This is a genomic window from Arthrobacter sp. 2762 (assembly GCF_040548745.1).
Lineage (GTDB): Bacteria > Actinomycetota > Actinomycetes > Actinomycetales > Micrococcaceae > Arthrobacter.
Genome location: NZ_JBEPSI010000001.1, coordinates 454066 through 511554, shown reverse-complemented (window position 1 = coordinate 511554; position 57489 = coordinate 454066). Strand labels below are relative to the sequence as shown.

52 protein-coding genes (2 of these 52 cut by a window edge) are annotated in these 57489 nt (G+C 62.3%); 26 read left to right on the top strand and 26 right to left on the bottom strand.

Annotated features, from left to right (window positions below):
• Positions 1 to 305: the final stretch of an MBL fold metallo-hydrolase gene (locus tag ABIE18_RS02485; protein WP_499721015.1), read on the top strand. The gene continues 319 nt to the left of window position 1, outside the view; only the last 305 of its 624 coding nucleotides appear in the window; the start codon falls outside the window, past its left edge; its stop codon occupies positions 303 to 305.
• An 8-nt stretch (positions 306 to 313) separates the two neighbouring features.
• On the opposite strand, the gene ABIE18_RS02480 is transcribed toward ABIE18_RS02485, so the two are convergent.
• On the bottom strand, positions 314 to 1606 hold the full coding sequence (locus ABIE18_RS02480) for a helix-turn-helix transcriptional regulator (protein ID WP_499721014.1): 1293 nt from the start codon (positions 1604 to 1606) through the stop codon (positions 314 to 316).
• A gap of 148 nt (positions 1607 to 1754) precedes the next feature.
• Between ABIE18_RS02480 and hxlB the strand changes: the two genes are divergently transcribed.
• Together hxlB and hxlA are read left to right on the top strand one after the other, a co-directional pair.
• Complete coding sequence (gene hxlB, locus ABIE18_RS02475; RefSeq protein WP_431117799.1) at positions 1755 to 2345, top strand: 6-phospho-3-hexuloisomerase; 591 nt, start codon at positions 1755 to 1757, stop codon at positions 2343 to 2345.
• Positions 2346 to 2426: 81 nt separating this feature from the next.
• Positions 2427 to 3050, top strand: a complete 624-nt coding sequence (gene hxlA / locus ABIE18_RS02470) for a 3-hexulose-6-phosphate synthase (RefSeq protein WP_498697051.1) — start codon at positions 2427 to 2429, stop codon at positions 3048 to 3050.
• A gap of 103 nt (positions 3051 to 3153) precedes the next feature.
• Here hxlA and ABIE18_RS02465 read toward each other — a convergent pair whose 3' ends face one another.
• Positions 3154 to 5313, bottom strand: a complete 2160-nt coding sequence (locus ABIE18_RS02465; protein ID WP_499721013.1) for an amylo-alpha-1,6-glucosidase — start codon at positions 5311 to 5313, stop codon at positions 3154 to 3156.
• Positions 5314 to 5600: 287 nt separating this feature from the next.
• Here ABIE18_RS02465 and ABIE18_RS02460 point away from each other — a divergent pair, with 287 nt between their 5' ends.
• From ABIE18_RS02460 to ABIE18_RS02430, 7 genes are all read left to right on the top strand, one after another.
• The gene (locus tag ABIE18_RS02460) at positions 5601 to 5942 is read left to right on the top strand and encodes a hypothetical protein (protein WP_499721012.1); all 342 of its coding nucleotides are present in this window, start codon (positions 5601 to 5603) and stop codon (positions 5940 to 5942) included.
• A gap of 101 nt (positions 5943 to 6043) precedes the next feature.
• Complete coding sequence (locus ABIE18_RS02455; protein ID WP_499721011.1) at positions 6044 to 7414, top strand: cryptochrome/photolyase family protein; 1371 nt, start codon at positions 6044 to 6046, stop codon at positions 7412 to 7414.
• Positions 7415 to 7583: 169 nt separating this feature from the next.
• Entirely contained in the window at positions 7584 to 9083 is a 1500-nt protein-coding gene (locus tag ABIE18_RS02450; protein ID WP_499721010.1) for a CoA-acylating methylmalonate-semialdehyde dehydrogenase, read from the top strand.
• A complete protein-coding gene (locus tag ABIE18_RS02445; protein ID WP_499721009.1) occupies positions 9083 to 10153 on the top strand; it encodes an enoyl-CoA hydratase/isomerase family protein in 1071 nt (356 codons plus the stop codon). Before ABIE18_RS02450 ends, ABIE18_RS02445 begins: the two co-directional genes overlap by 1 nt.
• Before the next feature lie 72 nt (positions 10154 to 10225).
• The gene (gene mmsB / locus ABIE18_RS02440) at positions 10226 to 11149 is read left to right on the top strand and encodes a 3-hydroxyisobutyrate dehydrogenase (protein ID WP_499721008.1); all 924 of its coding nucleotides are present in this window, start codon (positions 10226 to 10228) and stop codon (positions 11147 to 11149) included.
• A gap of 45 nt (positions 11150 to 11194) precedes the next feature.
• Positions 11195 to 11974, top strand: a complete 780-nt coding sequence (locus tag ABIE18_RS02435) for an enoyl-CoA hydratase (protein ID WP_442018242.1) — start codon at positions 11195 to 11197, stop codon at positions 11972 to 11974.
• 128 nt (positions 11975 to 12102) lie between these two features.
• Complete coding sequence (locus tag ABIE18_RS02430; protein ID WP_477516130.1) at positions 12103 to 12399, top strand: DUF4190 domain-containing protein; 297 nt, start codon at positions 12103 to 12105, stop codon at positions 12397 to 12399.
• A gap of 196 nt (positions 12400 to 12595) precedes the next feature.
• On the opposite strand, the gene ABIE18_RS02425 is transcribed toward ABIE18_RS02430, so the two are convergent.
• A complete protein-coding gene (locus ABIE18_RS02425) occupies positions 12596 to 13261 on the bottom strand; it encodes a TenA family protein (protein WP_499721007.1) in 666 nt (221 codons plus the stop codon).
• A 341-nt stretch (positions 13262 to 13602) separates the two neighbouring features.
• Positions 13603 to 14475, bottom strand: coding sequence for a hypothetical protein (locus ABIE18_RS02420; protein ID WP_499721006.1), 873 nt, complete (start codon positions 14473 to 14475; stop codon positions 13603 to 13605).
• Between the two features lie 279 nt (positions 14476 to 14754).
• Between ABIE18_RS02420 and ABIE18_RS02415 the strand changes: the two genes are divergently transcribed.
• Entirely contained in the window at positions 14755 to 15930 is a 1176-nt protein-coding gene (locus ABIE18_RS02415; RefSeq protein ID WP_499721005.1) for a pyridoxal phosphate-dependent aminotransferase, read from the top strand.
• 92 nt (positions 15931 to 16022) lie between these two features.
• Here ABIE18_RS02415 and ABIE18_RS02410 read toward each other — a convergent pair whose 3' ends face one another.
• Both ABIE18_RS02410 and ABIE18_RS02405 read right to left on the bottom strand, forming a co-directional pair.
• Positions 16023 to 16532, bottom strand: a complete 510-nt coding sequence (locus ABIE18_RS02410) for a MarR family winged helix-turn-helix transcriptional regulator (protein WP_223947755.1) — start codon at positions 16530 to 16532, stop codon at positions 16023 to 16025.
• Positions 16533 to 16556: 24 nt separating this feature from the next.
• On the bottom strand, positions 16557 to 18275 hold the full coding sequence (locus tag ABIE18_RS02405) for an AMP-binding protein (RefSeq protein WP_499721004.1): 1719 nt from the start codon (positions 18273 to 18275) through the stop codon (positions 16557 to 16559).
• Positions 18276 to 18411: 136 nt separating this feature from the next.
• Between ABIE18_RS02405 and ABIE18_RS02400 the strand changes: the two genes are divergently transcribed.
• On the top strand, positions 18412 to 19632 hold the full coding sequence (locus ABIE18_RS02400) for an acyl-CoA dehydrogenase family protein (RefSeq protein WP_499721003.1): 1221 nt from the start codon (positions 18412 to 18414) through the stop codon (positions 19630 to 19632).
• Positions 19633 to 19699: 67 nt separating this feature from the next.
• Here ABIE18_RS02400 and ABIE18_RS02395 read toward each other — a convergent pair whose 3' ends face one another.
• From ABIE18_RS02395 to eat, 19 genes are all read right to left on the bottom strand, one after another.
• Positions 19700 to 21337 carry an APC family permease gene (locus ABIE18_RS02395; protein ID WP_499721002.1) on the bottom strand — a complete coding sequence of 546 codons (1638 nt, stop codon included), beginning with the start codon at positions 21335 to 21337 and terminating at the stop codon, positions 19700 to 19702.
• A gap of 395 nt (positions 21338 to 21732) precedes the next feature.
• Entirely contained in the window at positions 21733 to 23373 is a 1641-nt protein-coding gene (locus tag ABIE18_RS02390) for a GMC family oxidoreductase (RefSeq protein WP_499721001.1), read from the bottom strand.
• Positions 23374 to 24885 carry an aldehyde dehydrogenase family protein gene (locus ABIE18_RS02385; RefSeq protein ID WP_499721000.1) on the bottom strand — a complete coding sequence of 504 codons (1512 nt, stop codon included), beginning with the start codon at positions 24883 to 24885 and terminating at the stop codon, positions 23374 to 23376. It abuts the gene before it with no gap.
• A gap of 118 nt (positions 24886 to 25003) precedes the next feature.
• Positions 25004 to 25747, bottom strand: coding sequence for an SDR family oxidoreductase (locus tag ABIE18_RS02380; RefSeq protein ID WP_499720999.1), 744 nt, complete (start codon positions 25745 to 25747; stop codon positions 25004 to 25006).
• Between the two features lie 107 nt (positions 25748 to 25854).
• Positions 25855 to 26598, bottom strand: coding sequence for an SDR family oxidoreductase (locus ABIE18_RS02375; protein ID WP_499720998.1), 744 nt, complete (start codon positions 26596 to 26598; stop codon positions 25855 to 25857).
• 90 nt (positions 26599 to 26688) lie between these two features.
• Complete coding sequence (locus tag ABIE18_RS02370; RefSeq protein ID WP_499720997.1) at positions 26689 to 27585, bottom strand: RNA polymerase sigma-70 factor; 897 nt, start codon at positions 27583 to 27585, stop codon at positions 26689 to 26691.
• Positions 27586 to 27701: 116 nt separating this feature from the next.
• Positions 27702 to 29435, bottom strand: a complete 1734-nt coding sequence (locus tag ABIE18_RS02365; RefSeq protein WP_499720996.1) for an L-aspartate oxidase — start codon at positions 29433 to 29435, stop codon at positions 27702 to 27704.
• Positions 29436 to 29678: 243 nt separating this feature from the next.
• Positions 29679 to 29837 carry a hypothetical protein gene (locus ABIE18_RS02360; RefSeq protein WP_499720995.1) on the bottom strand — a complete coding sequence of 53 codons (159 nt, stop codon included), beginning with the start codon at positions 29835 to 29837 and terminating at the stop codon, positions 29679 to 29681.
• An 84-nt stretch (positions 29838 to 29921) separates the two neighbouring features.
• Positions 29922 to 30761, bottom strand: coding sequence for a sulfurtransferase (locus tag ABIE18_RS02355; RefSeq protein ID WP_499720994.1), 840 nt, complete (start codon positions 30759 to 30761; stop codon positions 29922 to 29924).
• A 95-nt stretch (positions 30762 to 30856) separates the two neighbouring features.
• Complete coding sequence (locus ABIE18_RS02350) at positions 30857 to 31027, bottom strand: hypothetical protein (protein WP_499720993.1); 171 nt, start codon at positions 31025 to 31027, stop codon at positions 30857 to 30859.
• A gap of 459 nt (positions 31028 to 31486) precedes the next feature.
• Entirely contained in the window at positions 31487 to 32038 is a 552-nt protein-coding gene (locus ABIE18_RS02345; protein ID WP_499720992.1) for a hypothetical protein, read from the bottom strand.
• A 100-nt stretch (positions 32039 to 32138) separates the two neighbouring features.
• Positions 32139 to 32744: a TetR/AcrR family transcriptional regulator gene (locus tag ABIE18_RS02340; protein WP_499720991.1), complete on the bottom strand. Its 606-nt coding sequence runs from the start codon at positions 32742 to 32744 to the stop codon at positions 32139 to 32141.
• Positions 32745 to 32788: 44 nt separating this feature from the next.
• Positions 32789 to 33547, bottom strand: coding sequence for a MerR family transcriptional regulator (locus tag ABIE18_RS02335; RefSeq protein ID WP_499720990.1), 759 nt, complete (start codon positions 33545 to 33547; stop codon positions 32789 to 32791).
• Between the two features lie 91 nt (positions 33548 to 33638).
• Positions 33639 to 34307 carry a PadR family transcriptional regulator gene (locus ABIE18_RS02330; protein WP_499720989.1) on the bottom strand — a complete coding sequence of 223 codons (669 nt, stop codon included), beginning with the start codon at positions 34305 to 34307 and terminating at the stop codon, positions 33639 to 33641.
• Positions 34308 to 34574: 267 nt separating this feature from the next.
• Positions 34575 to 35357, bottom strand: a complete 783-nt coding sequence (locus tag ABIE18_RS02325; protein WP_280626356.1) for a 3-oxoacyl-ACP reductase — start codon at positions 35355 to 35357, stop codon at positions 34575 to 34577.
• Between the two features lie 31 nt (positions 35358 to 35388).
• Positions 35389 to 36759, bottom strand: a complete 1371-nt coding sequence (locus ABIE18_RS02320; RefSeq protein ID WP_499720988.1) for an aldehyde dehydrogenase family protein — start codon at positions 36757 to 36759, stop codon at positions 35389 to 35391.
• Complete coding sequence (locus ABIE18_RS02315) at positions 36756 to 37514, bottom strand: gamma-glutamyl-gamma-aminobutyrate hydrolase family protein (RefSeq protein WP_499720987.1); 759 nt, start codon at positions 37512 to 37514, stop codon at positions 36756 to 36758. Before ABIE18_RS02315 ends, ABIE18_RS02320 begins: the two co-directional genes overlap by 4 nt.
• Entirely contained in the window at positions 37495 to 38877 is a 1383-nt protein-coding gene (locus tag ABIE18_RS02310) for a glutamine synthetase family protein (protein WP_498696987.1), read from the bottom strand. The genes ABIE18_RS02315 and ABIE18_RS02310 overlap by 20 nt, the downstream gene beginning before the upstream one ends.
• Positions 38878 to 38927: 50 nt before the next feature.
• Positions 38928 to 40358, bottom strand: a complete 1431-nt coding sequence (gene eat, locus ABIE18_RS02305) for an ethanolamine permease (protein ID WP_499720986.1) — start codon at positions 40356 to 40358, stop codon at positions 38928 to 38930.
• A 285-nt stretch (positions 40359 to 40643) separates the two neighbouring features.
• Here eat and ABIE18_RS02300 point away from each other — a divergent pair, with 285 nt between their 5' ends.
• A complete protein-coding gene (locus ABIE18_RS02300) occupies positions 40644 to 41360 on the top strand; it encodes a FadR/GntR family transcriptional regulator (RefSeq protein ID WP_499720985.1) in 717 nt (238 codons plus the stop codon).
• A 198-nt stretch (positions 41361 to 41558) separates the two neighbouring features.
• Complete coding sequence (gene nadE, locus ABIE18_RS02295; RefSeq protein WP_499720984.1) at positions 41559 to 42380, top strand: NAD(+) synthase; 822 nt, start codon at positions 41559 to 41561, stop codon at positions 42378 to 42380.
• Positions 42381 to 42695: 315 nt separating this feature from the next.
• On the opposite strand, the gene ABIE18_RS02290 is transcribed toward nadE, so the two are convergent.
• Complete coding sequence (locus ABIE18_RS02290; RefSeq protein ID WP_499720983.1) at positions 42696 to 43715, bottom strand: LacI family DNA-binding transcriptional regulator; 1020 nt, start codon at positions 43713 to 43715, stop codon at positions 42696 to 42698.
• A gap of 132 nt (positions 43716 to 43847) precedes the next feature.
• Between ABIE18_RS02290 and ABIE18_RS02285 the strand changes: the two genes are divergently transcribed.
• The 12 genes from ABIE18_RS02285 to mmsA form a co-directional block, all read left to right on the top strand.
• Positions 43848 to 45206, top strand: a complete 1359-nt coding sequence (locus ABIE18_RS02285) for an ABC transporter substrate-binding protein (RefSeq protein ID WP_499720982.1) — start codon at positions 43848 to 43850, stop codon at positions 45204 to 45206.
• 12 nt (positions 45207 to 45218) lie between these two features.
• Complete coding sequence (locus ABIE18_RS02280; RefSeq protein ID WP_499720981.1) at positions 45219 to 46280, top strand: carbohydrate ABC transporter permease; 1062 nt, start codon at positions 45219 to 45221, stop codon at positions 46278 to 46280.
• Positions 46277 to 47212: a carbohydrate ABC transporter permease gene (locus ABIE18_RS02275; RefSeq protein ID WP_499720980.1), complete on the top strand. Its 936-nt coding sequence runs from the start codon at positions 46277 to 46279 to the stop codon at positions 47210 to 47212. Before ABIE18_RS02280 ends, ABIE18_RS02275 begins: the two co-directional genes overlap by 4 nt.
• A 2-nt stretch (positions 47213 to 47214) precedes the next feature.
• A complete protein-coding gene (locus ABIE18_RS02270; protein ID WP_499720979.1) occupies positions 47215 to 48063 on the top strand; it encodes a sugar phosphate isomerase/epimerase family protein in 849 nt (282 codons plus the stop codon).
• Positions 48060 to 49265 (top strand): Gfo/Idh/MocA family protein, encoded by a 1206-nt coding sequence (locus tag ABIE18_RS02265; protein ID WP_499720978.1) that lies wholly within the window; start codon positions 48060 to 48062, stop codon positions 49263 to 49265. Before ABIE18_RS02270 ends, ABIE18_RS02265 begins: the two co-directional genes overlap by 4 nt.
• The gene (locus ABIE18_RS02260; RefSeq protein WP_499720977.1) at positions 49262 to 50188 is read left to right on the top strand and encodes a sugar phosphate isomerase/epimerase family protein; all 927 of its coding nucleotides are present in this window, start codon (positions 49262 to 49264) and stop codon (positions 50186 to 50188) included. Before ABIE18_RS02265 ends, ABIE18_RS02260 begins: the two co-directional genes overlap by 4 nt.
• 3 nt (positions 50189 to 50191) lie before the next feature.
• Positions 50192 to 51586, top strand: a complete 1395-nt coding sequence (uxaC, locus tag ABIE18_RS02255) for a glucuronate isomerase (RefSeq protein ID WP_499720976.1) — start codon at positions 50192 to 50194, stop codon at positions 51584 to 51586.
• 56 nt (positions 51587 to 51642) lie between these two features.
• Complete coding sequence (locus ABIE18_RS02250) at positions 51643 to 52932, top strand: mannitol dehydrogenase family protein (RefSeq protein ID WP_499720975.1); 1290 nt, start codon at positions 51643 to 51645, stop codon at positions 52930 to 52932.
• A 25-nt stretch (positions 52933 to 52957) separates the two neighbouring features.
• Positions 52958 to 54187, top strand: a complete 1230-nt coding sequence (manD, locus tag ABIE18_RS02245; protein ID WP_499720974.1) for a D-mannonate dehydratase ManD — start codon at positions 52958 to 52960, stop codon at positions 54185 to 54187.
• Entirely contained in the window at positions 54177 to 54710 is a 534-nt protein-coding gene (locus ABIE18_RS02240) for a gluconokinase (RefSeq protein ID WP_499720973.1), read from the top strand. Before manD ends, ABIE18_RS02240 begins: the two co-directional genes overlap by 11 nt.
• Before the next feature lie 321 nt (positions 54711 to 55031).
• On the top strand, positions 55032 to 56156 hold the full coding sequence (chvE, locus tag ABIE18_RS02235; protein WP_224093994.1) for a multiple monosaccharide ABC transporter substrate-binding protein: 1125 nt from the start codon (positions 55032 to 55034) through the stop codon (positions 56154 to 56156).
• Positions 56157 to 56270: 114 nt separating this feature from the next.
• Positions 56271 to 57489, top strand: the 5' portion of a protein-coding gene (gene mmsA, locus ABIE18_RS02230) for a multiple monosaccharide ABC transporter ATP-binding protein (RefSeq protein ID WP_499720972.1). It continues 311 nt past the right edge of the window; only the first 1219 of its 1530 coding nucleotides appear in the window; the start codon lies at positions 56271 to 56273; the stop codon falls past the right edge of the window.

The window sequence follows — 57489 nt, the reverse complement described above, 5'->3', positions numbered from 1 at the left end:
TCAGCGACGGCGACGTTTTCACCGTTGCGGGAGCCGAATTGCGGGCCATCCACACGCCGGGCCACTCACCCGGATCCACCTGCTTCCTGCTTGAAGAGCAGGACACGGTCTTCACCGGAGACACCCTGTTCAACGGTGGTCCGGGAGCAACCGGGCGGTCCTACAGCGATTACCCCACCATCCTGGCATCCATCCGGGAACGGCTCCTGACCCTGCCGGCCCACACGGTGGTGCGCACCGGGCATGGGGACAACACCACCATCGGAGCCGAGCGCGAGACGCTGGCCCTTCTAAAGCAGGACTAAGCGGCCGACTACCGGAGTCCCGCACTGTGCGCCAAAGCGATGGCCTCAGTGCGGGACCGGACGTCGAGCTTCCGGAAGAGGTTCCGGATATGAAATTTCACAGTATTTTCGCTGACGTTGAGTTCAGCTGCGATGGCCCGGTTACGTTGGCCTGCCGCCAGTAATTGAAGGACTTCCAGCTCCCTTGCCGCAAGGCCCCATGCCGCGACATCCCCTGCCGGCGCTGACGGCGGATCCAGCGGCAGCACCACCGAGATGTCGGCTCCCCAGCCCTGCATGACGTCCAGGCTCATCCTGCCGTTAACGGCCTGCACGCGTTGGCGCAGGCGTTCGATGTTGGGAGCCTCGGGGGATAGCTCGCCCCTGCCATCGTCACGGACATTGATGAGCAGGTTCTCGCCATCGCAGTCCCACTGTGCCCGGACACGATGCACGTCGGGTTGCTCGGCGATGGCCAGGACCAGGCCTCGAACCACGGCGCGGGCGGCGTGGGCTACTTCGCCCGGCAGAGCCCTGCCGTTCGCAGGCGGTTCAATGAACTGGATATCGATGTTGCTGAAGTGCATCAGCGGCCGGAGGTCCTCGCGAAGCCTTTCGAACGCCGTGCTGACCGGTTCCTCCACAAGATCGCTGGTGCGGTCGTTGAGGGTTCGCAGGCTGATCAGCGCCTTGACGGTCATGTCGGTCACGGCCGTACGGGCTGCGTGGTCGTCCATGGAGTTGGATCTTAAGGCCGCGAGCACAGTTTCCAACGTGGTGGAGTGCTGATCCACCAACTCAGCAGTTACGCGGATCCGCTCCGCTGATGCGGCGCGGGACTCCAGAAGGTACGACGGCGGCGCGTCAGAGACCTTCTCCTGGATACGGGCAGCTGTGAGCCGCCAAAGGTAGGAGAGGACGCGCTCCGCATCTTCTGCCAGCCCTTCTGCAGGATCCGTCAGGACCAGGAGGGCGTTGCTCGGCGCATAGCCCAAGGCCAGTACCTCCCGCTCTTTTCCCGCGACAATAGCCTTGCCTCGCCATGGGCCCCCGCCTGGAATCGCGGCCCTTACACGGTCCAGTTCCGGGATGGAAACCCTGCTGACAATGCTTTCCTCGCCCGCCTTCTTTTGCGGCCGGCCCGTGCAGTCCTCGGTAAAGATCACCAGGGCGCTGGACTTGATGAAGGGTGCAAGGGCAGCACGCAGGCTCTCTGCAATACGCATCAGGGGTGCCTGCGCGATATCTGCGATGGCGTCCAGAAGCTGCCACGGAAGGGTCCCGGTATCCGGGCGGCGTTTGTTATCGGTCAGCTGGGTCATGGATGCAGCCTAAACGAACAGGGGCCACGTTAACTACCCAAAAGGGTGGTATGAACTGCTCGTTTTCGGCGTTCCCCCTACCCGAACTGCCCGGAAGACTTGTCCATAGGCCCGAAAGGCTTGAGCACCTATCCACGAAGGAGTGAATGTGAACGTCACCGCAGAAACAGCAACTGCCACGAGCGCGGACGTAGCCGGCAATGTATCCCTGATCCTCGGCGAAGTTGCTGACACTACTTCCGGCATTGACTACGCTCAGTTGGCCCATCTTGCCGACAGGATCAAGGGGGCCGGCCGTGTGTTCCTTGCAGGAGCCGGGCGCAGCGGCCTGGTCCTCAGGATGGCGGCCATGAGGCTGATGCACCTGGGCCTGACCGTCCACGTCGCCGGTGACACCACCACGCCAGCCATCAGTTCCGGAGACCTCCTGGTGGTCGCGTCCGGTTCAGGCACGACGTCCGGTGTGGTCAAAGCTGCCCAAACCGCACTTGAAGCAGGTGCACAGGTTGCTGCGATCACTACCAACGCCTCTTCGCCCTTGGCGGGGCTGGCAGACGCGTTGGTGATTATCCCGGCGGCCCAAAAGACGGACCACGGTTCCAACATTTCGCGCCAGTATTCCGGCAGCCTCTTTGAGCAGGCGCTGTTCCTCGCCACGGAGTCGGTTTTCCAGACCCTCTGGGACGCCGCCGACGAACCCGCTGAACAGCTCTGGCTGCGTCACGCCAACCTCGAATAGGCCTGAGACAGCTGCTCAGTTGAGCAACCCGCTTGGGCCGATTCCAACTCACCAACAACCCACAAAGAAAGTATGAACACTATGAAACTTCAAGTCGCACTGGACCTCCTCACCACCGAGGCAGCCCTGGAACTGGCCGGCAAAGTAGCCGAGCACGTTGACATCATCGAACTGGGCACGCCGCTGATCAAGGCAGAGGGCCTCTCCGCAGTAACGGCGATCAAGGAAGCACACCCCACCAAGATCGTCTTCGCCGACATGAAGACCATGGACGCTGGAGAACTCGAAGCCGACATCGCCTTCAAGGCCGGTGCCGACCTCGTCTCAGTGCTCGGAACGGCAGATGACTCCACCATTGCAGGTGCCGTCAAGGCAGCCCAGACCCACAACAAGGGCATCGTGGTTGACCTGATCGGCGTTGCTGACAAAGTCACCCGTGCAAAGGAAGCCCGCGCTCTGGGCGCCAAGTTCATCGAGTTCCACGCTGGCCTGGACGAGCAAGCCCAGCCTGGCTTCGACCTTCGCGGACTCCTTAACGCCGGTGAAGAAGCCCGTGTGCCGTTCTCGGTTGCAGGCGGCGTCAACCTCTCCACCATCCAGGCAGTGCAGCTGGCCGGTGCCGACGTAGCCGTGGCCGGCAGCGCCATCTACAGTGCCCTTGACCCGGAACTGGCCGCCAAGGAACTCAAAGCCGCCATCCAGTAAGGCCTGTTACCACCTCACGCAACCAGCTTGATGCCGCCCGGAAAGTACCCTTTCAAAGGTACTTTCCGGGCGGCTCGCTTTGTGTGCCTCACTTTTTCGGACCTCAGGTTTCCGGGCTCCGAAGGTGCGCCTGTTCCAGCAACTCCGTGAGCCAAGGCCGCTGCGCATGGCGGAACGTCAACCCATCCGGCAGGCCTTGGACCGTGGGCTTCGAGCCGACAACGTCGATCGTGATGCGGCCACTTCCCATGGGGGCGTTGCCGATGTGGAGGTCTCCGAAGGATGGCGGCAAAACGGGGTCCAGCCAGACTCCGCCCAACGAAATGTGGGCGTCGTAGCGCATGAGGCCCATGACCAGTTGAATGGGCGTTGTGGCAGCCCATGCCTGGGGTGAGCAGGCGGTTGGATAGGGAACGGGTTCGCTGAACTGTTTGCGGTCGAAGCCGCAGAAGAGTTCCGGGAGCCGGCCGCCTGAATACTCGGCAGCTTCCAGCAAGGCTGTGGCAATCCGTTGTGCTTCTTCCACAAATCCGTACCGCAGCAGCCCTTGGACGATCAACGCATTGTCGTGCGGCCAGACTGACCCGTTGTGGTAGCTGGCCGGATTGTAGGCGCCCATGTTGCTTGCCAACGTCCGGATTCCCCAACCACTGAACATCTCCGGGGACATCAGGTGCTCCACAACAGAGGGGGCTTTGTCCTCATCCATCAAGCCAAACCACATGGAGTGGCCCATGTTGGAGGCGCATGCGTCCACAGGCCGCTTGTCGCGGTCCAACGCGACGGCATAATAGCCCTTGTCCGGAAGCCAAAACTCTTCGTTGAACTTCTGCTTGAGGCGATCCGCGCGCTCCTGAAGCTCTGCAGCCAAGCTGAGGTCGCCGGCGTCGTACGCCATCCACGCCCGCGACGTATAGGCGCCGTGGACGTACGCTTGGACCTCGCACAGGGCCAAGGGCGGTTCGGCTATGGTGCCGTCAGCGAAGTTGATGCCGTCCCAGGAATCCTTCCAACCCTGGTTGATGAGCCCGTGCTCGTTGGGGCGACCGTACTCCACAAAGCCATCGCCGTCCCGGTCGCCGTAATCACGGATCCACTCAAGGGCGCGGTCGGCGTTGGGCAGGAGGGCGGAGATAGTGTCCTTGGAGAATCCCCAGCGGCTGACTGATCCCAGGACAACCACGAAGAGCGGGGTTGCATCAACGCTGCCGTAGTACGCGGACTTTCCGCCGAGAGCGAGGCCGCTGGAGACGTCGAGCCTCACCTCATGCAGGATCTTGCCCGGTTCTTCCTCACTGACCGGATCCACCACTGTTCCCTGGCGATCGGCCAACGTTCGGAGCGTGCCCAACGCCAGTGACGGATCCACCGGCAGGGCCATTTCCGAAGCCCACAGCGAGTCACGGCCAAACAACGTCATGAACCACGGCGCGCCGGCGGCAACCACTACCCTGTCCGGATGTTCCGGGTCCTGGATCCGGAGGGCGCCCAGGTCCTCATAGCTGCGGCGGAGCGTGCGTTCGATGGAGTGGTTGCTGATCTGGAGGGCAGGAATCCTGGCCACCCACTCCTGCCTGCGCCTGTCGCTGGGGGAGAGCTCGCCCTGGCCTGGATGGGTGAACGGCAAGGGCGTCCCGGCTCCATCAACGGTGGGCACCACGCTCACGCGCGTACTCCAGCTCCCAAAAGGGGGAATCGTGGTCCTGAAACCCAAAGCCTTTGCGCCCGCACCTGCACCTTCGGCCTGGATTACGACGCTTTTTCGGAAACCCTCCCACTTGCCCCGAATTTCCAGGGAATTGCCCTCAGGAAGCCGGGTTTCAGTCCAATGACGGGTAACCCTGGCCTCCTTCACTTCAAAGAGGTCCGCGAAGTCAGACTCGACCGTCAGCAGGATTTGGCAATCCGCCGCTTTGGTGGAGTAATTCCGAACCGTAATCTTCTCCAGGATTCCGGCTCCGACCTCGCGCAGGCGCTCCACCAGCAGCGGACTGTCCGCATATCCATCCGAACGGGGCACCCGGGAGGCAAAGAGGGCCCGGTAAGGTTCCTTGGTCTCTGCGGCCAGCGGCTCGAGCGGTTGTCCGTTGACTGTCAATTCCCATTTGGACAGGATCCGGGTGTCCAGATGGAAGACCCCCTGTGGTAGCTCCGGACGGATGTCTCCGTTGGCAGCGGAAATGCAGAATGATGAGCCTTCCACCAGCGTGACCGTGCCGGAACCAAGGGGCCCGGCGGCAGTATCGGCGTTCCATCCAGCCACGTCTGTGCCTCCAATCAGGGCGGAACGATGCCCCACACAAACCGTTGCACGGCTCGCCTGGATGCCGAGGCAGCCCGTATGTGTGGACGTATCCGAAGCTACGCCGATGCGGCGGTGGGCACCAGAGGCGCGAGGGTTCGATTGACGGTGTCGCCGCAGCGAATGCAATCCAGAGTTAACCTACTTTCCGGTACAGGCGAACGTCAGGAGGACTATAGTGAGTGAACAGGACATTCGCTGATGCAGCCCGGCGGCCCGTTTTTTCTTCCGCCACCGGAGGCCCCGCAATGACCGACACCCAAATCAGTAGTTTTCTGAGTGACTGTGTGGTGTTTGATGACGACACCGAGGAGGGTCTGGATTTTGACACCCTCTACGGCCTCTACATCAGTTGGTGCGTCCTCGGACGCAAAGTGCCCATTCCTGATTCCGCTTTCAGGACAGCCCTTGAACTTGAAGGATTGCGCGCCAGGAAAGATCATGGCCAGCGTCTCTACCCTGGCCTGAACATGGTGGGCCCTGCAGCCAGGGACTACGTGATGAACAGTGTCCCCGTCTGGACTGAAACCGACACCACGGTCCCTGCGTTGACCCAAATAGATGAGGACTCGGTTCCTTCGCTGAGTTAAGCGCTCTGAGTTCTGAGTTCCGAAATTCTTGTTCAGCTGATGCCCTTTGGATGCCTTCCTGGGGGCATCAGCTGTATTCAAACTCGAAAGAGAGTAGTAATTTGAAGCCGTCCATCGTCTGGTTCCGCGACGACCTGAGGATCAGGGACAACCCTGCCTTGCGTGCCGCCGTCGATGATGGCACGGCGGTGGCCCTCTACGTCCTGGACGAAGAATCGCCCGGTATCCGCCGCCACGGCGGTGCCGCGCGTTGGTGGCTGCACTACTCGCTGGCGGCACTGCGGGACGATCTCGCGGCGCTCGGAATACCGCTGCTGCTGCGTCGGGGACCGGCCGCCCCGATTGTTCAGGAGATCACGACGGCGATCGGCGCCGGCGCGCTGTTCTGGAACCGCCGTTACGGCCCTGCGGAGCGGACGGTCGACGCCGGGATCAAGACGTGGGCTCGTGAGGCCGGCATGCATGTGGAGAGTTTTCAGGCGTCCCTGCTTCATGAGCCGTGGGAAGTCACCACCAAGACGGGCGGGCAGTACAAGGTTTTCACCCCTTTCTGGCGGACCGTCTCAGCGCAGGACTTCCGGGATCCGTTGGCTGTGCCGGACGAAGGGCGAGGCTACGCTGGCGAACTCCCTGCGTACGATCCGTTTGAGTCCTGGCACCTGCTGCCCACCACCCCGGACTGGTCCGCAGGATTGCAGGAGGTGTGGACGCCCGGATCGGCTGCCGGACACCAACGACTTAAGCAATTCGTGGCGGATGGACTCACCAATTACAGCGAAGGCCGAAATCGCCCGGATATCGATGGCAGCAGTTGCCTCTCGCCTTATCTGCGGTGGGGTGAGCTCAGCCCCTTTGAGGTATGGCATGCGCTGGCTTCCAACAGATCGGAAAGCACAAGTATTTTCGCTTCCGAGCTCGGCTGGCGCGAATTCTGTTGGCACCAGTACTTCCACAACCCGGAACTCGCCACAGCGAACCTGCGCAAGGAGTTTGACCGCTTCCCGTGGGCTTGGCCGGATAGTGACGGTCACGAGGCTGCAGCAGAAGAGCTTCGCGCCTGGCAGCGGGGCCGGACCGGCTTCCCCATGGTGGACGCCGGGCAGCGGCAACTCTGGCAGACGGGATGGATGCACAACCGGGTGAGGATGGTCGCGGCAAGCTTCCTGGTGAAAAACCTCGGCATCCATTGGCAACTCGGCGAGCAGTGGTTCTGGGACACCCTTGTGGATGCTGACCCGGCGTCCAACCCTGCCAACTGGCAGTGGGTGGCGGGCTCAGGGGCGGACGCTTCGCCGTTCTTCAGGATCTTCAATCCGGAGGCCCAACGCCTCAAATTCGATCCCCAGGGAAAGTACATAGCCCGCTGGATCCCGGAGTTCGGCACGCCGGATTACCCGGAGGAAATCGTGGATCTCAAGACCAGCCGGCAGGATGCCCTGGAGGCCTACAAGGGACTCAAAGAGGTGCACTAGCTACTGCCCGCTGATGAACAGGGCAGGAAAAACGTCCTCTGGAAATTAGTAGGAAGTCCGAGTATATTCGGTTCAGAGATGACTTGGACCACAGTCGCTGAGGCGTTCCGGCCGATTACTGGAGCCAGCCGCACGGCAGTCATTCAACGATGCAAAGGAGCATTCCATCATGGTGCGCGAGCTTTCACACTACGTAGACGGCCAGAGGATCGACGGCACGTCCGGTCGGTTCAGCGATGTCTACGATCCCTGCACGGGCGAAGTGCAGGCGCGGCTTCCGCTGGCCAACGCGGACGAGGTCCGCAACGCGATCGCAAATGCCGAGAAGGGCCAGATCGAATGGGCGGCCATGAACCCGCAGCGCCGGGGACGCATCCTGCTGAAGTTTGTGGACTTGGTCAACGAGAACATGGACGAGCTCGCCAAGCTCCTGTCCTCCGAGCACGGCAAAACGCTTGCCGATGCCAAGGGAGACATCCAGCGCGGCATCGAGGTAGTCGAGTTCTCCGCAGGGGCGCCGCACCTGCTCAAGGGTGAGTTCTCGGACAACGCGGGGCAGGGTATTGACGTGCACTCACTGCGCCAACCGCTGGGCGTGGTTGCCGGTATTACGCCGTTCAACTTCCCAGCCATGATCCCCCTCTGGAAGTCGGGCCCCGCGCTCGCAGCCGGCAACGCCTTCATCCTTAAGCCCTCGGAACGGGATCCCTCCGTTCCGTTGCGGCTCGCCGAGTTGTACAGCGAAGCCGGTGTTCCCAACGGCGTCTTCAACGTGATCAATGGCGACAAGGAAGCCGTCGATGCCTTGCTTGAGGATCCGCGCGTCAAAGCCATTGGCTTCGTTGGATCCACACCGATCGCCCAGTACATCTACGCCACGGCGGCGGCCCACGGGAAGCGTGCCCAGTGCTTCGGCGGGGCTAAGAACCACATGGTGATCATGCCCGACGCTGATCTGGACATGGCTGCCGACGCCCTGATTGGTGCCGGCTACGGTTCCGCCGGCGAACGGTGCATGGCGATCTCGGTTGCAGTTCCCGTCGGCCAGGAAACCGCGGACGCGTTGGTGGCCAAGCTGACCGAACGTGTGAAGGACCTGAAGGTGGGCCACAGCCTGGACAAGGACGCTGACTTTGGGCCCGTGGTTGCTGCCTCGGCGAAGGAACGGATCGAAGGCTACATCCAGTCCGGCGTTGACGAAGGCGCAACCCTGGTCACCGATGGTCGCGGGCTCACCGTGGAAGGCTATGACGGCGGCTTCTGGGTTGGCCCCACGCTCTTCGACAATGTCACCAAGGACATGAAGATCTACAAGGAAGAGATCTTCGGCCCGGTCCTCAGCGTGCTGCGCGCGGCTGACTATGACGAGGCGCTCAGGCTCTGCAGCGAGCACGAGTTTGGCAACGGCGTGGCAATTTTCACCCGCGACGGCGACTCCGCCCGCGACTTCGCCAGCCGAGTAGAGGTAGGCATGGTGGGCATCAACGTGCCCATCCCAGTGCCGATCGCTTACTACACCTTCGGCGGCTGGAAGGCGTCCGGTTTCGGCGACCTCAACCAGCACGGCGCCGACGCCTTCCGCTTCTACACCAAGACCAAAACCGTGACGTCGCGGTGGCCCTCCGGCATTCGGCAGGGCGCCAGCTTCATCATGCCGGCAGGCAGCTGATGGGGGCTTTGGACACAGAAGAAGTTCTTTTCCAGCGCCGCGGCCACCTTGGCATCGTGACGCTCAACCGGCCCCAGGCAGTCAACGCCCTCAGCGCGGGAATGGTGAAAGCCATGCTCCAGCAGTTGGCTGCCTGGGCTGATGACGACGCCGTGGCAACCGTCCTGGTGCGCGGCGCTGGCGACCGCGGGCTGTGCGCCGGCGGAGACATTGTGGCCATCTATAAGGACATGTTGCAGGGCGGAACGGAAACGGCGGAGTTCTGGGCCGACGAGTACCGGCTGAACTCGCTCATTGCCCGTTACCCCAAGCCCTATGTCGCCTTCATGGACGGGTTGGTACTGGGCGGCGGCGTTGGGGTCTCGGCGCACGGCTCGGTGCGCATCGTTACTGAGCGGACGCGCACAGGCATGCCTGAGACCACCATTGGGTTCGTGCCCGACGTCGGCGGCACCCTTTTGCTGTCCCGCTCGCCCGGGCAGACAGGAACCCACGCGGCCCTGACCGGTGCCCACCTCACCGGGGCGGACGCCTTGTTCCTTGGGCTCGCGGACCACTTTGTGCCGTCCGAAAGCCTCCCTGCCTTGGCGGAGGCGCTGGAAAGCTCGACGGCTGAGGCCGCCGTCGAGCGCTTTGCCCAAGCGGCGCCGGACTCGCCCCTGGCCGCCCAGCAGGAGTGGATCAACGCCGCCTACGCGCAGGACGACGCGGAGGAGATCGTACGAAGTTTGCGCTCGCTGGCGGATTCTTCGCCGGAGGCGGCTTCCGCGGCCGACACCATTGAGACGAAGTCGCCCACTTCCGTGAAGGTCACTTTGGCATCCTTGCGGCGCGTGCGGGGGATGTCGCTGGAGGAAGCACTGGACCAGGAGTACCGGGTGGGATTGCGCTGCCTGGCCGGGCCCGATTTTCGTGAAGGGATCCGTGCACAGGTAGTGGACAAGGACCGGAACCCGCATTGGAAGCCGCCCACGTTGTCCGAGGTGCGCGAGTCCGACGTCGAGGGCTACTTTGCGCCGCTCGGTGAGCGGGAGTTGGGGCTCGCCGCCTTGGGTGCTGACGCCACATGACCACCCGCGTGTTCAGCCAGTTGCCAGTTTGTTAACCAGTTGCCAGTTTGTGAACCAGTTGAAGGAGACGACATGACAGAGAACGCAGCATCGGCAACGGGACTCATCGCTTTCCTCGGACTCGGCCATATGGGCGGCCCCATGGCGGCCAACCTGATCAAAGCAGGGCATGAGGTGATCGGTTATGACCCCGTGCCGGCGGCCGTCGAGGCAGCCAAGGCCCACGGAATTCCCATGGCATCCTCGGCCCAGGAAGCCGTGGACCGCGCTGCCGTGGTGTTGACCATGTTGCCCAGCGGCAAGCACGTGCTGGACGCATACCGCGGTGTCGACGGGCCCGGGCTGCTGTCAGTTGCCGCGCCGAATACCTTGTTCCTGGATTGCTCCACGATCAATGTTGACGAGGCCCGGGAGGCCGCTGTCATTGCATTGGAAGCGGGCCACCGTTCCGTGGATGCGCCGGTTTCCGGTGGCGTTGTGGGTGCCGAGGCCGGCACGCTGACTTTCATGGTGGGCGCTTTGCCCGAAGATTTTGAGGCCGTCAAACCCATCCTGGAACTCATGGGCAAGAGGATCGTGCACTGCGGCGATCACGGTGCAGGGCAAGCAGCCAAGGTCTGCAACAACATGATCCTGGGTGTGTCCATGATTGCTGTCGCAGAGGCCTTCGTGCTCGGCGAGAAACTTGGACTCACGCACCAGGCACTGTTTGATGTCGCTTCCAACGCTTCCGGTCAGTGCTGGGCACTGACCACCAACTGTCCTGTTCCCGGTCCTGTCCCCACCAGCCCGGCCAACCGCGACTACCAGCCCGGTTTTGCCGGAGCACTGATGGCCAAGGACTTGAGGCTGGCCGTAAATGCGTTGGAAAGCACTGGAGTTGCAGCAGAAATGGGGCCGTTGGCATCCCGGATCTACGATGCCTACGCCGCTGGCGAGGGTGCCGGACGTGACTTCTCAGGCATCATCACGGACATACGCGACAAGTCTGCGTGAGAGGTTGGAACTGAACTTATGACGATTTTGGCGGAGAGGGAGAGCATGACGGAGCAGTACGGGAACATCCTGGTGGAACGCCGGGGCCGCGTTGGGTTGGTGACCTTGAACCGGCCGCAGGCGCTGAACGCGCTGAACACGGCACTCATGAACGAACTTGTGGACGCAGTCACCGCAATGGACACCGATCCTGACATCGGTGCCGTGGTCATCACGGGATCCGCCAAGGCGTTCGCGGCGGGCGCCGATATCAAGGAGATGTCCTCCAAGAGCTACATGGAAATGTATGCGGCGGATTGGTTCCGCCGATGGGAAGACCTCACGCGGCTCCGCATCCCCGTCATTGCCGCGGTCTCCGGCTTTGCCTTGGGCGGGGGCTGCGAATTGGCGATGATGGCGGACTTCATCATCGCCGGGGACAACGCCAAATTCGGCCAACCGGAAATCAACCTCGGTGTCATCCCCGGAATGGGCGGCTCCCAGCGGCTCACCCGTGCCGTGGGTAAGGCCAAGGCGATGGACATGGTCCTCACGGGCCGATTCATGGACGCCGAGGAAGCTGAACGCTCAGGCCTTGTCTCCAGGATTGTCCCCGCAGCTGAAGTAATTGACGAGGCCGTGAAAGCCGCCGAGGTCATCGCCTCGAAGTCCAAGCCCGCAGCAATGGTGGCCAAGGAAGCCGTCAATGCCGCGTTTGAAATGGGTCTGGCACAGGGTGTGCTCTTCGAACGGCGAGTGTTCCACTCGCTGTTCGCCACTGAGGACCAGAAGGAAGGTATGGCCGCGTTCAGCGAAAAGCGGCAGCCCGAGTTCAAGCACCGCTAGGAGTTTCTTGCGTTGCGGGGCCTGCTCTGCGCTTCACATCCGACGCGAAGTGCGCAGAGTGGGCCCCGCAACGTAGTTTTCAGACGCGCGAGGATAGACTCGTTGGCACCGACAAATGGGGAGAGAACATGTCAACGGAGATCGTTCAAACCGGCCAAACGGAAGCATCCGTCCAACCGATCAACCGCCAGGCCATCGTGGCAGCAGCGATGGCAGTGCTGGCCCTCGTTGGTCTGTTCTTCGCGGGGATGGCCGTCATCGCAATCTTCGTTGTGGGCGCGGGGCACGTGGCCCTCAACCAGATCCAGCAACGGGGAGAACGCGGACGGCCCTTCGCGATTGGTGCCCTGGTTGTTGGCTATGGCATCGGCCTGCTGTCCTTGGCCTCAGCCCTCATCTTCGCGTTCACTTCTGCTATCCACTGACGCTTTCTCCGTCACGACCCGGTAGTTGCCCCCTCTTAAAGAAGGGATAGCCAGGCAACGAGGTGGGGACATGATGACGGCTCGGTTCTGCGACAACGATGACTGTTTGGAAAGCTGGCACTGGACACAGCTTGGGGAGTTTCCTGAGCCGTACCCGGAGCAGGCTGTGGAGGAGCCACTTGCTGTGGATTTTCCTCTATGCCGGGACGCCTGACGGCACCAGCGCGGCATCGAAGAACGCCCGTTCCAGACGTACTGCTTCGGCGAATGTCTTAGCGACGCGGGTGCGGTCTTCCGGAGATACAGGTTCCACGGCGTTGAACTCGTCGCGCAGCCATGTCACCCAGGCGTTGTACTCGGGATTGTTGTGCAGACGGATCCACTCCGAATGTTTCGGTGCGGTGGGCCATGCCGCAGGATCCCCGGCTCGCGCGGCCCAGTCCCCGTACAGCCATTCGGCAACAAGAAGGACGGCCAGGACGTCCGGGTAGGAGCGGGTAGCCAAGGCGCTGCGCATGAGGGCGTCGAAGTCGCGGGTCACGATTCCAAGTGCGGGTGCGCTCCGGTCAGCCTCCGGAACGCCCAGTTCGTTGAAACAATCCTGGAAGTACGTGTTCTCGTCCGAGGCGAATGCGCCCAGTACCCGCGCGAACACCAGCCGGGAAGGCAGCGACGGAGCTGAAGCCACTGCTTGTCCGAGGAGCGCTGTGAAGGCGTCGCAGAACTGGTAATCCTGCACAAGGTAGCGCCGCAGGTCTTCATCGGAAAGGCTCCCGCTGAGCAACTGATCCACGAACGGATGATTGACGGCTGCGTCCCAATCGTTGATGCACCCGTGCTTAAGTTCTTCGGCAAAGCCCACGTGTTTCCTCCTGAAGTGTCAGCAACGCACCCTAGCAGGCGGTGGCGACTTCGGACAGTACGACGCCGGCCGGGCAGTCAGACTGACTACCCGGCCGGCGCCGCTATTCCTTGGGCTATGTGGCCCGTTCAGCAGAGTCTCCCGTTCCTTTCCGCGTGCATCGGGTCCGGCCAGTTGCCGACCAAGTCGGGCCAAAAGCCGATACGTCGGCTGGCGGATGCCTTTGCGTGATTGCGGACAGGGACCTGGATTTTGCGAAGCATGGGTGCCTCCTGACTGATGTCTTATGCCTGCGTCGGTTGGCGCAGGTGGTGGTGCCTGCCAAAGCAGGAGCCACCGCATCAGTCAGGTCGGGACCCGGGATCGAACGAGGGTTGTGGTGATGCCGTTCGCTGCGGGTCCGTCACTGGACCGGCTCTCGGAGGCGGCAGCGGTGAGAGGACCTCCGGGAGGTCGGACGCCCCGGGGGCCGAAGTGCTTGAGCCGCCCGCTCCGGATACTCCTGCAGTGCTTGGCGCCGGTACCGGATGAAGCGGCGTGCCGGGAACCGGGCTGCCAGGTGCGAGCATCGCGGCGGGCGGAACACCTGCTGGGTCAAAAGTCGGTATGGGCTGCGGGAGGCTGGGGCCTCCGAGCAGCGGCGCCGCTGCCTGCGTGGTTTGGAGCACGACGGCGAGTGGCAGCGTCGGAGCGCCTGACGGTGAGCTTGGGGCCTCCGCGGAGGTTGATACCTCAGGCGCGGCGACGCCGTCGAGCGGGTTCGACGTGGGTGCTGGCGTTGGAGGAAGCGGAGGGTCTGCAAGCCCGGGCAACTCCGGCACATCGGGTAAGCCAGGCACTTCCGGCAGCGCGGGCACCTCGGGCACGGGAAGTACGTCAGAGACTTCGGGCAGGAGCTCCAGGACTCCCTCCACCACAGGAAGTTTCTGTACCTCGGGAAGCTGGCCGACGACCGGAACCTGAGAGATACCCGGAACCTGGGAGATACCCGGAACCTGGGGGACGGTCACTGTCGGGAGCGCGGGAGCCTCAGACAGCGCGGGAACTGCGGGAGCCTCGGCCAGCGGATCAAGTTCGGGAGCCGTTGGGTCCACAGAATCGGCCACGGATGTGACCGAGGGCGCCTGCAGAGTCTGCGTGAGCGGCGTGGTGCTGCCGGGTAGCGGAGGTATGACGGGAACGATATCCGCGGCCGCTGCTGAAGGGCCGGTCAACCACAGCATCCATGCAGATGAGCCAAGCATGGCCAGGAGGAAAGGGCGCAGAAGTATGCTGCGGCCTTGTCTCGGATTCTTGACCAAACGCTCCACCCCCAATGCGGCAATGGAGCTTTAGGATACGCCCGGCGGCGCATCCGGGTACAGAAGCTTGTAGCTGGTAATCCACGTGGCGGTGGAAATTGCAGTTCAAAATCGCGCTATTGCCGTTCCGTTTCGGGAACTTCGAGCGGACGATGGTCTTGGATGACCCTTCTTTGGTGAAATGAGGCAACCATGAGAACCAGGCCTGCCCGGCTGAAGCACGTCGCTGGCTTCAACATAGACGCTGTGGCTGCTGCAGCGGGTGAGGATCCAAACACTCTGCGCCTGGAGAATCTTGATACCGACCTTCTTCCGCCTCCGTTGGCGATCGAAGCTACCCGCGCAGCCGTTGGCCTGGACTCGGCCAACTCATACCTCCCTTTCACGGGCCAGTTGGCCGCCAAAGAAGCAGTGGCGGCCCATGTGGCTTCCCGTAGCGGCGTCAAGTACGATCCGGAAACCGAAATCATCCTGACTGCCAGCGACGGAGACTGCCTTCTGGACGCACTGCTGGCCCTGACCGAGCCCGGGGATGAAATAGTGCTCACGGACCCCACGTACGCGGGCATGCTCAACAGGGTTTATCTGGCAGGAGGCGTGCCGCGGTTGGTGCCGATGACAGCCGGGGATGGAACCTGGCGGTTGGACATCGATGCGTTGGAAGCGGCGGTCGCACCCGGAACGAGGGCCGTCTTTCTCCAGAATCCGTCGTTTCCCGCCGGCTACAGGCTCAACGACCACGAGTGGCAGGCAATTACCAGGCTATGTGTGGAGCAGGACCTGTGGCTGATCTATTGGTCATTTATGGAGGGAGTCGTCTACGACGGCTTGCCGGTTGTGAGCCCGGTGTCCTACCCGGGGATGCGGGACCGCACAGTCATTGTTGGCGCACCCTCGATCGAGCAGCGGATGATCGGCTGGAGGATCGGGTGGATCGTCGCCCCCGCCGAGGTGATACCGGACCTCGCAATGGTTCACATCTACAACGGCATCACCCCCGGAGGCATCGCCCAGGCCGGGCTGATCGCTGCCCTGGGCGGGACCGATGACGGACTGGCTCAATGCATCGAAGAGTGGCAACGCCGGCGTGACGCCCTTACCGCGTCCCTGGAAGGCTTTGCCATGATCCCAGCTGCCGGAGGTTGGTCGCAGATCCTGGACACCACGGAGCATGGGGTGAATCCATCGGACCTTTCCAGAGTGCTGTTAGGGCATGGTGTAGCCGCCACTGCCATGACTGGCTGGGGCGGCGACGTAGCGGGCCGTCATCTGCGTCTTGTTTTTAGCAACGAACCTGTTGAACGGATCGAACTTCTCGGTGACCGGTTCAGGGCGGCGGTGCGTGAGGCGGGCGGACGCAACCCGTAGAACGCCGGGAGTCAGTTGATGGACGTGGGACCGGAGGGGCTGAATCCGGACCCTTGGGTTTCACTCAGCTGGCATGAAGAGCGCCGACAGAATCACTCCTCCGTAAAGTCCCCGGCATCCCTGCGGAACGTCCCCAGGACGCGGATGAGGTGATCGACGTCGTCGGCTCCGAAGCCCGAGTTGCCGAAAACTTCAGAGTTGAGGGCCGCCGTCGCCTTCTTCGCCAGGGTGCGGCCTTCGGCGGTGAGTTCGATCAGGGTGGTCCGTCCGTCGGTTGGGTGCGGGGAACGGGCCACCAGGCCGGCCTTTTCCAAACGGTCGACGGCGTTGGTCACGGAGGTGGGATGCACCTGCAGGAGCGCGCTCGCCTTATTCATGGGGAGCGCACCGCTGCGGGCGAAACTCAGCAGGGCAAGGAGTTCGTAGCGGGCGAAGGTCAGCCCGAACGGTTTGAGGACCGTCTCGATGCGCGCAAGCAGGATCTGCTGGGTGCGCATGATCGCGGTGATGGCAGCCATGGGCGCGGCAACATCGCCCCAACCATGCCGTTCCCAGTTGCGTTGGGCGTCGGCGATGGGGTCTCGGGGGAGTGGGGTGCCCATGGGCCTCCTTCGTTGCTTGGTTGACTAGTCTTTCAGATTCGGGAACTCTTCCTCGGTGTACTCCAGGCCGAGACCTGCCGGGAGCGGTCCGGCGCCGTGCCTGGCCACTTCTGTGCCGCGAAGTTCCACACGCCTGATCTTGCCTGAAATGGTCTTGGGCAGTTCACCGAACTCGAGTCGCCGGATGCGTTTGAAAGGCGCCAGGTGCTCGCGACAATATCGCAGGATGTCCTCGGCAACGGCGGGCCCGGGTTCGTAGCCGGCGGCGAGCACCACAAACGCTTTCGGCACCGAAAGCTTCACGGGATCCGGCGAAGGCACGACGGCGGCCTCCGCAACTGCGGGGTGTTCGATCAGTACGCTTTCAAGTTCGAAAGGCGACAAACGGTAGTCGGAGGATTTGAAGACGTCGTCGTCGCGGCCCACATAGGTGATGACGCCGTCGGCGTCCCGGCTGGCCATATCCCCGGTGTGGTAATAACCGTCGCGAAACGCTTCGGCTGTTTTCGCCTCATCGCCGAAGTAGCTTTTCATGAGCCCCACAGGTCGGGGGTCCAAGCGCAGGCAGAGTTCACCGTCGTCGGCTTCCTTGCCGGTGAATGGGTCGACCAGGACGACGTCGTAGCCGGGCAGCGGCCGACCCATGGAACCGATCTTGACTGGCTGTGCTGGCGTGTTCGCGATCTGGACGGTGGATTCGGTCTGGCCAAAACCGTCGCGGATAGTGACGCCCCACGCTTCCTCCACCTGGCCGATGACCTCCGCGTTCAGCGGTTCGCCGGCGGACACCACCTTCCGGGGCGGCGAGGCCAGCTGCGTGAGGTCCGCCTGGATGAGCATGCGCCAGACGGTGGGCGGTGCACAGAAACTCGTGACTCCTTCGCGGCCCATTTGGTCCATGAGGGCGGCCGCATTGAAGCGTTCGTAGTTGTAGATGAAGACGCAGGCCTCGGCGATCCAGGGCGTGAAGACGTTGGACCAGGCGTGCTTGGCCCAGCCGGGGGAGGCGACGTTAAGGTGCACGTCGCCGGGTTCAAGGCCGATCCAGTACATCGTGGAGAGGTGGCCCACGGGGTAGGAGGTGTGGGTGTGCTCCACCAGCTTGGCGCGCGAGGTGGTGCCGGACGTGAAGTACAGCAGCATCGTCTCGTCGGCTTTGGTGGGGGCCTCGGGCGTGAACTCCTCCTGTGCAGAGAAGGAATCTCCGTACTGTTTGGCTTCCGCGTTGGTGCGTTCCCCGCCAATCTCGATCAGCGTGTAGTCGCCTTCCACAGCGGCGAACTTCCCGATGTTGGCGCTACCCACGGCCACCCAGTTGGCACCGCCCCGTTCTACCCGGTCTTGAAGATCCCGGGCGCCCATGAGGGTGGTGGTGGGGATCATGACGATGCCCAGCTTGATGCCGGCAAGCATGAGCTCCCAGAGCTCCACCTGGTTGCCGAGCATGATGATCATGTGGTCCCCGCGCTTGACGCCCTCGCTGCGCAGCCAGTTGGCGAGTTGGGAGGACCGCTGCGAAAGGTCCGCAAACGTGCGCCGGGTGGAACTGCCGTCCTGCTCAACGATGACCAGTGCCGGCTTGTTTCCCCGTTCCGGATCCGCAGCGATCTGGTCGAACCAGTCCAGGGCGAAGTTGAACTCGTCAAAACGTGGCCATTCGAATTCCCTGTGTGCCTGCTTGTAGTCCTCGCGCAGTTCCAGCAGCCGGTCACGGGCCGCACGGAAGTCTTCTGTGACTGTCATAGTCCGCCTTTCGCTGGGGATTACTGTCTCGGCGCCATCGCCGGAGTATCCCGCCTAGTGGTCCACATCACCTTGCAATATACTAGGACATCCAAGGGTTTGGAAGAGCCTGCGTTGGACATGACGAAGGGGTCAAATGCTCGACGAAAAAGCAGCTGCCGGCACCGTTACCAGCGGCGAACCGATACAGAAAGTCCTCCCTCCTTATCCGGAGGCGGATCTGATGCATGTAGTGGACCTGCTTCCTGCGGGGGAGCAGGCGCGGTACGCGGAGGTGCGGGAGTTCCTCCAAAGGCGGATCCGCGCTGCCAGCATCGAATATTGGAACCGCGAAGAGTTCCCGTTCGGGCTCCTGGCCGAGATGGCCAAATATGGGCTCGGCGGGCTGCAGACCGACGGCTCCTCCAAGCTGTTCAAGGGCCTCATGTACACGGAGATCGCCCGGGCAGACGTGTCGCTTTCTGCACTGGTTGGCATCCATAACGAACTCATCGTCGGCATGATCCATGAACTCGGCTCTCCCGAACAGAAGCGGAAGTGGCTGCCGGGGCTGGAAGCCTTCACCCAGTTGGGTGCCTTCGCGCTCACGGAACCGGACCACGGTTCGGACATCGCCGGGGGACTCTCGACGACGGCGCGGCGCGACGGCGGCGAATGGGTCATCAACGGTGCCAAGCGCTGGATTGGGGCCGGCACGATTGCCGACTTCGCCTTGGTGTGGGCCCGTGATGTGTCTGATCACCAGATCAAGGGCTTCATCGTGGAGACGGACCGGGCAGGTTACTCGGCCACCAAGATCACCAACAAGATCGGCCTCCGCATCATGCAGAATGCGGACATCACGCTGGACGACGTCCGGATTCCTGAGGATAACCTGCTGCCCGGTGCCACAGCGTTCTCGCGGGCCAATGACCTGCTGCGGGATTCGCGGGCCTGGGTTGGTTGGCAGGCTGCGGGCATCCAGTTGGCGGCCTTCGATATTGCCCGGTCCTACGCCCTGGAGCGAAAGCAGTTCGGCAAGGAATTGGCCAGGTTCCAGCTCATCCAGCAGCAACTTGCGGACATCCTGGGCAACGCCAACGCTTCACTGTCCTTGATGGTGGAACTCGCACGCATCCAGCAGGCCGGGAAGCTGGAAATGGTGCAGGCCGCCATGTGCAAGGCGACCACAACGCGCTTGGCGCGCTCGTCCGTGGCTATGGGCCGATCGCTGATGGGCGGAAACGGCATCACCACGGATTACGAGATGGGCAAGCTCTTCGGCGACGCCGAAATCCTGTACACCTACGAGGGCAGCTACGAGATCAACTCCATGATCGTGACCAGGGCGGTAACGGGAAAGTCGGCGTTCGTCTAAGACGACAAAGAGGGCATCTCTTCGCCGGTGGAACGCTGGCGAAGAGATGCCCTCTTGTTGCAAACTGCTATGAGCTTTGGGTTAGGACCTGGACGGGCTCCGAGGAGGCAGGCTCCGGCGATGCCGGCTCCGAGGAGGTTGGTTCCGGGGAGGCTGGTTCGGGGGACGGGGCCGCGGCTGCGTGCTCGGCCAAAACCCCTGTCCGGTGCCTGATACGGAGGCGGTAGAGAAGTGTTCCGCCGATGATCACGGCAGCAACGAACATGACGCCGCCCCACTGCAGGTACCACTCAAAGGGCGGCACAGAGTTGTAAATCTCCGGCCGTGGCCAAATCAGGTTCATTGTCATGGCACCGCCCCAGAGCACTGCCAGGATGTTCACGGGCAGCCCCCATTTGCCGAGGCTGAATCCAGGTTCTGACCCATCGTCCTTCAGGGGCCACTTCTTGAGGAACCGGCGCCGTAGCATCGGCACCGTGACCAGCAGGTAGGAGAGGTAGATCAGGACGATGCTGATGCTGGAAAGAATGGTGAAGATGGCCGGCTGGGAGATGTTGACGATCAGCGGGATCACTGCCACTGCACCGATAACGATGGCAGCCACTGTCGGGGTTTTGCGGGTGGGGTGCACTTTGCTGAGCTGGCGGCTGAAGGGAAGGTTGTTGTCCCTGGCCATGGCGAACATCATCCGGATAGCTGCTGCGTGTACGGCCAGGGTGCAGACTACGACGGCCACGACGATGCAAACCAGGAATGCCTTGCCGAAGGGGCCGCCCAGCACGGAAAGCACGATGTACTGGAGTCCGCCATCGGCAGCTCCGAGCTTGGGATCGGAAAGATTGGGTGCGGCCAGGATGCCGCCCAGGAGGAGCAGTCCTCCCAAGAGGAAGGACGCCGTAACAGCCCGCAGGATGGCCTTGGGCGCCGTGCGCTTGGGGTCCTTGGTTTCCTCGCCCAGGGAGCTTGCTGTGTCGAATCCATACATGACGTAGCCGGAGGCCATGGCGGCAATCATGAACACCCCGAAGAAGCCGAGGGGATGTCCTTCCCCGAATCCGGCAGTATCCAGGAGGACTTCGGGTCCGCGGACGGAATGCCATATCAGCGCCGCGATCAGCAGGACGGCCGCAACCAGTTCCACGAACACACCCACGCTGTTGATCATGGTCATGAGTTTCACGCCGAAAGCGTTGATGAGCGTGGAAATACCTATCATGATGCTTGCGAGGATGACCCCGTTGACGGCGAAGTCGTAGGGACCTGTTCCATCGCCCACGAGCTGGAAGCCACTCCAGATCTGCGGCAATGTGATTTGAAGGGCCAAGGCAACGGATCCCAGAGCCATGATCGAGGAAATGAGGAGCAACCAGCCTGCCAGCCAAGCCCACGTTCCGGTCGAGAGCCGTTTGGCCCAGTTGTAGACCGATCCCGCCACCGGGTAGCGGCCAGCCAGTTCCGCAAAGCACAGGGCCACCATCAGCTGGCCGACGAAGACGATGGGCCATGACCACGCGTAGGCGGGCCCGGCCGTGGAAAAGCCGAAGTAAAAGAGTTGAAAAACGCCGGTAAGGATGGAGATGTAGCTGACGCCGGCGGCGAAGCTGGCGAACTTGCCGATGCTGCGGTCAAGGGTTTGTGCGTAGCCAAACTCGTCCATGCCGCTTGCATCGCTCTTGCGGGGTCCTAATTTGCTGGGTTCTGACATTCGAACTCCTAACTCAGACGTGCACCGAATGGTGATGACCTGCGGCCGCCATTGGTCGCAGTCGAAATCAAATGGCCGGGCACCACTGTGTGCCTCCGGCTGTTCCCCCATTGTTGTAACGGGGCTGGCTGGGCCTTCGATGTGGTCAAAGTCCAGGCCATGCCCGCCAAGCCGCAACCGTATGGGTGTGGCGTGGGTCATAAGAAGAGGTTAGTTCAGATTGAACAGGCGTTCAAGACTTGTTTATGAACAAATGTTCAAGAATAATGCAGGTGCCCTTTCCAGGCTTTAGCGCTCGCGGGCACTGACATGTGGGCATGGCAACGTGGACACTGAAACGCCGGTGGGGGCGCTGGGTGCACCCTCCACCGGTGTTTTCAATGGCAATCACCTGCTCAGGCGGGGGTCAAGCTGAAGTCCGCCTCCGCCGTCGTGGTTTCATCCGTCCGGCTGGCCCTGATGAGGTCCGCGCACCGCTCACCAATCATCATGACGGTGATGTTGGGGTTCACGGTGACGTGTTCCGGCATGACGGAGGCATCGGCAACGCGCAGGCCTGTAACGCCCTTGACCCGCAACTCGGGATCCAGCGGTGACATGTCGTCGTCCACGGGACCCATCCGGACAGTGCCGACGGGGTGGTAGACCGTGTTGTGCGTTTTGCGGATGTAATCCTGCAGTTCCTCGTCCGTCTGTGCCTCGATACCAGGCGAGAGCTCCCGGCCGGCCCATTCAGCCATGGCTGGCTGCGCGGCGATTTCCCGGGCCTTGCGGATGCCGGCAACCATGACGCGCATGTCGTGGCCCTCCGGATCCGTGAAGTAGCGGGGGTCGACCATCGGCTTGTCGCGGAAGTCCCGGCTGCGAAGCCGGACTGTCCCGCGGGAACGGGCATGGGTGACGTTCGGCGTGAGGCTGAAGCCATTCTCCGTGGTGGGGTAGCCGTACCGAAGGGTGTTCATGTCGAAGGGGACAGAGCCGTAATGCATCATCAGGTCCGGGCGGTCCAGACCCTCTTCGGTGGGGGTGAAGATGCCAATCTCCCACCACTGGGTGGAGGTCTGAACCATCGGGTGCTTGGCCTCGAACTGCACCACGCCTTCCGGGTGGTCCTGCAGGTGCTCGCCGACGCCGGGGGAGTCGACCACCACGTCGATGCCGTGCGCGGCCAGATGCGCGGCCGGGCCGATGCCGGAGAGCATGAGGAGCTTGGGGGAGTCGATGGCGCCGGTGGACAGGATGACCTCGCGATGCGCTGTGAGCCGGTGGGTCCGGCCGAAAGCCGAGTCCACGACGTCGACGCCGGTGCAGCGCTTGTCTGCGTCGAATACCAGTTGGCGGGCACGCAGGCCGGTCAGCAGCGTGAAGTTTTCACGATCGATGATGGGGTGGATGTAGGAGACCGAGCTGGAGGAACGCGTCCCGTCCGAACGGCGGTTGATCTGGAAAAAGTTGGCGCCGTTGATCACCGTGCTGCCGTCGTTGAACTTAGCGCGGGGGATGCCGGCCTGCTCGCAGGCGTCAAGGAGCGCGACGCCGGCGGGGTCCGCCGGGGGCACGTTCATCAGGTGCACGGGCCCCGAATCGCCATGGTGGGGAGCATCCGGGCCGGCGTCCTCATTGGTTTCCAGCCGCTGGTACAAGGGCCAGGCGGCAGCAGCATTCCAGCCGGTGGCGCCGTACTTTGACTCCCACTCGTCCAGGTCTTCGCGAGGAGCCCAGAATGCGATGCAGGAGTTGTGGCTGGAGCAGCCGCCCATGACTTTGGCGCGGGCGTGGCGCATGAAGGAGTTGCCGTTCTCCTGCGGTTCCACCGGGTAGTCCCAGTCATAGCCCGACTCCAGCAGTTCCATCCACCGGTCAAGCTGCAGGATCTCGGGGAGGCCGCGGTCATCCGGACCAGCTTCAACCAGCGCCACGGTAACGGAAGGATCCTCGCTCAGTCGGGCGGCTACAGCGGCTCCGGCAGAACCGCCGCCGATGACGACGTAGTCGAACCCTCGGTCATTGAGGTTCTCGATGTTGTCGGTGTGCATCTATTTCTCCTTGCTGCGGTCAGCGAACCAGCCGGTTACCTGCGGGTTGGTGTTCTGGTAGATGTGCTTGGCTTCCTGGTATTCAGCGAGTCCGGTGGGACCGAGCTCGCGGCCGACGCCGGACTGGCCGAAGCCGCCCCATTCGGCCTGTGGAAGGTAGGGGTGGTAGTCGTTGATCCAAACGGTGCCGTGCCGCAGCCGGCCTGCCACCCGCTGCGCCTTGCCTGCATCCTGGGTCCAGACGGCGCCGGCCAGTCCGTAGATGGTGTCGTTCGCGGTGGCTATGGCTTCGTCTTCAGTGCGGAAGGTTTCGACCGTTACAACCGGGCCGAAGGCTTCGTCGATGACAACCGACATTCCCCGTTGGACGCGGTCCAGAATGGTCGGCTGGTAGTAATAACCGGCGTCGTACTTCTCCCCTTCAGGGGCCGCGCCACCACAACGCAACCGCGCACCTTCCGCCACGCCACGCTGGACGTAGGCATCCACCTTCTCGCGGTGGGCTGCGGAAATCAGCGGTCCGGTTTCGGCGGACTCATCGAACGGGCCGCCGAGGCGGATGTCCTGTGCCCTGCGGACCAGCTCGTCGACGAAGCGCTCGGCGATGGATTCCTCCACCACCAGCCGCGCCCCAGCGGAGCAGACCTGGCCTGAGTGCACAAACGCGCCGTTCAACGCATTGTCGACGGCGGCGTCGAAGTCAGCGTCAGCAAACACGACGTTGGGGTTCTTGCCGCCGAGCTCCAGCGCCACCTTTTTAACCGTGCCGGATGCCGCCGCGGCAATACGCTTGCCGGTTTCCAGGCCGCCCGTAAAGGAGACCAGGTCAATGTCAGGGTGTTCCGAAAGGGGTGCGCCCGCTTTGGCGCCAGGGCCTGTCACGAGGTTGGCGACGCCGTCCGGCAGGCCAAGGTCCTTGAGCAACTGCATGGCCAGGATTGCCGTGGACGGGGTCAGCTCGGCGGGCTTGAGGACGAAGGTGCAGCCAGCGGCCAGGGCGGGCGCGATCTTCCACGCAGCCTGCAGCAGCGGGTAATTCCACGGCGTGATCAAGCCGCAGACGCCAACGGGCTCGTAAACGATCTTGCTGGCGACGGCGTTGTCCCCGGCATCGACTACACGGCCCGCGGACTGCCCAGCGAGCCTTCCGAAGTATTCGAAGCAGGCAGCGATGTCGTCGATGTCGATGCGGCTTTCGATGATTCGCTTGCCGGTGTCCAGTGATTCGGCACGGGCGAACTTCTCCCGGCGTTCGCGCAGTTCAGCGGCGACCTTCAGCAGGAACGCGCCGCGTTCTGGTGCGGGGACTGAAGACCAGACGCCGGAGTCAAAGGCCGCACGAGCGGCAGAAATGGCACGCTCGGCGTCTTCGCGGCCAGCCTCGGACACCGTGGCGACCAGTTCGCCGTCGGCCGGGTTGTGGATTTGGCGGACCGCACCGGACGCAGCCGGCTCCCACGAGCCGTTGATGAAAAGAGTGGATGCGGAATCGGAGAATGTGGCTTGGGTCATACTTTGCAGATTAGTGCATCTTGAACATCTGTTCAAGAGTCAGTATGAACAAATGTTCAAGATTGCGGGCGGGTGGTGCGGGGCGTCCTCTGTAAAGGACACCCCGCACACTGTCCGGCTACTGCTGGTTCAGCCACTCCTCAAAGCGGGTGTTATAAATGGTCGCTTCGCTGCCGGGAAGCAGCTCGCCATCCTGGAGCATGGCGTTGAAGTAGCGCGCGCTAGGGTCAGTGACAACCTCGCGGGGGTCGCCATGGAAGCTGAGGCCCTTGCGGATTAGCTCATCGAGACCGAACTGCTCGGGACCGGCGACCTCAACGGTGGCGTTTCGTGGACTTCCGACTGCCGTACGGGCAACAGCGGTGGCCACGTCCTCAGCGGCCATGGGCTGGATCAGGGCGGGTGACAGACGAACAGTGTTTCCGTCAGTCGCGGCCTGGGCGATGCTCTTGACGAACTCGAAAAACTGCGTCGCGTGAACAATCGAATACGGGACGCCCGATTCCTTGATGAGCTTTTCCTGAGCGATTTTCGCCCGGAAGTAGCCACTCTCAAGCAGGCGCTCCGTGCCCACGACCGACAGCGCGACATGGTGCCCAACGCCGGCCTCCTTCTCCGCGGCGAGCTGGTTGCGGGTGGAGGTGGTAAAGAAATCGAGCACAGCCGCATCTTCAAACGAGGGCGAGTTCGACACATCGACTACAGTGTCGGCTCCCTGCAAGACATCCGCGAGGCCCTCGCCCGTGAGCGTGTTCACCCCCGAGTCAGGGGAAGCGGCCACTGCTTCGTGTCCATGTTCGCTGAGTTTGCTGACCAGTTTCGAGCCGATCAGGCCAGTGCCGCCGATAACTACGATCTTCATGATCTTTCCTTCCGATAAGTGGCGTGAAGGGATGCAGTGACATCCGTCCACCAGATATGACCGGGTACCAACACAATCTGTGACAGCCTGAGCAAAGACGGGCCGTGCTAGGACGTCACGTTCAGCCATTCCTTGAGCGTGATGTCCCCGATGCGGGATTCACCCAGGGGAACGATGCTCGTCTCTTCGATGGGTATACTGAAGTAGCCGGCTTGGGTATCAACAACCACCGGACGGGAATCATTGTGGGCCGCGAGAACCCGCCCCACGAATTCATTAATGCCTGCGCGTTCAGGGCCCGCCATTTCCAGGACGCCGTCAATCGCTGGCGAGACCGCCGTCTCCGCCACAATGCGGGCAACGTCGGCAGCAGCCATCGGCTGCATCAGGTAATTTGTCACATGAATCGACCCGTCGCGCATTCCTGCATTCGCGATGACCGGGAGGAACTCGAAGAATTGAGTTGCCCGGAGAATGGTGTAGGGCACCCCGCCTTCTCTAACAGCTTTCTCCTGCGCGGTTTTTCCGGCGAAGTAGCCGACGTCGATACGGTCGGTTCCAACGACCGACAGTGCCACATGATGCTGCACCCCGGCCCTTTTCCCGGCAGCGAGAAGATTGCGGGATGAAGTGGAGAAGAAGGGAACGACTACCTTCTCGTCGAAATCGGAAGTGTTCGTCAAGTCGACAACAACGTCCGCCCCCACCATCGCCTCATCCAATCCCTGGCCGGTCACGGAATCCACCCCGGTGGAAGGGGACGCCGCTTTCGCCTCATGGCCCTGACTGCTCAGGATCTCCACAACCTGCTTGCCGATCAGGCCGGTGCCGCCGAACACAACGATCTTCATGATGATCTTTTCCCTCCGATATTGGCTTAGCGGAATGTAGTGACATTCCGTCCACCAGCTATGACCGGGTACCGGATCAATCTGTGACAGTCAGCCCCCAACGCTCGTCACGCCGGAGAGTTTGTCTGGATTCATCGTCCACAACAGCCGGTCAATACCATCGGCAGACGCAGTGAGGGTTACCACCGCAAACACCACTCCGTCCCGGGCCAGCCGAGCGGAGGGCCGGCCGTTGGCCATGAAAGCCTGGGTATCGACGCCAAGCCAGAAACGCGACGCGAACGCCTGGTAGTACTTCGCGACCCTTTCCCGTCCGACAACAGGGAATTTCGAAGCCCGAACCTTTCCGCCGCCGTCGGAGTAACTGACGACGTCGGCGGCGAACAGAGCCTCCAGAGCGGCCAGGTTCCCGGTTCGCGCAGCAGCAAGGAATGCCTCCAGCAGGTGCCGCTGCTCGCTCACGCTCACCTCAGCACGTTTCTCATCTGCAAGGCGTTTGCGCGCCCGGCTGACCAACTGGCGGGCATTGCCTTCTGTCTGTTGGATGATCTCGGCGATCTGCTCATACGGATAGTCGAACGCTTGCCGCAGCACATACGCCGCCCGTTCGGTCGGCGACAGCTTTTCCAATATCAGCAACACCGCAAACTCGAGCGCTTCACCACGCAAGGCGCCCAGTTCAGGGTCGGCGCTTGTGTCCACAGGCTCGGGCAGCCAAGGGCCGACGTACGTCTCACGACGGGCACGTGCCGACTGCCCGACATTGATGGCAAGACGGGTGGCGGTGGTCGCCAGGAACGCTGGCGCATGCCGAACCAGGCTGCGATCGCATGTCTGCCATCGGACCCACGTCTCCTGGACGATGTCTTCCGCCTCGCTGACACTTCCGAGCATGCGGTAGGCGATCCCGAACAATCGAGGACGGACTTCCGCGAAAATTGTCGATGCCGTTTCCAATTCGGCCGCTGACCCCGTGTCGGCATCCATGCGCCCAATGTTACTGCTCGAAGGATTGGACGCTGGCCGTGGAAGCCTGAGCCGGGGCGACCTACGACGGCGGGCGAATCTGGCGGTAGATGGATGTTCCAATTCTTACCGCCCACTCACTCGACGAGTTTGTCAGCGGTCGTGACCGGTCGACGCATGTGCTTCGCAATCTCGTGCGATACAGCCGCGATGGCTTCGCGCTCGATGCCGCGAGCAGGAGACCAGACAAGATTCACCTGCAAGCTTGAATCAGGATCCGGGTAGTCGCTGCGGTTATGACAGCCGCGTGTTTCACGGCGTTCACGGGCAGCTTCGAGCGTCGCGCGCGCGGCAAGGGCGGCTGCCTTCAAGTCGAAAGCGTGTGCAAGATCCTGATATCCGGCGATGTCGGGATGCACGCCCACCTCGGTGATGCGGGCCTCAATGTCGTCGAGCTCCGCCAAGCCCTGCGTAAGACCTTCTTCATTGCGCACAACACCCGCATGCGTGGTCATGGTGTCTCGGATGGCCCGCTGGAGTACGCGGACGTTCTCGCGTCCCTTGGCGTTGAGCAGCTCATCTATCTCTTTCCGAGCTTCATCCACCGCCTCGGTTGACCGCACGTGTGCCTTGAGGGACCCCGAATACTCAGCGGCGGCTTTGCCGACGATCCTACCGAACACCAGGAGCTCGATCAGCGAGTTGCCTCCCAAACGGTTGGCGCCATGCAGGCCGCTTGAGGCCTCCCCGATTGCATAGAGACCCGCGACATCCGTGCCGTGATCGTCGGGACGGACCCAGACGCCGCCCATGGAGTAATGCGCTGTCGGTGCGATTTCCATTGGCGTCGTCGTGATGTCGAGCATCTGCAATTCGAGCATGGTCTGATAAACACGCGGCAGGCGACGCATGATGGTCTCCCGAGGCAGGTGTGAAACGTCCAGCCACACGCCACCATTGGGCGTGCCGCGGCCCTGTTGAATCTCTGTATAACAAGCCAACGCCACCCGATCTCTGGTGGAGAGCTCCATGCGCTCTGGATCGTATTTGGCCATGAAGCGTTCGCCGAGGGCGTTGGTGAGGATACCGCCCTCGCCGCGCGCGGCTTCCGAGATGAGCGTTCCTGCAGCATTCTCTGGCTCAAGAATGCCTGATGGATGGAACTGGACCAGCTCGGGGTCGCGGATGCGGCCGCCTGCGAGCACTGCCAGGCGGAAGGAATCACCAGTGTTTTCGTCCCGCCGGCTGGACGTGCGTCGCCAGATGCGGGTGTGCCCTCCGGCAGCGAGCACCACGGCGTCGGCATGGATCCGATAGCGCGTCCCGTCCGAGAGCCGGAAGCCATAGGCACCGAAGACCCGGCCCTCGGTGACAAGGATGCGCGTGATGTAAACATCGTCCAATATCGGAACGTCGAGCTCGGCGGCGCGATTTACAAGCGTGCGCTGAATTTCGAGGCCCGTATAGTCGCCGCTGAAAGCCGTCCGGCGGAACGTATGAGCACCGAAGAAACGCTGGCTGATCCGTCCATCTTCCTCGCGGGCGAATGGCATGCCATAGCGTTCCAAGTCGCTGATACCCTGGGCGGCCCCCTTGGTGACGATCTCCACGATCTCAGGGTTCGCAAGATCGTAGCTCTCCAGGATTGTGTCGGCGGCGTGCTGCTGCCAACTGTCATCCGCATCCATTGTGCCGAGAGCGGCGTTGATGCCTCCCGCCGCGAGTGAAGTGTGGGCGTCGCTTCTGGGCCTTTTGCCGACAGCGAGCACATCGACACCCAGCTCGGCCAGTTCGATCGCGGCGCGGAGTCCGGCACCTCCCGTGCCAATGACGAGCACCGACGTCGACACGAGCAGTTCCTGAGGCTTCATCACTACATTCCATTCACTCGGGATATCTGAACTTAAGATTCCTTGAGGCGCGCGCCGGTATGTCATCTTGGATTTCATTGGCGCAGCTAGTCCTCCGGTCTCGTCACCAACTAAAGACCGGACAGCCCTCGGATTTGTGACAGAAGAAACGACGGCCAGAGCTGCGCGTACTCGCGAGAATGGTATTGATCGATCTGGGCGGGCACTCCGGAACACCTGTATCCCCGCAATTGCGCAGCGGCGTTAGTTGTCCTCGGCCCGTGCTGCCCTCTTCAACTCAGCGATCCTCAGCCGTAAGAAGATGATGGCCAGGACCAAGGCGTACACGGCAAGGACGGTCACCGCGATCACGAAGACCGCGTAGAGGATCCCGATGATTCCGAAGGTTGGACTTAGATTCATTACTACCCCCCAATAGTCGTTGAGCCCCAATGCTACGCAAGCCACCAGCGATTCCCATGGAGGCTGGAAGGCGTAGGTCCTTTGTCAGCCAAGCTCGGCTGGGCGGTGAGGCTCGGCTCCGTACTCTGACCAACCGCCTGCGTAGAGACGGCCGCGGCCGAGTCCTGCATACTCCAGGGCGAGAAGGTTGTGGCAGGCCGTGACGCCCGATCCACAGTAAGAGATGACGGCACTCGCGTCTTCGATCCCAACCTTCGCAAACGCTCGTCGGACCTCGGCGATCGGGCGCAGGCGTCCATCAGGGGTGAGGTTCCCGCGGCACGGGACGTTCACTGCGCCCGGGATGTGTCCGGCTTGGGGATCGGTGGGCAGTTGGAGGCTTCCGTCGAAGCGGTCGGCATTGCGGGCGTCGACCATGATCCCGGCAAAGCCTGCCGTGATGTCCTCAAGCTGGGCGAGATGCGCCTCCGGCCACGGAGACGGCGTGAAAGTCGCGGGCGTCGGCTTCACGGGCTTCGTCTCCAGCGGTCCCGTCCACGCGGCAAGCCCGCCGTCGAGCAACGCCGCCCGATGCCCGAGCGCACGCAGCATCCACACGAGCCGCGCGGCGATGACTCCTCCGGCGTCATCATAGGCGACGACGGTCGTGGAGTCGCCGATTCCCAAGGAGGACATTCCCTGTGCGAAAACTTCAGGGTCGGGAAGCGGGTTCAGCCCGTGTGGTCCCGAACTCCCAGACAGCCATGAGTCCAGGTCCACGAACACCGCATCCGGAAGGTGGCCGCCGTCGTACGCTTCACGGCCCGGCCCGCCGTCGAGGTACCAGCGAACATCAGCGGTGACAACGTTACCTCGATGTGCCTTGAGCCATGCGGCATCAACAAAGGGCGGAAGGTCCTCTTGGGTTATCCGACTATCGTCCATACACTGCAGGCTAAAGAATGTGTCCACTATTCGAGCAAAAACGTCTCATTATGCGGATGCAAGAAGCCAAGGATCCCCTACCGGACCAAGCGGTTTTACGAACCCTCGACGGCTCGCAGAAGCGTCCGGAACTCGTCAAGCATGACCGTGCTTTGGCGATTAAGGTCAAACTCGTCTTCAACAGTTGCTTTGGCTGATTCTGCGTCCAGCAGCAGTTTGAAGGGCTCCATAAGTCCTGCACCGATGGTGAGAGAGTATGAATTCACGGTTCTCGGCCGTCCTCGCGCAGGGAGTGGTCTTGAGGAAATGGCACCTGCTAGCCAGGCATGGAACCTTGCGATTCTTCTTGTATGAAGGTGAACCTGGCGGTGCGTGTATGCCGCGCCAAAAAAGGACGGTGCTGGGACGAACATCTGTTGAATGTTCCTGTTCCACTCGATAACCCGGTGTGGTACGAATGGGACGAGGGCAATCAACCGTCTTGCAACTTAGGGTTTGTCAGAATATTTGGAAAGGTAGGGACTAAAGTGCTCATACTCGGAGTTGTTCTGCTAATCCTTGGTTATATTTTCAACATTGGAATCCTGATAACTATTGGGTGGATTCTGGCTGTTATCGGCCTCATCCTTTTGTTGCTCGGTGCAATCGGACGCCCTCTTGCCGGAAGACGGTACTGGTACTAGTCGCGGCCCCGCGCCGCTACAGGGCATCCAGCCCTGTTCCCGCTACTCGACGACGGACATCGGCAAGCCGCCCCCATGTACCGACGGCGTGATGCTGTCGAGCTGCCATCCATCCGCGGATGCCCGGAACATCGCCGTCTGCGGCAGGGAGTAGCCGGACGGGATGTTGCTTGGTCCATTCGCTGCCGAGGCCTGGTGTTGCTCGGTCACTTCCTTGAAATGGACGCTCGCTTCCGAGCCGGCCACCTCGATTGACTCCACCGTGATCGTCGTCGAAAAGTCCGTGTACCAGAAACCCACCGACTTGAAGCCGGCCTTTGACCTCGCCACCACCGGAAGGTCCCTCGCACGCTTCGCCCGGTAGGCCGCCGTCGACTGGACGTCGCTGAGATGCGGCTCCGGGGGAACGTCGAGGGCAGTGCCGTTGCGGTCCTCGACGGCAGTCCGGATGATGGCCGAAAGCTCAGAGGACGACGGGCTGGGCACCGCTGCTGAGGGAGACCCGACCGTGAGCGGCCCGGCAACAGGCTGGCATCCGGAAAGGGCAAACCCAAGCAGCACCGCGATAGCGGCCAACGAGCCTCGGTAAGTCATCGTGGTCCCCCTTGCCGGATGTCCTCACAGCCTGCCCGGAAGGCCCCAGCCAGTCAACTGGAGCCGGAAGGCGGGCGTAGAAGGTCCAGGCCGCGCTTCATCACTGCCGGTCGTCGTGACGCGAAGGGGCGAAAGCGATCTGCTCTGTGCGGGCAATGCCTCGCTCGATGGCAGCCTTGTCGATACCTAGGAGCGTTGTGAGCCACATGCCGTTTTGCACGACGACGATGTCTGCTGCCCGCTCCTTACTCTCATCGGCAGAAAGCTCGGGTTTGGCATTCCCTATGAGTGTGGCGAGCCCGTCCAGATACCGGTCGAACGCCGCAGCGTTGATCCGTGCGAAGTCCTCATGCGCCTGGGCGAGGGCCCAGAGGTGGAGGCGGAGGGACAGGTACGGCGTGGTCAGAAGGTCGGGGTCCGCAACGCGCCGAAGTGACTCTCGGAGTTGCTCGTCCGGGGTTGAGGCGGGCGTCGGCTCCACCAGCATGAGGTCGTGCTCTTCAATTTGGCGCAGCACCGCACGGATCAGGCTCGACTTGTCTTCGTAGTAGTAATTCACGAGCCCCAGTGCGACGCCGGCTTCACGGGCCACGGCGCGCATATTGATCCCCGAAATGCCGTGGCGGGACAGCAGTTCCAAGGCCGCTTCGAGAATGCGTGTCTGCCTATCGACCTGTTCGCTGGACTTTACGGTGCTTGTACCCATCCGGCCAGACTATTGCCAAACCCGGATCGGCGCATCCCGGCTGCCTAGAGGTTCTCCTCCGCGTAAACCCGGAGGGCATCCCGAACGAACGTTGCTCCGGACTCCCCGCCGTAGTTGGCGGCAAATCGAGGGTCCGCAACGTACATTTCGCCGAGGCCTGTGACGTAGCCCTTCACGTCTCCACCGGGAGTGGCGGACGGGGTGCCCGGGATTCCGCGGAGCCATTCGACGTGGCGCCTTGCCAGTTCCTGTGCTTCAGCGCTGTCGGGTGCAATTCCGGACGTGGCAGCGGAGATCCAGTCGCTCCCCAGCTTCCGGGAGCGTTCCTTCCATTGCTGCTTTTCTTCGGCGCTCATGCCGCGCCACCAAGCGTCACTTGTGGCGTAAGCGTCCTTGCCCCAGCGCTCCTCTACCTCGTCCTTGTACTGAGTGTGGTCGAAGCCATCAAACATGTCCTGTGCCATGTAATTTCCATCCCCTTTCAAGGTCTCAATGGTTTGCCGCACGGACGCGATCTGTCGCGCCAGACGGTCCTGCTCTTGCCCAAGCCATTCCAGGTGGCCGCTCAACGCCTTAACGGTGTCGGTCTCCCGGGCAAGCACGTCGGCGATTGCAGGCAAACCCAGTCCAAGTTCCCGGAGCAGGAGGATCCGCTGAAGCTGCACCAAGGCCGGACCGTCGTAATAGCGATAGCCGTTATGACCGGTCCGGCTTGGCTTGAGCAGCCCAATGTCGTCGTAGTGACGCAGCGTGCGGCTGGTTGTCCCTGCCATCTTGGCGATTTCCTGGATCGACCAGTCCATGAGTCCTCCGTCCTGGCCCTCTCGTTCCTGGCTTGTCCTTTGACAGTAATGGTTGACGTTACGTCAAGGTCAAGGGGGTGGATTGGAGGAATCAGTCGGCCAGGATCAGGTACAGCGCGCGGCGGGTTTCATCGAGCTTCTCGATCGCTGCCCTGCGTTGCTCGTCGGTTGCCGCAGCGCGGAACTGGTGGACGACGCCCATGAGTTTCCCGATGCTCTGGTGGAACTCCTGCATGTTTCCGTCGGCCTCGGTGTTCCAGGCATTGGCGAGCTCTTCCTCATGCTCGGCAACGTAGGCGCGGCCGTCGTCAGTCAACGTGAATTCCGTCCGACGCCCCTCGCCCACGGCTGTGATGAGCTCTTCATCAACCAGCTGCTGCAACGTGGGGTAGACGGATCCGGGGCTGGGCCGCCATGTTCCGGAGGTCTTCTCGGCGATGGTCTTGATCAGTCCGTAGCCGTTGGATGGCGCCTCTGCGAGCAAGGAGAGAATTGCCGCCCGGACGTCGCCGCGGTTTGCCCGCCGCCCGCCGCCGGGACCAAAGCCCCTTGGGCCGAAACCGCCCGGGCCGAAGCCGCCGGGTCCGAAACCAGGTCCGAAACCGCCGGGCCCAAAGCCGGGTCCAAAGCCGGGGCCGCCGTGGCCGCCCGGTCCGCGACGGCCTTTGCCTCGATTGAAGCGACCTCGACCATGTCCATGCTCGGGATGTCCGTGGCCGTGCTCAGGGAAATTGTTGTCGTGTTCGTTGATGCCTTTCATAACAGCATCATCCTTTCGGTTAGTGGTTCGTCGAAGGATTATCGGCGATAGTTAACGATATATCGGTAACTATCGGAACGTCAATAGCCTGTTTGGGGAGCGAGCATCGGTTGGAACGGCCGGGATGTGAGAGAACATCCGGTCAGGACCGTTGGGATGTGAGAGAGCATCCGGTCAGGACGGTTGGGATGTGAGAGAGGGTTAAAGCCCGACGGCGGGTGCGGACTTCACGAAAAGTCCGCACCCGCCGTCGAGGTTCTCAAGATGCTACGAGAGGGGAGTGACGTAAGCTCCCGAGATGCCGCCATCCACCAGGAAAGTGGAGGCCGTGATGAAGGAAGCGTCGTCGCTGGCCAGGAAGGCGACCGCTGCGGCCAGCTCTTCCGGCTCCGCGAATCGGCCCAGAGGAACGTGCACCAACCGCCGTGCTGCCTTCTCAGGATCCTTCGCGAAGAGTTCCTTCAGCAGGGGGGTGTTCACCGGTCCCGGGCAGAGGGCGTTGATGCGGATGCCCTGCCGTGCAAACTCGACGCCGAGTTCCCGGCTCATGGACAGGACTCCACCCTTTGAGGCGCTGTATGAAATCTGGGATGTTGCCGCTCCCATGACGGCCACGAACGATGCCGTGTTGATGATGGACCCCTTGCCCTGCTCCTGCATGTAAGGAATGGCGTACTTGCAGCAGTAGTAGACGGAGGTCAGGTTCACTTCCTGCACCCTGCGCCAGGCGTCGATTCCGGTGTCCAGGATGGAAGCGTCGTCGGCGGGGGAGATGCCCGCATTGTTGAACGCGATGTCAACACTGCCGTACGTCTCCTTGGTCTGGGCGTAGAGGTTGCGGACTTCTTCTTCACTGGTCACGTCTACTTTGACGAACAGGCCGCCTACTTCGCTGGCTGCCGCAATCCCGGAGGTGGGTTCGATGTCGGCGATCACGACGTTGGCGCCCTCAGCTGCCATCCGGCGTGCTGTGGCCAGGCCGATGCCACTGGCACCGCCGGTGATGACTGCGCTGCGGCCGGCGAGGCGGTTGGAAACTACTGCTTGCATTGGTGCTCTCCTTTGAAAAAGTGGAAAAGATTCAGGATGACTGGGTGGAAATGAAGACGTTCTTGACCTCGCTGAAGGCGTCAAGGGCGTCGGGGCCGAGCTCGCGGCCAAGGCCGGACTGCTTGAAGCCGCCAAACGGGGTGGAGTACCGGACGGACGAATGGGAGTTCACGGAGAGGTTGCCCGATTCGACTCCCCGGGCAACGCGCAATGCCCGGTCCACTTTGGACGTCCAGATAGAGCCGGATAATCCGTACTCGGTGTTGTTGGCGATCCGGATAGCATCTGCTTCGTCGTCGAATGGGACCACGGCAACAACCGGGCCGAAGATTTCGTTGGTGAAGGACGGCGCCTTGAGATCCGGGGTGAGCACTGTGGGCGGGAACCAGAAGCCTGGTCCTTCCGGCGCCTTCCCCTGGAAGGCGACCGGGGCGCCGTCGGGCACGAAAGCCGAAACCGTGTCCAACTGCTGGGCCGAAATCAGCGGGCCCATGGTGGTGGCCGGATCTGTGGGGTCTCCGACACGCATGCCGAGGACCTCTGGCTCCAGCAGTTCCAGGAAGCGCTCGTAGACGCTGCGCTGCACGAGGATCCTGGAACGTGCGCAGCAGTCCTGGCCGGCGTTGTCGAAGGCGCCACCGGGAGCGGCGGCCGCAGCCATCTCAAGATCGGCGTCGTCGAAAATGATGTTGGCGCTCTTGCCTCCCAGCTCCAGCGTCACCCGCTTCACTTGGTCAGCGCAGCCTGCCATGATCTGCTTGCCCACCCCGGTGGAGCCAGTGAACACCACCTTGCGGACCGCCGGATGCGTGACGAACCGCTGGCCCACCACGGACCCCTTGCCCGGGATCACTTGGAAGACGCCCTCAGGAAGGCCGGCTTCCAGAGCCAGTTCACCAAGGCGGATGGCGGTCAGCGGTGTCACCTCCGCCGGTTTGAGCACCACGGTATTGCCTGCGGCCAGTGCGGGGGCGAATCCCCACCCTGCGATGGGCATCGGGAAGTTCCAGGGAACAATGATGCCAACAACGCCCAGCGGCTCGTGGAAGGTTACGTTCACGCCGCCCGCCACAGGAATTTGGCGGCCGAAATGCCGTTCCGGAGCGGCGGAGTAGTAATTGAGGACGTCGCGGACGTTGCCCGCTTCCCATCGAGCGTTGCCGATGGTGTGCCCTGCGTTGCGCACCTCCAGTTGTGCGAGGTTCTCCAGGTCATTGTCGACGGCGGCAGCGAACCGCCGCAGCAGCAGCGCCCGGTCCGCGGGGGCCACGGCCCGCCACGTCTCGTAGGCGGCGGCTGCCTTGGCAATGGCTGCGTCCGTTTCCGCCACGCCAGCGAGCGGAACGGTCTGGATGACCTCCGCGGTGGCCGGATTGATCACATCAAACACTGTTGCTGTCATGCGGGGGACATCGCTTTCATGGTTGCGGTCTGGTCTGAGCGGTAGCCGGCGGCGGCCTCCACAAAGCCGCGGAACAGCCGGCGATCATGGGGGTTGTGTTCCGGATGGAACTGGACTCCAAGAACCCAGCCGCCCTCGGTGGTTTCGATGGCCTGCACCAGGCCATCGGCGGAGCGGGCAGTCACGCGCAGGGTTTCAGGCACGGCGTCCAGGGCCTGGTGGTGGTAGCACGGCGACGTGGCGGAATCACCCAGGAAGTGGTGGATGAGGGTGCCCGGCGTGGTGTCGAATGCCGCCTCACCATAGACACCGGGTGCTGGCTGACTGTTGCTGCCGGGAAGGACGTCCGGGATGTGCTGGATCAGCGTTCCGCCCAAAACCACGTTGAGGAGTTGGGCTCCCCGGCAAATGGCGAACAGGGGGAGCTCGCGCTCAAGCGCGGCGCGGATGAGCGCTGAGTCATGCTTGTCCCGCAGCGGTTGGGACTTGGTGGTGGGATGCGGTGCCTCACCGTACAGGGAAGGATCGACGTCGGGACCTCCCACCACAATCAGGCCGTCCACCAGGTCCAGCACGGATTCGTCGGTGCCCAGCGGAGGCAGCAGGATCGGTGTTGCTCCAGCTGCGACCACGGCCTCCACGTACGATCCTGGGAGAATCGCCGCCGTCGTATTCCACACTCCCCAGGAGGCGTCCTGAAGGTAACTGGTGAGCGCGATCCGCGGCCGGTAAATTTCAGAGACGTTCGAAGCCACGGACCCGCTCCCAATCTGTGATGGCGCTGTCGTAGGCGGTGAGCTCCACGTTGGCGGCGTGGACGTAGTGGTCCACCACGTCGTCGCCGAAAGCCTTGCGCGCAATGCTGCTCTCGGCCAGGAGGTCCCGCGCGTCCCGCAACGTAGTGGGCAGCCGTTCCGCATCGGACTCGTAGGCGTTGCCCTTGGTGATTGCCGGCAACTGGAGATCGTTTTCGATGCCATGGATGACAGCGGCGATCATCGCAGCCACTGCGAGGTAGGGGTTCACGTCGCCGCCGCCCACACGGTTCTCAGTGCGGAGGCCCCGGCCGTGGCCCACCACGCGGAGTGCGCAGCTGCGGTTATCCAAACCCCAGGCGATCGCTGTGGGCGCGAAGCTGCCCTCTACGAAACGTTTGTAGGAATTGATGTTCGGTGCCAGGAAATAGGCCAGTTCGCGCAGCGCTGCGAGTTGACCGGCCACGAACCGTTCCATCAGGGGGCTGAAGCCGTGTTCGCCGTCGCCCGCCAGCACGGGGTTCCCGTCCAGGTCGGTGAGGCTGAAGTGAATGTGGCAGGAGTTGCCTTCGCGCTCGTTGAACTTGGACATGAACGTGATGCTCTTGCCGTGCTGGTCCGCGATTTCCTTGGCGCCGTTCTTGTAAAACGTGTGCTTATCGCAGGCGGCGAGGGCCTCATCGAAGCGGAACGTGATTTCCTGCTGACCGAGGTTGCATTCGCCCTTGGACGACTCGACCACCAGGCCCGCGGCTTCCATGTTGTTGCGGATGGAGCGGATCACTGGTTCCAATCGGGCAGTGGCAAGGAGCGAGTAGTCCACGTTGTACTGGGTCGACGGCGCGAGGCCCGTGTAGTTCTTCTGCCAAGCCTGGTTGTAGGAGTCATCGAACATCAGGAACTCCAGTTCGGTCCCTGCGTGGGCCCGGTAGCCCAGCTTTTCGAGCCGCTCGATCTGGGCTTTCAGGATCTGCCGTGGTGATGCTGCTACAGGGGTCCGGTCCGTCCACAGGACATCGCACTGCACAATGGCTGTGCCTTCGAGCCAAGGAACTCGGCGAAGCGTCGAAACGTCCGGCAGCATCACCATGTCCCCGTAGCCCGTTTCCCAGGACGACATCGCGTAACCGTCCACGGTTTGCATTTCAACATCCACGGCGAGGAGGTAGTTGCAGCCCTCCGCGCCGTGGTCCAGAACGTCTTCGAGGAAGGAGCGTGCACCGCAACGCTTGCCTTGGAGGCGACCCAGCGCATCGGTGATGGCGACAATGACAGTATCGATTTCGCCGCTTGCAACGGATTCGCGCAGTTCGTCGACGGTGAGCTGCCGGTTCCGGCTGGACTCTTGGATGTGGGAATTCATGATGTCTCCGCAGTGTGGTTCTGTGAGTGGATTTCAGGTTCTGCTGGCTGTTACTTCAGCTCGGCCTCGGCCATGGCGAGTTGGGCGAACTCTTCTTCGGGTGCGCCCGCCACGATCCGGTGCCGGCTGTAAAGCCAGTAGTAAACGAGGGCAGCGGCAAAAATCGCTGCCGTGATGGAAGCGGCAAAGACGTCGACGACGAACGTCGCCACGACTGCCACGGCGGACAGGGCCAGGGCAATCGACGTCGTGACGATCCCGCCCGGCGTCCTGTAGCCGCGTTCCAGGTTGGGTTCCTTCTTGCGAAGGACGATGTGCGAGAGGTTCAGCAGGACGTAGGAAACCGTCGCGCCGAAGACTGCGATGTTGATGAGCAGGGCACCATCCTGCGTCAGGGCAGCCAGCAGGAAGCCGACCGTGCCCGGGACGATCAATGCCCAGTAAGGGGTGCGCCGCGCGCCGGTCAAGGAGAGCCAGCGGGGCAGGTATCCGGCCCGGGACAGGGCGAACAGCTGCCGTGAGTAGGCGTAAATGATGGAGAAGAAGCTGGCCACCAATCCGGCCAGGCCGGCGTAATTGATGAAGTCGGCCAGGAAAGTGTTGCCACCGTACGCAATGCGTAGTGCCTCAGGAAGCGGGTTGTCGGATTCGCTCATGGCTTGCGAGCCGGCTGCGCCCGGGACCAGGACCAGCATGAGGGCGCCAAAGATGACCAGGATAATGACGGCCACGATGATTCCCCGGGGCATATCCCGCTTGGGATTCGAGGTTTCCTCGGCAGCGAGGGGAACGCCCTCCACTGCCAGGAAGAACCAGATCCCGTAGACCAATGCCGCCAGGATGCCGCTGATGCCCATGGGCAGGAACGCGCTGGACCCGGCGGAACCATCGGGAACAATATCGAACAAGCGAGCGGAATCGAACTTTGGCAGAAGGCCGACGACGGCGGCGGCCAATGCGATGGTGGCCACTGCGGTGATGGCGAACATGATCTTCAAGGCTTCGCCGACGCCGCGGATGTGAATGCCGATGAAGATGACGTACGTGACGAGGTAGACCGGCCATGAGTTGGTGAGGCCAAAGAGGCCAAGTGCTTCCACATAGCCGCCGATGAAGGTGGCAATAGCGGCCGGGGCCACCGCGTATTCGATGAGGACCGCCATACCTGTCGCGAATCCACCGAGGGGTCCCAGGGCCCGGCGGGCGAACGCATAGCCAGCTCCCGCCGTCGGGAGCGTTGATGAAAGCTCAGCGAGCCCGAAAACCATGCACGTGTACATAACGGCCATGAGCAGGAAAGCGATCAGCAGGCCGCCCCAGCCACCTTGTGCCAAGCCCAGGTTCCAGCCAGCGAAATCGCCGGAGATCACGTAGGCCACGCCGAGACCCGCGAGGAGAACCCATCCGGCGGCACCCCGTTTGAGGCGCCGGTGCTTCAAATACTCATCCTCGCCGCCGGGCGGCTGGTGCACTGTTTCCATGCGTGTTCCTATCGTCTGAGGAATGCTTCTGGGAAAAGTCGAGCGGGGGATCATCCAGATCCTAAAGGACTGTTTTCAGTCCAAAGTGTGCTTCAAAGTCTGGAGCGTGATTCCCCATGAGTCAAGACTTTTCTGAAAAACCTGATGACTTCGATCACCATTGAGGGCGTGTCCAATGGTTTTTTTGATGACCTTTATTGATCAGCGTGGGTAGCATGGAGGCAGCAGCGCCCTGTGAATGGACTCACTGATTGGCGCAGCCCGCATTCCGTGGAAGGAGATGCCGTGCCGGACTCACCGTTTGGCCCGTCGTTCTCGATGCTGCGCCCAGTCAGGGGCGGCAACGCGTTCGAAGAGACCATCGAACACATCCTGCGGACCATCAAGCTGGGGATCTTCGCTCCCGCCGAAAAACTGCCGCCCGAGCGTGAACTGGCCGAACAACTGGGAGTCTCCCGCGCCACCCTTCGCGATGCCTTGGGGGAGTTGCAGAGCGCCGGCTATTTGGAAGTCCAGCGCGGCCGGTACGGCGGCACGTACGTGTCCACGACGGCAGTCCAGCGCCAGCCGGACCAAGGGCCCCTCGACCCCGCCGAGGTGGAGGACGTCCTGCTCTTCAGGTCCATCATCGAGCCTGCCGCTGCTGCTTTGGCTGCCAAAGCGGATCTCTCCGCGGCTGCCCGGAGGCACCTGCAGGTTTGCCTCTCCGAAGTGAGCGCTTCCCCTGCCGTGGGCTACCGACCCCGCGATGCCCGGTTCCATATAGCAGTCGCCGAATTGTCCGGCTCCGCAAGCTTGGTGGGCGCCGTGGCCGAAACACGATCCAGGCTCAACGAACTCCTGGACCGAATTCCCTTGCTCAGCACCAACCTGGAGCACGCCAACGAACAACACACCGAGATCGCCGAAGCGATCCTGCGCGGCGACGCCCCCGCCGCGGAACGGGCTACCATCGAACACCTGGAAGGAACGGCTTCACTGCTGCGCGGCTTCCTCGCCTGATGCTCTCTCACGTCCAACGGGTTTTTGGCGATCGTTCTCTCACGTCCAACGGGTTTTTGGCGATCGTTCTCTCACGTCCAACGGGTTTTTGGCGATCGTTCTCTCACGTCCGATGCGGTCGCCGCCGAATCACAGCGGGATCGAATCACGGCGCAATATGGTTGAGCCTTTGTCATGCGGCTGACTAGTGTTGGACACATGCGCGAACTCCAGGCCAAGATCATCGAGGAAATGGGCGTCCAGCCCCGGATCAACCCCCAAGAGGAGGTCCGCAAACGAGTCACGTTCCTGAAGGAATACGTTAAAGCCACGGGCACCAACGGCTTTGTGCTCGGCATTTCCGGTGGACTGGATTCCACTCTTGCCGGTCGCCTGGCACAGCTGGCCGTCGAGGAACTGGAAGCTGAGGGCGTGAACGCGAACTTCGTTGCCATGCGTCTCCCCTACGGCATCCAGCACGACGAAGACGACGCCCAGGCCGCCTTGGACTTCATCAAGGCCAAGACCGAACGGACCTTCAACATCTCCCGCGCCGTGGACGGATTCGAGGAAGAGTTCGAGAAAACCACCGGCGCGGAAATCTCCGACTTCCACAAGGGCAACACCAAGGCCCGCGCACGCATGGTTGCCCAGTATGCACTGGCCGGCGAACACAACTACCTGGTGATCGGCACAGACCACGGCGCCGAATCCGTCACGGGCTTCTTCACCAAATATGGCGACGGCGGCGCGGACATCCTGCCGCTGTTCGGCCTGAACAAGCGCCAGAACCGCGAACTCCTGGCCGAGCTGGGCGCTTCCGCGCGACTTTGGCAGAAGGTGCCCACGGCTGACCTGCTGGACGACAAGCCGGGCCGTACCGATGAAGACGAGCTCGGAGTCACGTACGACCAAATCGACGACTACCTTGAGGGCCGCGAAGTTCCCGACGGCGTCGCTGAAATCATTGAGCAGAAGTACCTCCGTACGCGACACAAGCGCACAGTGCCGGTAACCATCTTCGACACGTGGTGGAAATAGCCCGCTAAATCCCAAGACCCCGACGGCGGGTGCCGGCTTCCAGGAAGTCCGCACCCGCCGTCGGGCGTTAACGGTGCTCGCTCACATCCCAACCGTTCTGACGCGATGCTCGCTCACATCCCAACCGTTCTGACGCGATTCTTTGCCGGTGGTGACCGACCGACGTCGACTGACCACCTCCGACAGGATGTGAGAGGGCAACCACCCAAAACCCGTCGGACGTGAGAGAACAACCACCAAAAACCGGCAGGAGGTGAGAGAACGATCCCCAAAAACCGGCAGGACGTGAGAGAACGATCCCCAAGAACGCGGGAGCTAGGCCGGGACCGGACCCGTGGAGCCGCGGACTGTGAGGTGGGTGGGCATGACTGCCAGGCGACGGGTGGAACCGGCGTGCAGCGGATCCAGCTGGGCGAGCAGCATGGAGACGGCCACGCGTCCGGCCTGCTCAATAGGCGAGGCGATCGTGGTCAGGGGCGGGTTGCAGAAGTCGGCGCCGAAGATATCGTCGCAGCCCACGATGCTCATATCCTCAGGGACGCGGATGCCTCGCTCACGAAGCCGCTGCAGCATGCCGATGGCCAGGAGGTCGTTGAAGACGATGCAGGCCGTGGCGCCGGTGCGCGCCGCAGCGTCGGCAGCTGCCGCGCCTGATGTCGTTTTGGGCGTAAAAGGGCCGACGTGGGAGGTGGTGAGCCCCCGCTCGCGGCTCTCCTCTTCGAACGTCTTCCAGCGCTTGGCGTTGGACCATGACGACGCCGGTCCGCCGACGTAGCAGATCTTGGAATGTCCCAGCGAGGTGAGGTGTTCAAGGGCCTGGACCACTGCGCCGGGGGTGTCGATCATCACCGTGGGGGCGTTGGCTGATGACCTGTTGATCGTGACGATGGCCTGTGTGGAGGCTGCTTCGAGTATTTGCGCATCCGTGAGGCGGGAGGCAGCCAGGATGAAGCCGTCCGCCGTTCGCTGCATTTTGCGCAGGGTATCGGCTTCCATCTCGGCGGACTCTTCCGTGTCCACGAGCAGCTGCGTGTAGCCGGCGGCTTTGAGTTGGTTCTGGGTGCCCCGGATGATGTCGAAGTAGAAGGGGTTGGTGACGTCGGGCACCAGCAGGGCGATGGCGTTGGTGCGCCCGGAGCTAAGTCCGCGCGCTTGGGAGCTGGGCACATAGTTAAGCGAGGCTGCCGCTTGCTCAACGCGCTCGCGGGTCACGCGGTTCACCCTGCCCGGATTGGACAATGCCCTGGACACGGTTGAGGTTGCGACTCCCGCTAGTTCTGCAACGTCACGGATGGTGGGAGGCGTCCCTGCCGTGCGCGCTTTTGCATCTGCCATGCGGCAATTGCAGCACTTTTGGCAACTTTTGGCAAACGCTTGCCGCTTTGATTGCCAACTCCCTAGACTCGACCACGAAGCCCTGTGACGCACCACACCACACCTGCGGGCTGGGTATCCAAGGAGGAAACAATGAGGTTTGCACCATCAGCAAAGCTGGCCGCCGTCATCGCAGCGGCTGCGCTGGCTTTGACGGCCTGCGGGGGAAGCAGCAGCAGTTCCGAAGGCTCCGGAGGTGCCGTGGATGGCACCGGCAAGAAACTGAGCGTCCTGACGGGCGTCAACAGCCAGTACCCCGAGCAGCAGAAGGAATGGTTCAAGGACATCGCTGCCAAGTTCAAGGCCAAGACAGGCGCCGATGTTGAATTTGAGACGTTCGCATCCGCCAACGATGAACTGACCCGGATCCAAACTTCAGTGGTTTCCGGCCAAGGCCCTGACGTCTACAGCCTGGGCACCACCTTCACACCCACCGCCTACGCCACCAAGGCCTTCGTCACTCTCTCCGACGATGACTGGAAGAAGGTCGGGGGCAAGGACCGTTTCAACCAGGCTGCATTGGGCATCTCCGGCCCGGACTCCGAGCACCAGGCGGGCATTCCCTTCGTCAGCCGCCCCTTCGTCATGGCCTACAACAAGGACATCCTTGCCGCTGCAGGCATCGAGAAGCCGGCCACCACGTGGGACGAACTCGCTGAGCAAGCCAAGAAGATGACCAACGCCAGCACGGGTACTTTCGGCCTGGCCACCGGCTACAAGGACAACTTTGACCCGTGGAAGTTCATTTGGGCCATGTCAGTCCAGGCCGGCAACCCCTTGGTGGACGGCGACAAACTCAAAATGGACGATCCCACGGTCAAGAAGGCCTACGAGACCTACTTCGGTTGGCTGACCAAGGACAAAGTGGTGGATCCGGCCGCGATTGGCTGGAGCAACAGCAACGCTGTGGCGGCCTTCGCTTCCGGCAAGGCCGGCTACCTGATGATGACGACGTCGAGTTCAGTCCCCACCCTGGACAAGTCCGCCATCGCCGGCAAATACGCTTACTCCATCATGCCCACCACGGCGCCGGGTGAAACTTCACCCAAGGGCGACGGCGACAAAGCCGCCAGCATCCTTTCCGGCGACAACGTAGTGGTTGCGGACTACTCGCAGCAGAAGGACCTGGCGTTCGCGTACATCGAGCTCATCACGTCAAAGGATGAGCAGTTGAACTACCAGAAGATCTTCGGGGAACTCCCCGCGAATGCTGACGCACTGGCCTCACTGACAGATCCGAAACTCAAGCCGATCGCCGATGCCGCGGGCAAGTCAAAGGCCACCCCCTTCACCGGCGCCTGGGGAGACATCCAACTGGGCCTCCTGAACGTCACGGTCCAGTCCATTCCGGAGCTCGCCAAGGGCGCCGTGGATGACGCAGCGCTGGAGCAGCGGCTCAAGGACGCACAGGCAAAGGGACAAGCATCCCTCGACCGGGCTGCGAAGTCCTAGGCAGGATCTCCCATGTCCACTGATTCCTTCAGGGAAATGAAGGCCGCGACCGGTCCGGCTGCCGAAGGGCAGCTGGCCCGATCGGGCACAACAGCCCAAGCGTCCGACGGCGGCACGTCACCGAACGCCGGCACAGGCACCATCCAGCCAACCGGACGCGGGAAGAAACCCGTCCGCAGGAAGGGTTTGAGCGAGCGCAACCGCCCCTTGTGGATGTTGATCCCGGGCGGGCTCCTGATGTTCGTCATCATTGTTCTGCCGCTGTTCCTTGGCATCTACATGTCGGCGCTCAACCTGGACCAGTACTCGCTCCGCAAGTGGGTCAGCGCACCGTTTATCGGGGTCGGGAATTTTGTGGAGGCCCTGACCGACTCGCCGCTGCTTCACTCCGTGTGGTTGAGCGTCAGCTACTCGCTGATCGCCATGATTGTCACGCTGCCGCTGGGTATTGCTGCGGCGGTGGCAACCCAGAACTCGTTCAAGGGCCGCGCAGTGATCCGATCGATCTTCCTGATCCCGTACGTGCTGCCGTCGTTCGTGGTGGCCACTGTGTGGCGGACAATGTTCCAGCCCAATGGCGTAGTGGACTCCGCCTTGGGAACGTTCGGGATGGATGCCGGGCTTTGGCTTAATGGGCCGCAGACCTATTGGACGCTCATCCTGGTCCAGATCTGGGCTTCGTGGCCTTTCATCTATCTCCTGGCACTTTCGGGCTTGCAGTCCGTGGACCATGAAGTCCATGAGGCCTCCGCCCTGGATGGTGCGCTGTGGTGGAACAAGCTGCGCTACGTCATCTTCCCGTACCTCAAGGGACCCCTCGCGTTGGCATTCCTGATCGGCATGCTGCATCACATCAACAACTTCACGCTCCCGTTCGTGCTGTTCGGTGTCCCGGCTCCCGCCGACGTCGAGGTCCTTCCGATCCTCACGTACGTGACCAGCTTCCAGAGCTTCCGCTTTGGACTCAGCGCCGCCATGGCGTTTGTTTCCCTGGTGCTGATTGCCATTCCGTTGTTCATCTACCTGCGCGCCGTCAAGCTGGACGACGCCGAGACACCTGGAGGCAAGAAGTGAGCGCATCAACCACCTCCGTCCGCGGCACAGCCAGCCGGGGCACGTCGGCAACCACGTTCCGGCCAGGCTCAAAGCGGCAACATGAAGTCACCCGTCTCCTGCCCGTGCCGATGCTGGCAATCATCCTTGCCGTTCTGTGTGCGATCGTGCTCATCCCCGTTGCCTACATTTTCCTGGCCTCGGTTAACTCGGACATCGGCGTGGCCAACGGCGAGTTCTGGCCGTCCACGTTCTCCATGGAGAACTACACCAAGATCTGGTCCAGCGTCGGGCTGGCCAAGGGCCTGACCAACAGTGTGCTCGTAGCCGGAGCCACGGCCGTGGTGTCCGCGGCGATGTCCGTTTCCATCGCCTACGTGCTGGTCAGGTACCAGTTCCGTGGGCGGCTCAGCATCCTGCGTGGCCTGTTGGCGCTGCAGTCCGTGCCCGGCACGCTCATGGTCCTGCCAGTGTTCGTTCTCTTCTCCTCAGCCGCCAGCTACCTCGGCATCCAGGTCATCGGCACCCAGTGGGGCCTGTTCATTACCTACCTCACCTTCGCCATGCCGTTCTCAACATGGGTGATGGTCACCTACCTGCGCGGCTTGCCGCGCGAGCTGGAAGAGGCTGCAAGGATCGACGGCGCCAGCAACCTTGGCGTCCTGATCCGCATCATCCTTCCCCTCAGCTGGCCCGGAATCGTGGTCTCGGGCATCTTCGCCTTCCTGCTCGGATGGAACGATGTCCTGTTCGCCTCGGTCATGACCCGGCCCGATAGCCAGACAGCGGCCGTCGCACTGCAGATCTTCGGAGCTTCCCAGGAAGGTGGGGCCATCCCGCTGTACGGCCAGATGATGGCAGCTTCGCTCGTCTGTGCGGCCCCCGTCGTGATCCTGTACCTGATTTTCCAACGTTACCTAGTGGGCGGACTTACCGCCGGAGGAGTCAAATAGCAATGACCGGTTCAGCAACAGTCGAATGGACGCTTTCGGGCTTCGGTGACGAAATCGACGACGACCCCGTGCTGCAGATCGCAGTACTTCAAGCCCTGGGCGCCAACCACATCGAGGTCCGCAGCGCTTGGGGTATCAACATCGTGGACCTCAATGCCGCGCAACTTGGCGAGCTCAAGAAGCTCCTGGACGCAGCGGGGATGGGAGTGTCCGCCATCGCCTCGCCCATCGGCAAAGTGGATGTCACTCTGCCTGTGGAACACGAGGTGGAGCGACTCCGGCGGGCGGCCAACGCAGCGCACGTCCTCGGTGCCCGCTACATCCGTATCTTCTCCTTCTACTATGGCGAGGACGTGGCTGTAGACAGCATCCGTGACGACGTCATCGAGCGAATGCGTGCCCTTGCTGCCGTCGCCGAGGAAGCCGGCGTCGTCCTGCTTCATGAAAACGAGAAGGACATCTTCGGGGACACCCCGGACCGGGTCCTGGACATCATCGAATCTGTTGCGTCGCCGGCCTTGAAGGTTGCTTGGGATCCGGCCAACTTCGTGCAGGTGGGCGTCAAGCCCTTTGACGAAGGCTACGCCAAGCTCCGTCCGCACCTGGAGTACCTGCAGGTTAAGGACGCGCGGTTCGCCGACGGTGTGGTGGTTCCTGCCGGAGAGGGCGACGGCGATGTGTTGCGCACCGTTGAGGCGTTGAAATCCGATGGCTTCGTGGGATTCGCGAGCCTGGAACCGCACTTGGCTGGAGCCCACGGACTGGGCGGCTTCTCCGGCCCTACAGCTTTCGGGATGGCGGCGCGGGCCTTTGCAAAAGTCGTGAATGAAGCAGGAGTGGAAACCAAGTGATCACACAGACAAACGAGCCAGTTATTCGATTCATTAATGTCGCCATCGCCGGATGCGGCACCATTGGCCGGACACACGCAGCAGCAGTCGGAGAATTGCCCGAGCTTCGCGTTACGGCACTGGTGGATGAAATCCCGGAAGCCGCGGCCGCACTGGCCCAAGAGATCGAGGACGGCGGGTCCACCAAGCCGGCCACGTTCCGGACTCTGGGTGAAGCGTTCGCGAGCGCCGACGTCGACCTCGTCATCATCGCTACCCCCAGCGGGCTTCACATCCAGCAAGCGTTGGAAGTCCTCGATGCCGGCAAACACGTTGTCATCGAAAAGCCGCTCGACGTGAACCTGGACCGCGCCGACGAGATTCTTGCCGCAGCCAAGGCTGCCGAAGCCAAAGGACTCGTAGCGAGCGTCATCAGCCAGCACCGCTTTGACCCCGCGAGCGTCGTGGTGGACCAGGCCCGCCGGGCAGGCCGGTTTGGGCGGCTGACCTCCGCTATTGCTTCCGTTAGCTGGTATCGCAGCCAGGGCTATTACGATTCCGGCGCCTGGCGAGGAACGTGGGCCATGGACGGCGGTGGAGCCGTGATGAACCAAGGCGTCCACACCGTGGACCTGCTCCTGTGGTTCCTTGGACAGCCTGTGGAAATCAGCGCCAAGACCGCGCTCCTGGCCCATACGGATCTGGAGGTAGAGGACACAGCCGTCGCAACCCTAACGTTCGATTCCGGCGCGCTCGCCGTCCTGCACGCAACGACGGCAGCCTACCCGGGCCTGACTGTCCGGCTGCAGGTCATGGGAAGCAAGGGTTCCGCGGTGATCGACAACGACAACCTCGAGTACTTCCATGCTGCTGGCGAGGACGGGGATGCGGACAGCGGACCCATGGGCATCCGTGGCGGCGGTAACCAGGCCGAAGAGGAGCTGGCCAAATTCCCTGAGCCACCACAGCAGAAGAACCTGGACCCCACCGTCTACCCTGCCGGCCACATTCGCCAGTATCGCGATGTTGTGGAGGCCATCCATGAGGGCCGTCCCGCAGGAGTCACTGTTCAGGACGCCGTCACTGCCCTGGCCACTGTCCGTGCGCTGTACGTCTCGGCAACCCTCGGCCGCCCGGTCCTGATTGCCGATGTGATGGCTGGCAAATACAACGACGTTGAGGTACGCACCGGCAACGGCCACTTCGAGGAGGTCACGGCATGAAATTCTCCGTCTTCACGGCCTCGACCCCGGACTGGACGCCGCAGCAAGCCGTGTCAGAACTGTCCGCCCAGGGTTGGCACGGCATCGAATGGCGTGTCACGGACCAGGCCGACGCCCCGGAACCTGGCTTCTGGGCAGGAAACCAAGCAACCTGGCCTATGACGGGGCTGGAGGATTCGCTCCCAGAGATCGCCCGGCTCACTTCCGAGGCCGGACTCGAATACTCCGGCTTGGGTGGTTACCCACGATGCGATGATCACGACGGCGTCGAAAGGGTTCTCGCAGCGACCGCCGCCTTGGGCGCCCGCCAAGTCAGGGTCAACGTGCTGCCTCTGGGCGACTCGACCATGGGCGGGCAGGAGCCCAGCGGCTTGTCCTATCCGGAGCTTTTCGAGGCGACCCGTGAGCACTATGAATGGGTTGCCGGCCGGGCTGCGCACTACGGTGTCAAAGCGCTGGTCGAGTTGCACCACGGCACGGTGACAGCCTCGGCGTCCGCGGCGCGCAGGCTCCTTGAGGGCCTTGATCCGAATCATGTGGGCGTCATCCATGACCTCGGCAACCTGTTGATCGAAGGGTGGGAATCCCCGCTGCCGGCCCTGGAATTACTGGGCCCTTATTTGGCGCACGTCCATGTGAAGAATGCCCGTTGGGTCCGCACTGATGACCGTGACGAGGCTGGGGCGGCGGTGTGGGTGAACGAATGGGCTCCACTTACCGAGGGGCAGGGGAGCGTCCTGGCCTACTTCAAGGCCCTGGCCGAAGTGGGCTATGACGCGTGGGTGACTGTGGAGGACTTCTCCACTGACCTTCCACTCGCCAAGCGCACAGCGGGCAACCTGGACTTCCTTCGCCGCACCGCCGAACTCGCCGGATTAACTGTCAACGGAAGCCTGCCTGCTGACTCCCTCTTGAAAGGCTGACCCATGACCGAGTCGCTTGCCACCCACCCGGACCGACTGCTGCCAGCGGACCCCGGAACGCGTGCCATAGCCCGCACGTTGCTGGCACGGGTCCAGGACCTGCCCATCATTTCCCCGCACGGACACGTTGATGCCGCAGTGATCGAGCAGAACAGCCCGTTCCCGGATCCGGCCGCGCTGCTTGTAACTCCGGACCACTACGTCACGCGGCTCATCCACGCCTCCGGCGTACCGCTGGAGCAGCTCCAGCCGGCCGCCGGGGCGCGGGAGGTCTGGCGGCTTTTCTGCAAATCCTGGCCGCTCTTTGACGGCACGGCTTCCGGCTACTGGCTGCGGACCCAGTTCGAGACAGTCTTTGGGCTGCAGGGCGAATTGAGTGCAGAGACCGCCGATGCCACCTTCGATGCCATCTCGGCAAAGCTCGGCGAACCGGGGTTCCGCCCCCGCGAGCTCTTCAAAGAATTCAACATCGAAGTACTCGCCACCACCGACGACCCCCTGGACAACCTCGCAAGCCACAGTGCGCTCGCGGCAGATCCCTCCTTCCACGGACGGGTCCTGCCTACGTTTCGCCCGGATGCGTACCTGAATATCGCCCATCCGTCGTGGACAGCCAACGTTGAGCGGCTGATTGAAACGGCGTCCGACGGCGGCACCGGCTACCGCGGGTACCTCACCGCTCTGGAAAACCGGCGTCGTTACTTTTTGGAGCATGGCGCGGTCTCGGCGGACCACGGCGTCCGCACCCCGGCTACCCTCAGACTGGACACCGCTGACGCCGAACGGCTGTTCGAACGCGCCCGGTCCGGCCAGGCAACGCCAGCGGACCGCGATGTTTTCGAAGCACACATGATGTACCAGATGGCGAGGATGTCCGTGGAGGACGGCCTGGTGATGACCATCCATCCCGGTTCCTTCCGAAACCACCATCAGCCCACTTTTGAGGCGTTCGGCGCTGACACGGGCCACGATATCCCCTTTGCGACGAACTACACGGAGGCCATCCGGCCGCTGCTGCAGGACTTCGGGACAGCGAAGGACTTCCATCTGGTGCTGTTTACCTTGGACGAGACGGTATTCTCCCGCGAACTCGCGCCGCTTGCCGGCTTCTACCCGTCCGTGTACATCGGGGCGCCCTGGTGGTTCCTGGACGCGCCGGATGCCATGCTCCGTTTCCGGTCGGCGGTTACGGAGACTGCCGGCTTCACGAGGTCCTCAGGATTCATTGATGACACCCGCGCGTTCTGCTCCATCCCCGCCAGGCATGACGCCTCACGCCGGATCGAAGCTTCTTTCCTGGCGCGGCTCGTTGCTGAGCATCGCATCAGTGAGGACCGCGCGCACGAGCTGATTGTCGACGTCGTCGATTCCTCGCCACGAAGGGTGTTCAAACTATGAGTGCCGAGCAGAACCGGTCCGCGGAGCTCCCGCGGCTCAACCGTACCGTGAGACCCATGCCCAAACCGCCGGTCCGCATTGTGCATCTGGGCCTTGGCGCGTTCCACCGCTCGCACCAGGCCTGGTACACGCAGCATGCCGGCGATTCTGCGGAGTGGGGGATAGCGGCCTTCACTGGTCGCAGCCCCGAGGCCGCAGCAGTTCTGGCGGAACAGGACGGCCTGTTCAGTGTGGTGGAGCGTTCCGGCACCGGTGACTCGTTCGAGGTCGTCGGCAGCATCGCGGAGGCGGTGGACGGGGCCGACGTCGGACGCTTGGCGGACTTGGTGGCCGCACCGGACACTGCCGTTGTCACGCTTACCATCACCGAGGCCGCGTACGCAGCGGTTGGTTCCGGCATGGATGACAACTCGACGCCTTTGACCCGCTTGGTGACAGCCCTCGCCGCCCGCCGGGACGCTGGGATGGGACCACTCGCCGTCGTGAGTTGCGACAATCTCGCCCATAACGGAACCGTAGCCCGGCAGGCTATTGGTGCCCTGGCTCGTGCGAAGGATGAGGCCTTGGCGGCATGGATCGAATCCAACGTCAGTTTTGTCAGCACCTCGGTTGACCGCATCACACCCCGGACCACTGGGGATGATGTTGCAGTCGTAGCTGAACAGTGCGGTTACCGGGACCAGGCTGCAGTGGTTACTGAGCCTTTCCATAACTGGATCCTCAGTGGCGGTTTTCCGGCGGGACGGCCTCGCTGGGAAGACGCTGGAGCGGTCTTCGTGGAGGACATCGAGCCCTACGAGAACCGGAAGCTCTGGTTGCTGAACGGTGCCCACTCGATCCTGGCCTATGCCGGACAGGTCAGGAGCCACTCAACAGTGGCTGAGGCACTGTCCGACCCCGTGTGCAAGGACGCCGTAGAGGCGTTCTGGGATGAAGCGGCGAGGCACCTTCCCGGTAACGCGTTGGAGATTCCGGAATACCGCCAGGCGCTGTTGGAACGTTTCGGAAATGCCCGGATCGCGCACCACCTGTCCCAGATTGCCATGGACGGGACCACCAAGCTTCGCATGCGGGCTTTGCCGGTCCTTGACGCCGAACGGGCCGCGGGACGTACCGGAGATGGTGCCGCGCGGATGATCGCGGCCTGGATCGCGTACTTGTCCTCCACAGATGAATTCCAGGACCCGCTCGCCGCTGGGATCAGGGAAGCGAAAACGCTCGATGGCGAACACCGCACCGCAGCGTTGCTGGCATTGGTCAGCCCTGAGCTCGCCACGGATCCTGCCCTCGTTGCACAGATTCACCGGCTCCAGGACCCTCTGGCCGCCACCATCTCCCACGTTTAATATCCATCGGAAGGATCCCTCGACCATGAAAATCATTGCCGCTGAAGTCTTCGTGACCAGCCCCTCCCGGAACTTCGTCACCCTGCGCATCACTACGGAGGACGGGGTGACGGGTATTGGTGACGCGACGCTGAACGGGCGGGAACTCGCCGTCGCCGCGTACCTTAAGGAGCATGTGGCGCAGCTGTTGATCGGCAAGGATCCGCACAGGATCGAGGACACATGGCAGTTCCTGTACCGGAGCTCCTACTGGCGCCGTGGGCCGGTGACCATGGCCGCGATTGCTGCCGTGGACATGGCTTTGTGGGACATCAAGGGCAAGGTGGCCGGCATGCCCGTCTACCAGTTGCTGGGTGGTGCTTCCCGTAACGGGTTGCGTGCCTATGGGCATGCCTCGGGTTCGGACATCCCCTCGCTGTTCGACTCCGTTCGCGAGCACCTGGAACTGGGTTACAAGTCCATCCGGATCCAGACCGCGGTCCCAGGCATCAAGGCTGTGTATGGTGTGGCAGCGCAGGCCCAGGCCTCTGGCGAACGCTATGACTACGAGCCTGCCGGCCGTGGCAATTTCCCGCTGGAGGAGGACTGGGACACCCGGGCATACCTGCGCCATTTGCCCACGGTTTTCGAGGCCGTGCGCAATGAGTTCGGCCCGGAAATTCCGCTGCTGCACGATGGCCACCACCGAATGACACCCATTCAGGCAGCCAAGCTCGGCAAGGCACTGGAGCCGTATGACCTGTTCTGGTTGGAGGACTGCACCCCGGCCGAGAACCAGGAAGGGCTGCGCCTGGTCCGCCAGCACACCACCACGCCGCTGGCCATCGGCGAAATCTTCAATACCGTGTGGGACTACCAGACGCTCATCAAGGAGCAATTGATCGACTACGTCCGTGCAGCCTCGACGCACTTTGGCGGCATCTCCCCGTTGAAGAAGGTCATGGACTTCGCGGCCCAGTACCAGATCAAGTCCGGCTTCCACGGACCTACGGACATCTCTCCGGTGGGCTTCGCCGCGCAGTTGCACGTTGGCTTGGCCATCCACAACTACGGCATCCAGGAATACATGCAGCACTCGGACAAGACCAACGAGGTCTTTCAGCAGTCCATGACGTTCAAGGACGGTTACCTGCACCCCGGGGACGAGCCGGGCATCGGTGTGGAGTTCAACGAGGAAGCAGCAGCCGCCTACCCGTACCAGCAGGCATACCTGCCGTACAACCGGCTCGTGGACGGCACGGTACATGACTGGTAATTCCGGTTTTGTGGCACGAGGCGGCCATCCGCGCATTGTGGTGATGGGCGTGGCCGGCTGCGGCAAAAGCACTGTCGGCGCCGCCGTCGCAGAGCGGCTTGGCGCCGAATTCCTCGACGGCGACTCGCTGCACCCGCAGTCGAACATCGAGAAAATGGCCTCGGGCACTCCGCTGAACGATGAGGACCGCACACCCTGGCTGGCCGAGATCGGGAGGCGATTCACGGCGTCGAACTCTGCTCTTGTGATTGCCTGCAGCGCGCTCAAGCGCGCGTACCGGGACATCATCCGCAGTGGCGATCCCTCCGTGGTGTTCGTGCACCTGCACGGGACGCGGGAGTTGTTGGATGAACGCATGAAAGCACGTCCGGGACACTTCATGCCCGCGTCCTTGCTGGATTCGCAACTGGCAACATTGGAGCCGTTGCAGGCCGATGAAGCCGGGTTCGTGGTGGACATCGGCCAACCCGTGGAGAAGATCGTGGACGGGGTGGTCGCAGCCCTCGAAGGAGCGCGGTCCTAGCGCGATGGGCCCGAAGCCCGGCACTGCCCACAAGGCGGTGCCGGGCTCTTCCTTTTGGTCACGAAAGCATGAAATGGGAAAGTGTGAACGCTAACAACGTTGTAAATCAAGACTTACGGATGAGGTTCCTACCTGCAATCATTTTGTGATCCAATCCACTTGACCGACGGTATTGTTAGCGTTCACAATGGCAGTCGTATCACCTTGAAGTAGCCTGTGCCGCCCCCAGCGCACAGGCCTACCCAGCTTCACCGTGCCGGACGCACAGATGCTCCGGCTGCATCAGAGTTCGCGGCAATGCTGCCGCGGAAGGAGAGCATCGTGAGATTAAAGAAACTCCTGGGCGCCGTAGCGGTTGTCCTTACCTTGACCGTGGGAGCCACGGGCTGCGGTAGCCGTGGAGGAGCTGCAGAATCCAGCAGCACCGCCAAGCCCAGCGATTCGCTGGTCGGCATTTCGATGCCGACGCAGACGTCCGAGCGTTGGATTGCCGATGGCGCCAACGTTGAGAAGTCCTTGAAGGACCTTGGTTACAAGACTGACCTTCAGTTCGCCAACGATGACATCCCTACGCAGGTCTCCCAGATTGAGAACATGCTGACCAAGGGCGCCAAGGCCCTGATCATCGCAGCAATTGATGGCACCACGCTGACCGACGTCCTGGCCAAGGCAAAGGAACAGAACGTCAAGGTCATCGCCTACGACCGCCTCATCAACGGAACGCCGAACGTTGATTACTACACCACCTTCGACAACTACACCGTGGGTGTCCAGCAAGCTACGTCGCTGCTGACCGGCCTTGGCCTGGTGGACGCAAGCGGCAAGAAGGTTGACGGCAAGGGCCCGTTCAACGTGGAACTCTTCGCCGGAAGCCCGGATGACAACAACGCCAACTTCTTCTGGACTGGCGCCATGGACACCCTCAAGCCCTACCTCGATGCAGGCACCTTGAAGGTTCCCAGCGGCCAGACCAAGTTCGAGCAGGCAGCCATCCTGCGCTGGCAGGCACCCGTTGCCCAGAAGCGCATGGAAGACATCCTGACCTCGGCTTACAGCTCCGGCACCAAGCTGGACGGCGTGCTCTCCCCGTATGACGGCCTTTCCATCGGCATCATCTCAGCCCTGACCAGCACTGGTGGCTACTCCACCGGAAAGCTGCCGGTAGTTACCGGCCAGGACGCCGAGAAGGGCTCCGTGAAGTCCATCATCGCCGGCGAGCAGTACTCCACGATCTTCAAGGACACCCGCCAGCTCGGCGCGCAGGCCGTGAAGATGGTTGACGCCGTGCTCAAGGGCAACGAACCGGAAACCAACGACACCAAGACCTACAACAACAAGGTCAAGGTTGTTCCGGCCTTCCTCCTGAAGTCCGTCATCATCACCAAGGACAACTACAAGAAGGAACTCATCGACTCGGGCTACTACAAGGAATCCGACGTCAAGTAAGCATTTCCTTCGGGTTGTGGTCCCGCTTCCAAAGCGGGGCGGGGCCACAACCCACCATGAGCCGGCCGAATCCCCGGCCAGGCAAAGTTTCCAACCAGTCAGTGGGAATTGACGATGAACGTACCCATTCTTCAAATGCGAGGAATAACCAAGACCTTCCCCGGGGTCAAGGCCCTCCAGGACGTCACCCTGGATGTAAACCGCGGCGAAGTCCACGCTATCTGCGGAGAGAACGGCGCCGGGAAATCCACCCTGATGAAGGTGTTGTCCGGGGTGTACCCGCACAACTCCTTTGACGGCGACATTCTTTTTGAGAACGAAACCTGCGAGTTCAACAGCATCTCGGACAGCGAGAAGCGCGGGATCGTGATCATCCACCAGGAGCTGGCCCTTAGCCCGTACCTTTCCATCGCTGAGAACATTTACCTCGGCAACGAACTGGCAAACAATGGCTGGGTGGATTGGCGGAAAACCAACCTCGAAGCCGCCAAGTTGCTTGCCCGTGTAGGTCTGAGCGAAAACCCCGTCACACCCATCCAGCACATCAGTGTTGGCAAGCAGCAGCTGGTGGAGATTGCCAAGGCGCTCTCCAAAGAGGTGAAGCTCCTCATCCTGGACGAGCCAACCGCTGCGCTGAACGATGAAGACTCGGACCACCTGCTGGACCTCATCCTGCACCTCAAAGGCCAAGGCGTCACCAGCATCATCATCAGCCACAAACTCAACGAGATCCGCAAGGTGGCCGACGCCGTCACCATCATCCGCGATGGCAAGTCCATTGAGACCCTGCGGCTGGACCAGGGCCAGATCACCCAGGAACGCATCATCCGCGGCATGGTGGGACGTGACCTTGAAAGCCTCTATCCGGACCGAACTCCGAACATCGGCGAGGAAGTCCTCCGCATTGAAGACTGGACCGTTCAGCATCCCCAGGACCACAGCCGCACCGTGGTGCACAATGCCAACCTGAATGTCCGCAAAGGCGAAGTGGTGGGCTTGGCTGGCCTTATGGGCGCGGGCCGCACCGAGTTGGCCATGAGCGTCTTCGGCCGGACGTACGGACGCGCCGTTTCGGGCAAGGTCTACAAGTACGGCGAAGAGATCAACACTTCCACCGTTTCGGACGCGATCGATCATGGCATTGCCTACGCCACCGAGGACCGCAAGCACTATGGCCTGAACCTGATCGAGGACATCAAACGGAACATCTCCATGGCGGCGCTGAACAAGCTGGCCAAACGCGGATGGGTTGACGGCAACAAGGAAACTACCGTTGCCAACCACTACCGCAAGAGCATGAACATCAAGGCGCCGTCCGTGGCAGCCATCACCG

What these genes read in the sequence shown, in the direction of transcription:
- ABIE18_RS02375 (WP_499720998.1), bottom strand. Translation starts at nt 26,598, where the DNA reads ATGAAGATCGTTGTGTTCGGCGGCACCGGCCTGATCGGCAAGCAGGTT.
- ABIE18_RS02270 (WP_499720979.1), top strand. Translation starts at nt 47,215, where the DNA reads ATGACCGGTTCAGCAACAGTCGAATGGACGCTTTCGGGCTTCGGTGAC.
- nadE (WP_499720984.1), top strand. Translation starts at nt 41,559, where the DNA reads ATGCGCGAACTCCAGGCCAAGATCATCGAGGAAATGGGCGTCCAGCCC.
- ABIE18_RS02380 (WP_499720999.1), bottom strand. Translation starts at nt 25,747, where the DNA reads ATGAAGATCGTAGTTATCGGCGGCACTGGCCTGATCGGCTCGAAACTG.
- ABIE18_RS02410 (WP_223947755.1), bottom strand. Translation starts at nt 16,532, where the DNA reads ATGGGCACCCCACTCCCCCGAGACCCCATCGCCGACGCCCAACGCAAC.
- mmsB (WP_499721008.1), top strand. Translation starts at nt 10,226, where the DNA reads ATGACAGAGAACGCAGCATCGGCAACGGGACTCATCGCTTTCCTCGGA.
- ABIE18_RS02385 (WP_499721000.1), bottom strand. Translation starts at nt 24,885, where the DNA reads ATGACCCAAGCCACATTCTCCGATTCCGCATCCACTCTTTTCATCAAC.
- ABIE18_RS02355 (WP_499720994.1), bottom strand. Translation starts at nt 30,761, where the DNA reads ATGGACGATAGTCGGATAACCCAAGAGGACCTTCCGCCCTTTGTTGAT.
- hxlA (WP_498697051.1), top strand. Translation starts at nt 2,427, where the DNA reads ATGAAACTTCAAGTCGCACTGGACCTCCTCACCACCGAGGCAGCCCTG.
- ABIE18_RS02250 (WP_499720975.1), top strand. Translation starts at nt 51,643, where the DNA reads ATGCCCAAACCGCCGGTCCGCATTGTGCATCTGGGCCTTGGCGCGTTC.
- ABIE18_RS02360 (WP_499720995.1), bottom strand. Translation starts at nt 29,837, where the DNA reads ATGAATCTAAGTCCAACCTTCGGAATCATCGGGATCCTCTACGCGGTC.
- ABIE18_RS02285 (WP_499720982.1), top strand. Translation starts at nt 43,848, where the DNA reads ATGAGGTTTGCACCATCAGCAAAGCTGGCCGCCGTCATCGCAGCGGCT.
- ABIE18_RS02390 (WP_499721001.1), bottom strand. Translation starts at nt 23,373, where the DNA reads ATGCACACCGACAACATCGAGAACCTCAATGACCGAGGGTTCGACTAC.
- ABIE18_RS02460 (WP_499721012.1), top strand. Translation starts at nt 5,601, where the DNA reads ATGACCGACACCCAAATCAGTAGTTTTCTGAGTGACTGTGTGGTGTTT.
- ABIE18_RS02290 (WP_499720983.1), bottom strand. Translation starts at nt 43,715, where the DNA reads ATGGCAGATGCAAAAGCGCGCACGGCAGGGACGCCTCCCACCATCCGT.
- ABIE18_RS02320 (WP_499720988.1), bottom strand. Translation starts at nt 36,759, where the DNA reads ATGACAGCAACAGTGTTTGATGTGATCAATCCGGCCACCGCGGAGGTC.
- ABIE18_RS02445 (WP_499721009.1), top strand. Translation starts at nt 9,083, where the DNA reads ATGGGGGCTTTGGACACAGAAGAAGTTCTTTTCCAGCGCCGCGGCCAC.
- ABIE18_RS02405 (WP_499721004.1), bottom strand. Translation starts at nt 18,275, where the DNA reads ATGACAGTCACAGAAGACTTCCGTGCGGCCCGTGACCGGCTGCTGGAA.
- ABIE18_RS02480 (WP_499721014.1), bottom strand. Translation starts at nt 1,606, where the DNA reads ATGACCCAGCTGACCGATAACAAACGCCGCCCGGATACCGGGACCCTT.
- ABIE18_RS02240 (WP_499720973.1), top strand. Translation starts at nt 54,177, where the DNA reads ATGACTGGTAATTCCGGTTTTGTGGCACGAGGCGGCCATCCGCGCATT.
- ABIE18_RS02345 (WP_499720992.1), bottom strand. Translation starts at nt 32,038, where the DNA reads ATGACTTACCGAGGCTCGTTGGCCGCTATCGCGGTGCTGCTTGGGTTT.
- ABIE18_RS02370 (WP_499720997.1), bottom strand. Translation starts at nt 27,585, where the DNA reads ATGGATGCCGACACGGGGTCAGCGGCCGAATTGGAAACGGCATCGACA.
- ABIE18_RS02450 (WP_499721010.1), top strand. Translation starts at nt 7,584, where the DNA reads ATGGTGCGCGAGCTTTCACACTACGTAGACGGCCAGAGGATCGACGGC.
- ABIE18_RS02325 (WP_280626356.1), bottom strand. Translation starts at nt 35,357, where the DNA reads ATGCAAGCAGTAGTTTCCAACCGCCTCGCCGGCCGCAGCGCAGTCATC.
- ABIE18_RS02260 (WP_499720977.1), top strand. Translation starts at nt 49,262, where the DNA reads ATGAAATTCTCCGTCTTCACGGCCTCGACCCCGGACTGGACGCCGCAG.
- ABIE18_RS02395 (WP_499721002.1), bottom strand. Translation starts at nt 21,337, where the DNA reads ATGTCAGAACCCAGCAAATTAGGACCCCGCAAGAGCGATGCAAGCGGC.
- ABIE18_RS02365 (WP_499720996.1), bottom strand. Translation starts at nt 29,435, where the DNA reads ATGAAGCCTCAGGAACTGCTCGTGTCGACGTCGGTGCTCGTCATTGGC.
- ABIE18_RS02430 (WP_477516130.1), top strand. Translation starts at nt 12,103, where the DNA reads ATGTCAACGGAGATCGTTCAAACCGGCCAAACGGAAGCATCCGTCCAA.
- manD (WP_499720974.1), top strand. Translation starts at nt 52,958, where the DNA reads ATGAAAATCATTGCCGCTGAAGTCTTCGTGACCAGCCCCTCCCGGAAC.
- ABIE18_RS02310 (WP_498696987.1), bottom strand. Translation starts at nt 38,877, where the DNA reads ATGAATTCCCACATCCAAGAGTCCAGCCGGAACCGGCAGCTCACCGTC.
- ABIE18_RS02435 (WP_442018242.1), top strand. Translation starts at nt 11,195, where the DNA reads ATGACGGAGCAGTACGGGAACATCCTGGTGGAACGCCGGGGCCGCGTT.
- ABIE18_RS02335 (WP_499720990.1), bottom strand. Translation starts at nt 33,547, where the DNA reads ATGGACTGGTCGATCCAGGAAATCGCCAAGATGGCAGGGACAACCAGC.
- uxaC (WP_499720976.1), top strand. Translation starts at nt 50,192, where the DNA reads ATGACCGAGTCGCTTGCCACCCACCCGGACCGACTGCTGCCAGCGGAC.
- eat (WP_499720986.1), bottom strand. Translation starts at nt 40,358, where the DNA reads ATGGAAACAGTGCACCAGCCGCCCGGCGGCGAGGATGAGTATTTGAAG.
- ABIE18_RS02400 (WP_499721003.1), top strand. Translation starts at nt 18,412, where the DNA reads ATGCTCGACGAAAAAGCAGCTGCCGGCACCGTTACCAGCGGCGAACCG.
- ABIE18_RS02340 (WP_499720991.1), bottom strand. Translation starts at nt 32,744, where the DNA reads ATGGGTACAAGCACCGTAAAGTCCAGCGAACAGGTCGATAGGCAGACA.
- ABIE18_RS02280 (WP_499720981.1), top strand. Translation starts at nt 45,219, where the DNA reads ATGTCCACTGATTCCTTCAGGGAAATGAAGGCCGCGACCGGTCCGGCT.
- ABIE18_RS02415 (WP_499721005.1), top strand. Translation starts at nt 14,755, where the DNA reads ATGAGAACCAGGCCTGCCCGGCTGAAGCACGTCGCTGGCTTCAACATA.
- ABIE18_RS02330 (WP_499720989.1), bottom strand. Translation starts at nt 34,307, where the DNA reads ATGAAAGGCATCAACGAACACGACAACAATTTCCCTGAGCACGGCCAC.